This window comes from Foetidibacter luteolus, assembly GCF_009650435.1.
GTDB classification, from domain to species: domain Bacteria; phylum Bacteroidota; class Bacteroidia; order Chitinophagales; family Chitinophagaceae; genus Foetidibacter; species Foetidibacter luteolus.
Genome location: NZ_VVIP01000022.1, coordinates 57672 through 115342 on the forward strand (window position 1 = coordinate 57672; position 57671 = coordinate 115342).

The window sequence follows — 57671 nt, forward strand, 5'->3', positions numbered from 1 at the left end:
GCGATATGCGCAGCATATTTATGGCGTACATGGCCATCCAACTGGTGGCATCGGCCTGTTGCAGTTTTTTAATACCGGGCGGCATGTGGTTCCTGTCAAACACACCGATGTTATCCAGGCCTAGGAAGCCCCCTTCAAAAATATCGGTGCCGTTGGCGTCTTTCTGGTTTACCCACCAGGTAAAGTTCATCAGCAGTTTTTGAAAAGCCCTTTCCAAAAAGTCGAGATCGGCAACACCGGTTTTCTTTTTATCGGCTTCAAACACGTACCAAACACCCCAGGCATGTACGGGTGGGTTAACATCGCTGAAGTTCCACTCGTAAGCGGGTATCTGGCCGTTAGGGTGCATGTAATATTCCCGCAGTATCAATGATAGCTGCTGCTTGGCAAAGTGGGCGTCTACATGCACAAAAGTAGCGGCATGAAAAGCGAGATCCCAGGCGGCAAACCAGGGGTATTCCCACTTATCGGGCATGGAAATAATGTTGCGGGAGGTAAGGTGCTGCCAGTCGAAATTTCTTTTATAATGGCGGAAGGGCGGGGTATCCTGCGGCTCTCCAAAAAGCCACTTAAAAACATCCAGGTAGTAAAACTGCTTTGTCCACAACAGGCCGCTTAATGAGCTTCTTAACAAGGCACGTTGCTTTTCATTTAAACGGGCCGGGCTGATATCGCTGTAATACTCGTTGGTTTCAGCCAGCCTTTTGGTGAATATCGCATCAAAGTTATCCCACGGGTCGTCAAGATAAGTTTTGCTTAACCTTACGGTAAAAGTTTTGTGCCCCCCGGCTGGTATTTTTTCTTTTAACCATATAGCGGCTTTGGTGCCTTCTTTGGCCGGGTTAACTGTATTCTCTTTGTTTACTACGTAATTGTTAATGCCGTCTTTTACAAAAGCATAATCGTTGGCCCTGTTATACATGCGCCGGTTGTTGGTTTCGTTGTCGCAAAACAACTGCTCGCCGCCATGGTGATAGAAAAAGAAGTTGCCATTGCGGCTTGATGTTGCCTGCAGGCAATTGGTAGAAACAGATACTATCTGCGGTTTACTGAAACGGGAGTTATGCTTCCAGAAATTGCGGAACCAAAGGTGCGGCAAAACATGTATTACCGCATCTTCCGGGCCACGGTTATACACAGTTACCCGCATCAGTATGTCGTTAATATCGCCCTTGGCGTATTCAATATAACAATCAAAGTAGCGGTTATCTTTAAACAGGTCTGTATCCAGCAATTCGTACTCCGGGCTTAACCGGTCTTTTCTATTTTGCTGCAGCAGTTGCAGGTAAGGAAAAGCATTTTGCGGGTATTTGTACAGAAATTTGCAGTAAGAGTGTGTGGGGGAAGAATCAAGGTGAAAATACAGTTCTTTCACATCTTCGCCGTGGTTGCCCTCGTCGTTGGTAAGGCCAAAAAGCCTTTCTTTTAAAATAGGATCTTTCTCATTCCAGAAAACCGGCGCCAGGCACAGTACCTGGTCAATATCACAAAATCCGCCAATAGCTTCTTCTCCCCACCGGTAGGCGTAGCTTCGTGCAAGGTCGTGATTAACATAGCTCCATGCGTTACCCCCGGGGCTGTAATCTTCCCTCACCGTTCCCCATTGGCGTTCAGAAATATATGGCCCCCATTTCTTCCAGTTTTTGTTGTTGGCTGCCTGGTATAATCGCCCTTTTTCTGTCATATATCGCTCCTGCCTGCTCTTTGGTTATATAAAATATACGCTGCTTAAAGTTTGCCGATAAATTTATTGATATCCTGCCGTTATCTTAAATATATTATTTTCTGTCATGTAACTTTTCTTAATCATAAAACGGTGCATGATGTTGAGACACATAAAATTTTAATGGGCGTACTAATGAATCAGGCAGAACTGCGTTCGCAACCCGGTAATGCACCACCAAACTTGTGGCTATGGCAAACCAGTAGCATTTCAAAGGCTTCACGAACATTTGCCCGGTTGCCTTGTTCTTACCGCAAACAATAAGCATGCAGGTTAGCCTTGTATTTCCTCACCAGCTATTCAGGCAGCATCCCGCCCTCGATAAAAAATACCATGTTATTCTGCTGGAAGAATGGTTGTTTTTTAATCAATACCATTTTCATAAACAAAAGCTGGTATTGCACCGTTCCTCTATGCGGTTTTATGCGCAATGGCTGCAGCAAAAAGGGTATAATGTAGAATACATTAACGCTGCAGACCAACGCAGCCACATACAAAAATTCATCACGTCTCTTTCCAAAAAAGGTGTTACAGTTATACACATTGCGGAGGTATGCGACGATTGGCTGCACAGCCGCCTGCACAAGCAGTGCAAAAAACTGGGTATTACTGTTCATGTGTATCAAACACCTGGCTTTCTTAATGGCATGAATGAGCTGAACGATTATTTTGATAACCGCAAAAGCTACTTTCAAACAGATTTTTACACCTGGCAGCGCAAACAAAAAAACCTTCTGTTGAGCGCCGGCAAACAGCCGGAAGGCGGCAAATGGACTTATGACAGTGAAAACAGGTCGCGGTTTCCTAAACATGAAGTGCTGCCAACCTATTACAAACCCATGGAAAATGAGTTTGTTACAGAAGCCCGTGACTATGTAAATGCCAACTTCAGCAAAAACTACGGCAATGCCGGCCCTCCTTTCGCCAGGGGCAACGGCGGCTATCCCTGTACTTTTGAGCAGGCTGAAAAATGGCTGGATGACTTTCTTGAAAACAGGCTTGCCAAATTTGGCAAATACCAGGATGCCATTGTTGGCGGCCAACATTTACTGTACCACAGCCTGCTTTCTCCACTGCTTAATACGGGGCTGCTGGTACCGCAACAGGTGCTGGAAAAAACATTACAGGCTGCGCATCTGCATAAAGTTCCGCTTAACTCGCTGGAAGGTTTTATAAGGCAACTGGTTGGCTGGCGGGAATTTGTGCGGGCCGTTTACGAACGGGAAGGCCGCAAACAACGCACTAAAAACTACTGGCATTTCAACAGGGCAATACCGCATAGCCTGTGGACCGGCCAAACAGGCATTGCCCCAGTTGACCATGTTATTGCAAAAGCCCTGGAAACAGGCTACAGCCACCATATAGAGCGCCTGATGATTATGGGCAATTTTATGTTATTGTGCGAGTTTAACCCGGATGAAGTGTACCGCTGGTTTATGGAAATGTACATTGACTCTTACGACTGGGTGATGGTGCCCAATGTGTATGGCATGGCCTTGTTTGCCGATGGCGGGCTTATGGTAACCAAACCTTACATAAGCGGCAGCAATTACATTCTTAAAATGAGTGATTTTAAGAAAGGCCCCTGGTGCCAGGTATGGGATGCTTTGTTCTGGCGTTTTATGATGGTGCACAGAAGCTTTTTTGAAACCAACCCCCGCCTGGCCGTTTTACTTAAAACGCTTGACCGTATGACGGCAGCCAAACGCGAAACCTATATGGAAATTGCTGAAAATTTTCTTGAAACATTAAATCATCACTAACCGGGCCTTTGCCTTATGCGGCATACCGCTTCCCCTATCTTTGCGTTCTAAATTTTAAAGATGGAAGGCAAAAAAGCTTCGGAAAGTTTTACAGTAATGAACGAACTGGTGCTGCCCAACGACACCAATGTATTTGGTAACCTTATGGGCGGCAGGCTAATGTACTGGATGGACATAGCGGCTGCTATGGCATCGGGTAAACATTGCAACTCGCCCAGCATGACGGCCAGCGTTGACAACCTTAGTTTTAAGAACCCTATAAAGCTGGGCAACGTAGTGCATATTGAAGCTAAAGTTACCCGTGCCTTTAACACATCTATGGAAATTCACATCAAGGTATGGGGCGAAGATTCGCTGCACCAATACTCTTATGAAAGCAATGAAGCATATTTTACCTTCGTGGCGCTGGACAGTAACAACAAGCCTAAAATTGTACCACCTATTATAGCCGAAACAGAAGAAGAACAAAGAATGTACGAAGGCGCCCTGCGCAGGCGCCAGGTAAGGCTTATACTGGGTGGTAAAATGAAGCCCGATGATGCCAATGAATTAAAGGCTTTGTTTTTCCCCAACAATTGATGTAGTAACCTGCCAGCTTTAAACATTGAACAATTGAACATCGAACAATTGAACAGCATTATGATACCGGCTGTGGCATTTCATGGCATCGCCTGTTGCGTCGCAATCCTTTCATCGTTCGGTTCATTGGGCAACTTTTCAGACCCTTACAGACAATTTTTTATATCATTCATTTAATCAACATAACCTATGTCACAAATTATACGGTGGGGCATATTAGGCACAGGCCGCATAGCAAAAAAATTCGCGTCAGACTTACAGTATGTAACCAATGTAAAGCTGGTAGCGGCGGGTTCAAGAAGCATGGAAAGCGCAAAAGAATTTGCCAAAGAATTTCCGGTTGATTTTCTGCATGACAGCTATGAAGCGCTGGCACAAAACAGCGAAGTAGATGTTATATACATAGCCACACCGCATAACCTGCATTACGAAAACACTATGCTTTGCCTGCGGCATGGCAAAGCAGTTTTATGCGAAAAACCATTTGCCATGAATACCCGGCAAACAAGGGAAATGATAGCGTTGGCAAAAGAGAAAAACACTTTTTTGATGGAAGCTTTGTGGACAAAGTTTTTGCCGCACTACCAGAAGGTTCAACAAATGCTGAAAGAGGGAAAACTGGGGGAAATAAAGAGCGTATTGGTAAATTTTGGTTTTGTTCCCCCTGTGCCCACCCCGGCCCGTATGTTCGATCCTGCACTTGGTGGTGGAACTATTATGGACATTGGCATTTACAATATTTTTATTGCCATGAGCGTGCTGGGCAAACCAGACGCCATTGAAGCAACAATGACGCCTGCGCCAACGGGCGTGGATGAACAATGCGCTGTTCTTTTTAAATATAATAGCGGCGCCGTGGCACAGTTGTTCTCTTCTTTTGCGTCCAACCTGGCTACCGAAGCGGATATATGTGGCACTGCCGGCCGTATAAGGCTTGCCACCCGTTTCTATGAACCGGGCACTACTATAGAATATTATCCGGACAGGGTTGACAGCAGGCAAATAATTAATGTAGATAAAGAACCAGGCTTTGGCTATCAATACGAAGCAAGGCATGTAAACGACTGCCTGTTAAAAGGTTTAACTGAAAGCCCTGTGGTTTCTTTTAAAGATACGCTTGACCTGATGGAGCTGCTTGATGCCGTGCGTAAAAAGGCAGGAGTAATTTATCCGGCAGATGTGGGATAATTCGTGAATGGTGAGTGGTGAATCGTGAATTTTGTTCGGCATTCTTCATTCCTTGTTTCTTGCTTGATATTTTTTTCGTGAATGGTGAGTGGGGGGGATTTCGTTCGGCATTCTTCATTCCTTGTTCCTTGTTCGATATTCCCCGATCTTCCCCGGTGCGTGTCTTCACGCACCGACCTACCTGGGTCTGAAAAGCTGCCCACTGAACCGAACGATGAAAGGATTGCGACGCAACTAAAGCCGCCATAAAAAACTGTCGCTGGTATTAAAAAAGCCTTTGCTGACAATTAAGCACGGCAAATGAATAAAGTGGGTACTTTATAAAATCATGCCTTTTTTACGGGCAAAATGCTTACTTTCAAATCTCCTATTGCTTAACTGCCGTTTATACTAAGGCCAATAATGTAAATCCTGCCAGCTTTTTATCTGGCAAGGTTATTGAACAATTCATAAAAACATTATTGTATAACCTTTAAAATAAAATGCCATGAGTGCAAAACAGGTATTAATAGGAACCATATCAGGATTAGTAGCAGGCGCTGTTGTGGGTTTATTGCTTGCTCCGGCGTCTGGTGCGGAAACACGCCAGAAAATAGCCAGCTCAGCAGACCAGTTAAAGAAAAAAATACGCCGCCTGCGTGGCCAGGCTACTGAAGACCTGGACGAGCTAAAATCAGTTTTTGAAAATGAAGTAGATGGCCTTAAAGAAGATGTACGAGCCAAAGTGCTAAAACTGATTGAAGCCAGCAAAGCAAAATACAACAGCTTTAAAGAAGAAGCAGCCAATAATTAAACGTCATTAAAACTTTTTTTACAGCAAGAGCCTTAGTATAAGGCTCTTTTTTTATATTTACCATGTAACACTTTACACTAACATCTTTAAAACATCCTTATGATTCTCCACCACAAGAGAAAACTGCTTGTATTACTGGCCGTAGCAGCCATTATTGTAACCGGCGTGGCATTCAATTACCCCCACAAGCAAGGGCATGGTTATAAAAACCTGAAAGTTTTGCCAGCGGATATTACACACGACAGCCTTAAAATATTAATGGAAGAATATAGTGATGCATTGGGCGTTAAGTGTAATTTTTGCCATGCACCCCAGAAAGAAAATCCACAGAAACTGGATTTTGCCAGCGATGAAAAGCATGAAAAAGATATTACCCGCCACATGATAAAAATGACAATGGGGATTAATAAAGACTACTTTAATTTTAGCGGTTCCAACAAACCTGATACCATACGGGTTGTAGGCTGTATCACTTGCCACAGGGGCGATGCGCACCCTGAATTTAAAGAATTATACAAGCCCAGGAAGCAAGAAGAATAGGTTCATTTTTTGCTGAATAAAAAAGAAGCCATGCGTTGCATGGCTTCTTTTTTTTGTATTGTTAAAATTCCGGCTTTCTTTTTGATGTATTCTTTTATGGATACAGGCAGTTTATCACTCCCTCGCAACTGCTTTATTCTTCTTCAATCCTTTCGTTGAAAAATACCAATAGCCAGGAATGTAACAGTCTTGCTTAGGGTTACACTACCTGTAACAAGTACATGTTGTTGCAACATGCTGCCTGGTTAAACAATCCATCAAAATAACAATGCAAAACCAACACTGCAGGTAATTCTGCGCATAATCAGTCATTTTAAAAATACAAGGTTAAACAATGGGAAAAAATGGTGAAGCATTGATAAAAGCGGCAATTGTTCACATGGTTTGTTTTAGCATAAAAAACTAAAAATTTAATAGCTATTTCAGTGGAATTTAAGGACAACATTTGCCAGTAACACTTGCATATAGCATGAAAAAGCTTTATTTTGTAAGTACATTTTATACGCATCTATCCAACTTTCCTAGGTAAGCCGTCACCCGGCATATCAGTCCTTCAGATTCAGAACCCATGTTATTGAACAAACACTGCTGTGTAGTATTGTAGCTCTACCGCTTTAACAATGTTGCATTAAAATCCATTGTTCGTCCACAAATGCCTTTTCTGCTGCTGGTATAATCCGCGGCTTGTGATAACCTATTAACACTTGAACATGAAAATTTTTACTAAACCTGCGTTTTTCCTGTTGCTTATTGTATGCGCTCTCATTAAGCCTGCAAAGGCACAAACAGGGGTATTAGACCCAAACGACCCTATAGAAGTTTATAACCCGGCCAGCCCACCTTCTGTACCAGCTTTTGGCACGTTGAAAAAATGGGTAAAAACAAACCGGCTTAGCTGGAATACTTCTTCATTTAAGTGTTACTTCTACAAAGGCGTTGCTTTCAGGCTTAGGTTTCCAAAATCTTACCAGCACAATGTGAATGACGGCAAGAAATATCCTGTTTACATTTTCTTTCATGGCCGTGGAGAAAAAGGGACTATTTACGATAATGAGTACCAATTGTACCATGGAGGCCAAAACCACATGAATGCCGTAGATGCGGGAAAATTTGATGGGTTTCTGCTCTACCCTCAAAACCAAAATGATGGTTGGGGCTCTCAACTGACTTATATGAGCGAGTTTATCCTTAACTACCTTGTTCCACAGGTAAAGGCAGACAGGTGGAGGGTAATAGCAAACGGTCTTTCGGCGGGTGGCGCAGCTACGTGGAGTTTTCTCATCAACAATGTAAAGACGGTTGCCGCAGCACTTCCCATCAGCGATGCAGACCCTTCTTACACCACTAATTTACAGCAGTATAAGTTTACGCCTATATGGCAATTCCAGGGAGAAATAGATAAAGCGCCCACGCTTGCTACAACGCAAAATCTTCGCAATAACATACTTAATGCCGGCGGTAATCATAAACTTACCGTGTACCCGGATATGGGCCATAGCGTATGGTACCCTTCCTGGCGGGAACCGGACTTTTATCCCTTCCTTAACAGGGTTTATAAATCGAACCCCTGGGCTTTGGGGGGCAGAACTGAATTTTGCCCCGGCACCAGCATTAATGTAACCGTGGGCGTTACGCCTGGTTTTACCGCTTATGAGTGGAGAAAGGACGATGTACCTATTTCAGGCGCTACCGGCAACCAGATTACGGTTACCTCTATTGGCAAGTATTCCTGCCGCATTAAAGACGGTACGGAATGGTCTGACTGGTCGCCCATACCTGTTGATATTAAGATCAAAACAGAAACCGTACTACCCGTTATAACCGTACAAGGCATGGCAAGCCGGGTTATACCTTCGCTGGATGGCAGTACAGGCGTTACCATTGGCATACCCGCAGAGTATACATCTTACGCATGGCAAAGGGTGGGCAGTACTACCACTCTTGGCACAAACAATACATATAATGTAACAGCCCCGGGAGATTACCGGGTACGCATCACGGAACAATTTGGCTGCTCCAGCGTGTTTACCGCACCTTTTACAGTTGTAGATGCCAACGGGCCCAACAAGCCAGATGCGCCTTTTGATTTTACCGCCACCGTTCTGTCCAAAACCGCCATACGTTTAAACTGGAACAATACAGCTTCTCCGGTTAATGATGAAACAGGGTTTGAAATATTCAGTGCACCTGCTTTAAACGGCCCTTACAAGTTGGTTGCGGTTACCGATGCCAATGTGCTTACTTATACACATTCAGGCCTAACATCCAACACCGCGTACTTTTATAAAATAAGGGCGATAAATAATACGGCAGCTTCTGATGGTGTTGGCCCCATTAATGCTACCACCCAGGCCGATATACAGCCGCCAACAACACCAGCCAACCTTACTGTAAGCGGCAATACAAGATACTCCGTGGCATTAAGCTGGATGGACTCAGAAGATGATGTTGCTGTTACCGCGTATGACGTATTTGTCAATGGTAAAAAGCTTTACACCACCCCCGAACCCCAGATTACCATATATAACCTTGCACCGCAAAGCCTTTATAGCTTTAAAGTAAGAGCGAAAGACATGGCAGGAAATTATTCTCCTTTCAGTAACCAGGTGCGGGCTCAAACCGTACAAAAAGGGCTTATATACAGGTATTACCAGGATTCCTGGACAAGCCTCCCGGACTTTAGGGCGAAAACCCCTGTTGAAACGGGCATGACTTCCAATGTGGATATTACTCCACGGCTGAAAGACGACAATTTTGGCTTTGTGTGGGAGGGCTATATCACCATTACAACACCAGGGTCTTATACCTTCCGTACCAATTCAGATGCGGGCAGCAAACTTTACCTTGGTGCTTTAAACGGTACAGGCTCTCCTTATCTTCACACCGCAACGGCACTCGTAAACAACGATGGGGTACATGGGCCGCAAAGCCGTGACGGCACAATTAACCTGTCGGCAGGTACCTATCCCTTTGCTGTTTCTTATTTTGAAACCACAGGTGGCCAATCTATTGCTGTATCGTGGAAGCTGCCCGGCACAAGCACTTTTGTAACCATTCCGGATAGTGTTTTTGTAGAAAAAGATGCACTTTCCGGCGCGGCACCGGTGGCGCCATCCCAACTTACCGCTACTGCCTCGGCTTACGACAAGGTTAACCTTAGCTGGGCAGACAACAGCAACAACGAAACAGGGTTTGAAATATGGCGTGCTACCGGCGGTTCAACCAATTATGTGGCTATTACAACAACTGCTGCAAACGCTACTTCATTCATAGATAACACCGTTTCACCAGCCACTACATATTTCTATAAAATAAGGGCTCTGGGAGAATTCGGCGAATCTGAGTTTAGCCTGAAAACAACAGAATCCTTATGGAAATTCAACAACAACTACAGCGATTCCAGCTTAAACAACCGCACACTTGTACCCGGCACAGGTGTAACGTTTGATGATGTTAACAAAATGGAAGGCACCCACGCTGTTAAGTTCAGCGGTACAGGCAGCCAGTATGCTACTATCGGCACATCCGGCAACTCTTTAAATACCGGCTTTGCAGAAAGAACAGTGGCTTTCTGGATGAAGTCTTTCAATAACACAGGTAACCGCATAATTGCCGATCTCGGCGGGGCAGATAATGGCCTTGCCCTGGTTTTAGACAATAATAACCTGGTGGCAGGTATTGCAAGCGCCAATGCTGCGGCAAGTATTACCGCCGCTTACAGCAGCAGCGATTGGTCTTTCATTGCTTTGGTGTATAAAGCCAATACACTTAAGTTATATATCAACGGCACACTGGCGGCGGAAAACAACAGTCTTCCGTTTTCATCAGTAGGCAGCACAGCCAACACATCCAGGATAGCAGGGTCTGCCAGTTCCAATGCGCTGAATATTACCACAGCCCTGTATAGCGGCTGGCTGGATAATTTTGGAATATACAACTGGGCTTTATCGCCTGCTGAAATTAACGCGGCGGCATCCGGCAGCAATATTTCAACTGAAGTATTTGCCACCACACCCGGTGCACCTGCCGGCGCTAACATAGTGCCCGTTTACATCAGCTTTAACAATGGCACTATTAAAGCGGCCCAACCCTGGAACAACACCAACAAAAACCCGGTACAAAACGACATATTCGGCCCCTTCCTTAACGAAAACGGGGTAGCCACTACTATATCAATTGAAATAATTACACCCTGGCAAAACCTTGGCGGCAGCGGCGTAAACAACGGCGGTGTAAACACAGGTAATAATTCAGGTATATATCCTGATGCGGTTATCCGTTCTAATTACTTTGCCAACGCTACCAAACAAACCATGCGCATCTTTGGGCTTAACCCCGCAACCCGTTACAATTTCACCATGATGGGCAGCAGGGTAAACCCCATCAATCAGGCAGTAGCCGCTTACACAATGGCGGGCCAAACACTTACACTTAACACAAATAATAACTCGCAAAGCACAGTTTCTTTCAGCAATATCCAACCTCAGCCAGATGGTTCCCTTACGCTTGATGTAAAGGGCAATACCACCCAGGACCTTGGTTACATTGCCGCCCTGGTTATCACTGGTACAATGGATGCCGTTGCACCTCCGGCAAAACCACACAACCTTGCAGCAATACTGTTGAACGGAAAAGTAAACCTTAACTGGGTGGATTCCGCCGATAACGAATCAGGCTACGAAGTATACCGTGCCACCATCCGCAATGGGGCCTACACTTTGCTTAACCCGGGCAGCAACATGCCTAATCTTACACAGTATATAGATTCCGCCTTTACACCTGGCCCCGTGTACTATTACGCGGTAAGGGCGGTTAATGCCGGCGGTGGCGCTTATAGCGATACTGTTTCTATCATAACCGATAACGCGGCGCCTGTAATCTCAAATCCTGGCGCTGTCAGGTTACGGGCCAATGAAGTGATGGATGTACCCATTACAGCAACCGATGCCCCGGGTGATGTAATTACCCTTAGCATAACCGGGCTGCCTTCTTTTGCCAGCTTTGTTGACAATGGCAACGGCACAGGTACCCTTCATGTAGAACCAGGCAGTACTACCGGTATTTTCAATGGTATTACCATAACTGCGGCAGACAATAAGTCGGCTGTTTCTACCCTGCCTTTGTCGCTCAATGTAAAAGCTTACCACAGCATCTACGTTAATTTCAACCCATCGCCTGACTTTGCCAGCCCGGCGCCATGGAACAACACCAGCAGGGCGCCATCAGCGCCGTTTACGCTGGCCAGCTTACAGGATGAGTTTACCAACAGCACCAATGTAAATATCTCGCTGGCCGATGCATGGACTGGCTTTAATACCAACGGTGTGGTTACCGGCAATAACAGCGGTGTTTACCCGGATAATGTTATCAGGTCTTTCTACTACCAGTCTTCTCCAACGGCACGTACTATACGGGTCAGCGGCCTTTCATCTGCCTATAAATACAGCCTGGCATTTTTTGCCAGCAGGGCCAATTACAGCGATCCGCTCATCACCAGTTATACGGCTGGCGGGCAAACCGTACAGCTTAATGCTACCAACAACAGCAGCAACCTGGCTGTCATCAATAACCTGGTGCCAGATGCCGGCGGGCAAATTGAAATAAGTGTTGCGGCTGCCAATGGCTCGCCTTTCGCTTATCTCGGCGCGGTGGAAATACGCAGCTATGCCATAGCTACTTTGCCCGATGCACCTGCCAACTTAACCGCCACCGGTATTGCTAAGGACAAAATAAGGCTTAACTGGACAGGCACACCTTCCAACAACGGGTACCAGGTTTGGCGGTCAACATCACCCAATGGCACTTATTCACTGCTTGCTAATGTGGCGGCCAATACAAACACTTATACCAACACCGGCCTTACAGCCAACAGCACGTTCTATTATAAAGTAAGGGCCATTATCAGCGGTGGCTTCTCAGAGTACAGCAACATAGCAGAAGGCTCTACCATCGCCTTTATGGTAAATATTAACCTGAATGATGGCTCTGTAAACGGCCCGGCGCAATCAGGCGGCTGGAACAATACCAACGCACTGGTGGATGAAACCTTTGTATTGGAAAATCTCATCAACGACCAGAATGAAAACACAGGTACCAATTTTGAAATGGTGCGTAATTTCAGCGGCTTTAATGTGTTTGGAACTACAACCGGCAACAACTCCGGCATTGTGCCTGACAATGTACTCAAATCGTTCTTCTATACAAATTATGGCGATACGGCACAGTTTCGCATTACAGGGCTTAGCCCAGCTTACCTGTATAATTTTATGCTGCTTGGCAGCAGGGTTAATCCAGCCGTGGGTGTTGTAACCGCCTATAAAATAGGCAACCAGGTAATAACGCTCAATGCCGCCAATAACACAAGCAACGTGGCACAGTTTAACGATATAGCGGCGGATGAAAACGGCAGCGTTCTTATTACCATGTACAACATCAACGCCGGCGGCTTTGGATATTTAAACAGCCTGCAATTCCAGGGGCGTTTAATGCCGGATACCGGGCAAGGGGCAGCCAGGAAAATAAACACCACCAACCGCCCCAAAAACAAGCAGGCTGTTACGGCTAAAACGGCAAACACACAACCAGCGGATGCCGGCAATGCCAAAGCCACTGCTACCGCCTTCCCCAATCCGTTCACAGACGATGTGCTGCTGAAACTTAACCTGCAACAGCCAGTTGAAAAACTTGACGTAAACGTGTTTGACGCAACGGGCAGGATTATTTATCAACGCAGTTTTGGCAATTTGCCCAAGGGCTTGTGGCAGCAAAAACTCGGCTTAAGCGGAAGGCCGGTTAAGCAGGGCCTTTACTTTATAAAGGTGCTTGGTTTGCCGGGGCAGCCTGCGGTTATTAAGCTCATCAAACGATAACCGGTAATCTCCAATTATAAACATGGCGGGCAAAATTGCCCGCCATGTTTATTTACAAAACACAATAACCAGGGCGCCTGCCAAAGGCACCGGGCTTTCCGCTCATACTCCGCCACAAGGCCGGGCTGCCATGGCTTCAGCGGGGTATCCGCTTCAATCCCTGGCGCAAAGTGTAACACGCTGCTTTTTTTGCAGCCGGGTTAAAGACCAGCAACCTTTGTTCAATGTTAGCGGCTCTGCCGCTTCAGCAAATTTGCTATTCCGCAGCCGCAAAGCATTGAGATGGCTTGTAGTGGCATCGTTGAGTATTTCCCCCTTACACATTATGAATCCAAAACCTAATAGGCAAGTCACTCATCAACAGACCGGCCACCTTTAACCGGCTTTGCGGCAAGAGGCTATAAATATCCGCCCGCTACAGGTAATGTCTATTAAGTTAAGAAAATCAACAATTTTCGTCCTTACCCGAAGGGCATAAATTATAATAGCCCCGGGTTTCACCCGGGGTTAAAGAATCAATCATCCGGCAACCCTTACAGGGTTGAATGCGAAAGCTACCCCCGGTTTGCAACCGGGGCTATTGTTAGTAAAGCCTTTCAGGCTTTTATTGATGGCTATTTTGCTGGTATGTTTTCTTAATGCTTAACTTAATGACATTGCGCTACGGGGCTCCATTTCTGCTGGCTTTTACCTGCTCCTAATATATCGCACCTACGGAGCTTTAGGCAAAAAAAGCAACATAAGCTTCAACAGACCGGTAACCAGCTACCGGTAACCGGCAACTGTCTCTCGGGTGAGGGATTGAAGCGGATACCCCGCTGAAGCCTTCGCAGCCCGGCTTTGTGGCGGAGTAATAGCGGAAAGCCCGACCCCTGGCGATAGCTTGGGGGCACCCCCAAAAAATTTCGGCGCCCAACTCTTAATCTGCCCTGTTTACATTGTTGCGGTAACCTCAAAAATTTAATCCGTTTCCAAAAGCTTACACCACCTCTCTGGAATGATATTTGCTTCCTCAAACGAACTTAGCTGAAGTGAGAAAAAAATTTCCCATCCAACCTTCCTATCCAAAACTAACATCATATAAAGCGCTTTAGTTTCCACAACCCCCTGCTTCTTATCAAACAGGTAACAATTATATTTTAAACAAAATGCCATACCTGCGCATGCTGTAAAAGCGTGCCGCTGCTGTGTGCCGGCGAAACTATGGGCATACCGCGGCCTTGAAAACATGTAAGCTTTTTAAACCAATCAATTATGAACTCCCCCGTTAAAGTTGCAAAGCTCTTGCTATTGCTGGCTGTTGTATGCATTTATTTGCCGGCATCAGCACAAACCGGCGTACTTGATCCCGCCGATCCCGTAGTTGTATACAATGCTGCCAAACCGCCAACCATACCACCGTCTGGCACATTGGTAAAATGGGTTAAAACCAACCGGATGACCTGGAACACCTCCTCTTACAAATGTTATTTCTATAAGGGCGTCGCGTTTCGTTTAAAGTTTCCCAAAACATACCAGCACAATGTAAATGACGGAAAAAAATATCCTGTTTACCTTTTCTTTCACGGTAAAGGAGAAAAGGGAACCATTTACGACAACGAATACCAGCTTAAGCTTGGTGCACAGATACACATGAATGCTGTTGACAATGGCACTTTTGATGGTTTTCTGGTTTATCCCCAAAGTATTTATGAAGGCTGGGGCCAGCAGGTAACCATTATGAATGAGTTTATACTTAATTACCTGGTTCCGCAGGTAAAGGCAGATAGATGGCGTATTTATGTAGATGGCCTTTCGGCAGGAGGCGGCGCTACCTGGAATTTTATGTTATCCTTTCTTAAAACAGCGGCCTGCGTTTTACCCATCAGTAATACCAATGGCAACTATGTTGATGGTGTTAACCAGTTTAAATTTACCCCTGTATGGCAATTTCAGGGCGGGTTGGACAAGGCGCCGTCGCCCGGCTATACGCAACAATTAGCCACCGGCATTTTAAATGCCGGCGCCAACTATAAATTATCTGTTTACCCTACTGTAGGCCACAGTGCCTGGAACCAGGCCTGGGCAGAACCTGATTATTTTCCTTTTTTAAAGCGGGCTTACAAATCAAATCCCTGGGCATTATATGGTAAAACTGAATTTAATGCCGGAGAAACCATTAATGTCACCGTTGGCGTTTCTCCCGGCTTTACAGCTTATGAATGGCGGAAAAATGATGTTTTGATAGCTGGTGCTACAGGCAACCAGATAACGGCTACATCTTCAGGCAAATACAGTTGCCGTATTAAGGATGGTACGCTGTGGTCCGATTGGTCGCCAACGCCTGTTGAGATAAAAACAAAGGGTACCGTTACGCCGGTAATTTCTGTATCCGGTTTAATGAGCAAAGTAATACCTGCACTGGACGGTAAAACTTATGTTACCCTGGCTGCCCAGCCTGGCTATGCTTCTTACGCATGGCTCAAATCCGGCAGCAGCACGGTGTTAGGTACCGGCAATACGTTCAATGCGGGCAGCGCAGGCAACTATATTGTGCAGGTAAAACAAACAACGGCTTCCGCAGCGGTAAGTTCAGCGGCGTTCTCTGTTATTGACGCGAATGGTGCCAACAAACCTGACCCGGCCGGCAGCCTTACAGCAACAGCGCTTTCTTCCACATCGGTTAAGCTGTCGTGGGTTGATAAAGCCAGCCCAGCTTACAACGAAACCAATTACGAAATTTACCGGGCAACATCATCCGCGGGGCCATACACACTTATCGCCATAACCGCCGCTAATGCTGTTACCTATACCAATACAGGTCTTGCAGCCAAAACCAGTTATTCTTATAAATTAAGGGCCGTAAATACCACCGGCGCATCCGCGGCATCTAATATTGCCACCGTAGCTACGCCGTCTGATACAGATACACAGGCGCCTACAGCACCTGCCGGGCTGATTGCAAAAAGCATTACTCAAATATCGGCTATCATAACATGGAGCGCATCAACAGACAATGTTGGCGTTACCGGCTACCAGGTGTATAAAGATGGAGTGGCTTATTACAGTACAACCGCACTGCAATGCAACCTTACCAGCCTTTTAGCAGGACAAACCTATACGCTTACCGTTAAGGCCAGGGATGCTGCGGGAAATTATTCTGCCAGCAGCAGCCCTGTTACTGTTAAGACATTGCTGCCATCTACAACGGATACGGAGAAACCCACAGCCCCGGCGGGGTTAAAAGCCAGTGGCATAACCCAAACATCAGCTACGTTGGCCTGGGCGGCCTCAACGGATAATGTTGGCGTTACCGGCTACCAGGTGTACCAGGATGACATAAGCATAGGCGCCACCACTTCTCTGCAATACGCCGTTAGTGGTTTAAAGGCCGGTACTACCTACACGTTTACAGTAAAAGCCAAAGATGCAGCCAATAACTTTTCTGCCAGCACCAGCCAGGTAACGGTAAAAACACTTTCCCAGTCAACCCCGCAAACCGGCCTTACTTACAAATATTACCAGGGTTTGTGGACAGTCTTGCCGGATTTCAGCAAGCTTACACCCGTTAAAACAGGCAATGTGCCAAACGTAAGCCTGTCGCCCAGAACACAGGATGCCAGCATTGGTTTTCTTTGGGAGGGCTTTATCAAAATAACCACGGCCGGCAGCTACAGCTTCCGCACTAAGTCAGACGATGGCAGCAAGCTGTACCTGGGGGCATTAAACGGCACCGGCTCGCCCTATAACCACGCTGCTGCAGCATTGGTAAATAATGACGGGCTGCATGGCGGCATAACCAGCGATGGCACTGTTACACTTTCCGCAGGTATATACCCCATTGCCATTACTTACTTTAATGCAACGGGCGGCATGACGATGTTCGCCTACTGGAAGAAACCGGGAACTACCAGCTTTGTAGCTATACCGGATGATGCATTCACCAACAGCACATCCGCAAGGGAAATCAGCAACGGGGCGCCGGTTATAGCGGCAGCTAAAGTTGTAAATGAAAGAAAAGGCGCCGGCGAAAAATCCATTACGGCCAGCGTTTTCCCCAATCCCTTTGCTGATGATATAATAGTTACCCTGCAACTGGATAAACAGGTACCTAAATTAGATGTGGCTGTTTACGATGCATCCGGAAAACCGGTTTACCGCCGTGGTTTCGGTACAGTGGCAAAAGGCAGGTGGCAGCAAAAGCTTGGCCTTAACGGCTCATCGCTTAAAGGCGGGGTGTATTTTGTTGAAGTGTATGGGTTGCCGGGAAGGAATGAAAGGATTAAAGTGATAAAGCAAACCGGCCATTAACACAGCTTTAGCGGGCAATCATAAAAAAGGAGGCAGTCTGTACAGACAGGCCTCCTTTTTACTTTAACATGAGGTTGTATCTATTATACTGATAATCAGATATATACAAATAAAATCAGACAAGATCATTCATTTTCAAGTTTGGTATGCCCTGTACCAGAACATTCTACTGCTGAAATCACAGTAGTACAAAAGCTTAATCAGGGCGAAGGGAAGAAACGTGCTGTATATCGTTTCTTCCTTGACTTTTTTTGTTACTTTTTTTTGTCAAGCCTGTCCCGGACTTGTTACGGGGACAAAAAAGTAAAAATAGTGTTACTCAACACAGGCAGTTGCGACACCCAAGACTCACGTTACTTTATACCTGCGGCTGCCTACGCTTTTTTTACAGCCAACACGCCTCTCTTTCTAAAATTCCGGATAGCCATAACAGTACTGGCAAATGTTAGTACTGATGCCATTAAAAAAGGCGCTCCCGGAAAAAGCAGCGGCGCACCGGCTTTGGTAAAATGGGCAAACAAAAACGTCATCAACGGCGGACCTATAATAGCAGTTGCACTCATCAGGCTGGTTAAGGCGCCCTGTAACTCTCCCTGTTCGTTGGCAGGCACGTTGGAAGATATAATGCCCTGTATAGAAGGCCCGGCTATGCCGCCCAGTGCATAAGGCACCATAAAAGCAAACATCATCCAGCCCTGTGTGGCAAAAGCAAACAGTAAAAAGCCGATGCTGTACAACAGCAGGCCGGTATAAACGCTGCGCTCCTGCCCCAACCTCGGTATAATAACCCTTATAAGGCCGCCCTGTACCAATGCCACTACCAGCCCTATAAAGCCAAGTGAGTACCCTACTTTAGCTTCTGTCCAGTTAAATTTTTCCATGTTGTAGTACGTCCAGGTGCTTTGCACGGAGTGGCCGGCTATATACACCAGTGTTAACGAAGCCACCAACCCCGCCACTGCGGAATATTTGCGCAGCAGCACCAGCGAACCCAACGGGTTAGCCCTTTTCCATTCAAACTTGCGGCGGTGGGCTTTATCCAGCGATTCCGGCAAAACAAAGTAACCGTACAGGCAGTTAAGCAGTGCCAGGCCCGCTGCCGCCAAAAAAGGAACTTTGGCGCCAAACTGTACCAATTGGCCGCCCAGTACCGGCCCCAATATAAAGCCAAGGCCAAAGGCGGCGCCAACAAGGCCAAAGTTCTGCGCTCTTTTTTCAGGTGTGCTTATATCTGCAATGTAAGCGGTGGCGGTGGTAAAGCTGGCCCCGGTAATACCGGCAATTACCCGGCCCAGGAACAGCCACCCGATACTGGGGGCAAAAGCCAGGAAAATATAATCTATACCAAAGCCCAGCAGTGATAACAGCAATACCGGCCGCCGCCCGTACCTGTCGCTAAGGTTACCTAATACAGGTGCAAACAAAAACTGCATAATGGCATAAGCGAAAGTAAGCAGGCCGTTATATTCCGATGCCACGCTAAGGTTGCCATGCACAAGGTTGCTTATCAGCCGCGGCATTACCGGCACTATAATGCCCAGCCCGGTAATATCAATAAGCAGGGTAATAAAAATAAAACCCATTGCAGCCTGTTTCTTGTTTGCCATATCTGTAAAAATGATGCGCAAAGTAAAAGCAATTTAAAAGCATCATTGCGGCAAACGAGATGAAATATATCATCCGCCATGTAAACGGTATAACGCAGTACTTTTTTTGGGACGGACTGCATCGCTATTCTCAACCCCGGTTGTGTCACTCACTTGTACGGCAACAATTCTATTCACCGATTACTGTAGTAGCTGCCCTGAACTTAAACAAAGAACAGTTTTTTGCCACTACCCTACTTTCAGGCTGTGTTTGTACTTGTTGCAGTACGAAAACCTGTCGGACAGCTCTTTAATAAAGTTTTGTGTAATAATTACACATTGTTTACTTTAGCTTCATCTTTGCAGGCTTTTGTTAGCTATACACATGGTCATACGGAAGGAGGATTTGCGGAAAAAAGCTTCGGACGTACAAGTGAGTGACACAAGGAAGCCGCCCAAAGTGACGAACCTCCGTAACCAAAAAATGCTTATTTAACTGCAAAAAATTGCTGCTGTATGAATATTACTTTACCCCCTTTATGGGCACCCCGGTATTACGAAAATCAGTCATATCAAGACTTATACACCGAACGACCGTTTGTTTGCGGGATAATTAAATAAGGTTAGCAAGCAATCGTTTTCTAAATTTGCCCACTCAAAAAACTTACTATTTTGGCAACTGAAAAAAATACACCGGCTACGGAACAGGCTCCTGCAGTTACTGCGGAAACTACTGTAAACGGCCTGCCGGTACCGGCGCCTAAAAAAGCCGCTGCTAAGAAAGCAAAGAAAACCGGCGATGATGTTGTAGCAGAAACAGACAAGACTACCAAAGAAAAAACAGCTAAAAAAGTTGCGGCTAAAAAGGCGGCAAAGCCCGTAGCCAAACCAAAAAAGGCTGAAATAAAACAAGAAGAAGCCCCGGCGCCTTTACCAGATATTATTCTTCCGGTGCAGGTTACACCTGAAAAAGAAGAAACAACAGCTAAAGAAGAAGCACCTGTAAAAAAAGCTGCCCGCGCCAAAAAAGCCGCGGTAAAAGAACCAACGGCCAAGGCCCCCGCAAAAAAAACAGGCAAAAAAGCAACGCCTGAAGCAGAGGCCCCCGCAGAAATACCAGCCGCAAAACCGAAAAAAGCGGCTGCCAAGCCTAAAAAAGCAGCCACGGTTGCTACCCCTGTAGCTGAAGAAAACATACCGTTTACTGAAACAATAGCTGAAACTGCCGAACCGGCTACCGCACCACCCGTTGCGGAAACTGAGCCGGCGCCGCAGGCCCCTGCTACTGTAAAACTGGTAATGCACCTGCGTTTTCATACAGAACATGGCCAGCACCTGTTTATAACCGGCAACCATGAAATCTTTGGAAATGAAGACATTAGCAAGGCATTGCCAATGCATTATGTACATAACGACCTGTGGGCGGTAGATACTGAACTGGACATAAGCAGCATGCCTGAAAAGGGCATAACCTATAACCATGTGCTGCGCTACCCTGATGGCATTGTTAGCTACGATTGGGGCAGCGATAAAGTACTGAAGGCGGATTTGATTACCGGCAACAGCATACACATAAGCGACGCATGGAACCATGCCGGTTTTTATGAAAATGCCTTTTACACCGAGCCTTTTACCAATGTATTGCTAAAAGATAATTACACAGCGGTAGCGCCGACAGAAACGGTTGGTGCAACGCATTTGCTGAAAGTAAAAGCGCCGCTGCTTACAAAAGGCCAAACCATTTGTATTACCGGCGCAGCGGAAAGCCTGGGCAACTGGAAAAAAGATGCCCCTGTACTACTTAGCCGGAAGGAAAATGAAGACGAGTTTACCGTACGTGTTGATTTGTCTAAAGCGCATTTTCCTGTAAAGTACAAATACGCGGTGTATGATGTGGAAGAGAAAAAAATTGTGCGCTACGAAGATGGGGCCGACAGGTTCCTGCAGGCTTCACCGGTGCAAACCTCTTTCAGCATTATTAATGATGGGTTTGCCGTGCTTCCGAATAATACATGGAAAGGGGCTGGCGTTTCTGTTCCGGTATTTAGCCTTCGCAGCAAAAATGCTTTTGGTTGCGGCGAGTTTACTGACCTTAAACTGTTGGTTGACTGGGCTAAAAAAACCGGCCTTAAGCTGATACAGATATTACCCGTTAACGATACCACAGCCACGCATTCCTGGGTTGACTCGTACCCTTACGCAGCCATTTCTGCTTTTGCGCTGCACCCCATGTATCTAAACCTGGCCAAAGTTGCCGGTGAAAAGGGAAAACACCTGGTTACCGCCCTGGAAGATGAGCGGCTGCGCATTAACAAGGCCGGTGCTGTAGATTACGAAGCGGTAAATAGCCTTAAATGGAAGCTGGTACAACAGCTTTACCCGCTGCTGAAAGATGAAACTTTTGCCTCAGAAGATTACCAGGCGTATTTTGAAAAGAACAAACACTGGCTTACCCCTTATGCGGCGTTCTGCTACCTGCGGGATAAATACGCCACTGTTGATTTTAATAAATGGCCACAGTACAACAGCTACAATGCGCAGGAAATAGCCGGGCTGGCCAGCCAGAACGAGGATGCTACAGGACTGCATTATTTTATACAATACCATTTGCACCTGCAGCTAAAAGAAGCGGCTGACTACGCCCACGCCAACGGCATTATACTTAAAGGCGATATAGCCATTGGCGTGTACCGCTACGGCGCCGATGCCTGGCAGCAGCCCGGGCTTTACCACATGGACATGCAGGCTGGCGCCCCGCCGGACGATTTTGCACCCAAAGGGCAAAACTGGGGCTTTCCTACTTACAACTGGGAAAAAATGAAACATGATGGCTTTGCCTGGTGGAGACAGCGTTTTGAGCAGATGAGTTATTATTTTGACGCTTTCCGCATAGACCATATACTGGGCTTCTTCCGCATCTGGAGCATCCCCTACCATTCTGTAGAAGGTATTATGGGGCATTTTGAACCAGCCATACCGGTAAGCGTGCATGAGTTTCATGCAAGGGGCATTGCCTTTGACTTTAACCGCTACACCAGGCCCTACATTACCGATAAAATACTGAACGATACTTTTGGTGACCAGCAGGATTATATACGCCGCACTTACCTGTTAAAAGATGGCTCTGGCAATTACCTGCTAAAACCGGAATTCTCCACGCAACGACAGATAGAAAACTATTTTGGCGGCTTTGAAAAGAATGCACACAACGCATGGCTGAAGCAGTCGCTTTTCAATATTATTTCCAATGTAATCCTTTTTGAAGCAGAAGGAAGCGACGGGCAACTGTTCCATTTCCGGTTTTCCATGGAAAACACGTTATCATTCAGGCAACTGGATGGGCATACGCAAAACCAGTTGAAAGACCTGTATGTTAACTATTTCTTCCGCCGCCAGGACAACTTCTGGAAAGTGGAAGCCATGCAAAAACTGCCGGGCCTTAAACGTGTAACCAATATGCTGGTTTGCGGCGAAGACCTTGGCCTGGTGCCCGGCTGCGTACACGATGTGATGAAACAACTGGGTATACTGAGCCTTGAGATACAACGCATGCCCAAAGATTCTCACAAAGAGTTTTTCCATCCGGCAGATGCGCCATACCTGAGCGTGGTTACACCATCCACCCACGACATGAGTACCATCCGTAGCTGGTGGGAGGAAGACCGCAACAAATCCCAACGTTTTTACAATACGGTAATGGGCCAAAAAGGGTATGCGCCTTATCTCTGCGATGCATGGGTTAATAAAGCAATTGTAGAACAACACCTGTTTTCACCCGCCATGTGGAGCATCTTCCAGGTGCAGGATCTGCTGGGCATTAACCAGAAAATACGTAAGGAAGAGCCCCATGATGAGCGTATCAACGTGCCGGCTAACCCAAAAAATTACTGGCGCTACAGGGTGCATCTTAACCTGGAAGACCTGTTGAACGCGGAAGAGTTCAACACCGAATTGCAGGATGCAGTAACAAGAAGCGGCAGGGGCTAACCCGGTTTTCTTCTCATATTTAACACTCAATAATCAATGCGGGTTAAGCCTGGTTGTTTATTGAGTGTTTTTGTTTCCGGCATTAACAGAAAATTTATGGGCCAGGCAGAAGGAACAGGCATTAAGCTGCCGTTGCGTCGCACTCTTCTGCGGTTGGATTCGCTATGCGGCTTTTCCCACCAGGTAGGTTTGCCTGTTCCGTGTTCTTTTGTTTAAAGTTGAATGTTAGCGGCTATGCCTGTAAAGCCTGCTGTTTCGTAGCAATATTATGTGGCATGCAACAATACAACCTGCCTGCAAAGCGGCAACAGGCTACACCTTCGGGTGAGGGATTGAAACGGTTACCCCGCTGAAGCCTTCGCAGCCTGGCCTTGTGGCGGAGTAATAGTGGAAAGCCCGACCCCTTGCGATAGCTTGGGGGCACCCCTGAAATTTTACTGAAGAACTTACCAGGCAGTAAGACTAAACCGCAAATGATACTTAAATAAAGTGCATTACCAGGATAATCTGCCTAATCCGTTAAATGGTAGTGATAAATCTCCCTGCATCCCTTACATTTGCTTACTAACAAATGTTAGCGTATGAATTTCCAAATAAACGAGCTTACCCGCCAGGTAGCAGAAACAGCCAGGGATTTTGCACAGCAGCACATAAAGCCTTATGTAATGGAGTGGGATGAAACACAGGAATTTCCTGTACAGGTATTTAAAGAAATGGGCAAACTGGGCATGATGGGTGCGTTGGTACCTGAAGAGTATGGCGGCGCAGGGTTATCGTACTACGAATACAAAGTGATTATTGAAGAAGTAGCGAAAGTGTGCGGATCTATAGGGCTTAGCCTGGCAGCACATAACTCCCTTTGCACCAACCATATTTTAACCTTTGGCAACGAAGAACAAAAAAAACAATACCTGCCCAAACTGGCTACGGCGGAATATATAGGGGCATGGGGCCTTACAGAAGCCAACACCGGCAGCGATGCAGGCAACATGAAAACAACAGCAATAAAAGACGGGAATGACTGGGTTTTAAACGGCACCAAAAACTGGATAACCCATGGCAAAAGTGGCGACATTGCCGTGGTTATTGCCCGTACCGGCGAGCCCCGCACAAGCGGGAACAGTACCGCGTTTATTGTAGAAAAAGGCACTGCCGGTTTTACCGGCGGCAAAAAAGAAAACAAGCTGGGTATGCGGGCCAGCGAAACTGCGGAAATGATTTTTGACAATTGCCGCATACCCGATACTAACCGGCTTGGCAAAATAGGCGATGGCTTTCGCCAGGCGCTTACCATACTGGACGGCGGCAGGATATCCATTGCTTCGCTGGCACTGGGCATAGCCAAAGGCGCTTATGAAGCGGCATTGCAGTATTCCAAAGAACGTTACCAGTTTGACCAGCCGATTGCCAGCTTCCAGGGCATTAGCTTTAAGCTGGCCGATATGGCCACAGAAATAGCAGCGGCAGAAATGCTGGTGTTACAATCCTGCGATTTGAAAGTACGTGGCGAAAAGGTTACCAAACTTTCGGCCATGGCTAAGTATTACGCCAGTGAGGTATCTGTAAAAGTTGCAACAGAAGCAGTGCAGGTATTTGGCGGTTATGGCTACACCAAAGATTTTCCCGTGGAAAAATTTTACCGGGATTCCAAGCTTTGCACCATTGGCGAAGGCACTTCGGAGATTCAAAAAATTGTAATAGCACGGGAAGTGTTGGCATAAAATACCACGTACAACAAAGGCCGGGGGGTTATCCCGGCCTTATAATTTTCCGCTATACGCGGCCTTTGCCTTACCCCTGTTTTTTCTTAGGCGAGACCTTCTTTTCAGCGCTCTCTTCCCCTGGCTTTAATCTTCCGGCCTCTTTCAGCTTTTGGTCAAGCAGCCATTCAATCTGCCCGTTTACACTGCGGAATTCATCACCGGCCCATTTCTCCAGCGCCTTGTAAGCTGCCTCATCTATGCGTAAAACAAAACTCTTCTTCAAACTGCAAAGCGTTTAATGTATTAAACAATAAAAGCATGCCGGGTTTTACCGGGCATGCTTAAAAGGGTTAAGCATCAGTTGCTCGCAACTGGTTAGCAGGCTTAAAGCCTGCTGGCTGCCTATGTAGTATTTTCTGCCATCCTTCATATCAATGGCAACACCACGGTCTCCGCTAACGGTATGCGCTTTACCCCATTTTTTTGTTTTGGAATAGCCCCAGCTTGTGTTGGTCCACTTCTGCAACTTTATGTCCGCAATAGCCTGAATATCTATAAAACTATAGTTTCTAAAAAAAGGCATCCAGCGGTAATAAATACCTTTAACGGTAACAACGGTTTCAAAGCTGGTTATGTAAAACAATAACATGTTAACAGCACCCATAAACAAAACCAACCCTACCGCGAAAAGCCCATCTTTTACCTTTCCCTCATTAAACATAAGCACTGTGGGCAACAGCACCGAGGTTATTGTACTGAACACCAGCAAAAACCAAAGCCATCCCTGCCGGAACTGTTGCCGCTCCCTGAACAATATTTTTTCGTTATTGAACTCTTTCATGTTACTGGTATAAAGTGCCGGTATTTAAAACAGGCGTGGCTGCTTTTTCACCACACAATACAACCATCAGGTTGCTTACCATGGCGGCTTTACGCTCCTCATCCAGGCTGACAATTTCTTTTTTAGACAATTCTTCCAGTGCCAGTTCTACCATGCCTACAGCGCCTTCCACTATTTTGTAGCGGGCAGCAACTATGGCCGTGGCCTGCTGCCTTTGCAGCATGGCGCCGGCAATTTCTGAAGCATACGCCAGGTGGCTTATGCGGGCTTCTTTAACAATAATGCCGGCTTCAGCGCTGCGTTCATTTAGCTCTGCGGTAAGCATTTCAGTAACTTTTTCACCGCCCTCTCTTAATGTAAGAGAAGCATGCTCGTTCTCCATATTGTCATAAGGATAGCTTACAGCAAGATGCCTTATTGCGGCTTCGCTTTGTATTTTAATGTATTGCTCATAATTCGTTACCTCAAAAGAGGCCCTGTATGTGTCTTTTACCTGCCATACAATAACAGCGGCAATCTCAATAGGGTTACCCATTTTGTCATTCACCTTCAGCTTGGAGCTTTCCAGGTTGTTTAAGCGTAACGATAAACGTTTTCTTGAATACAGCGGATTTACATAACGCAATCCGTTTTCTTTAATAGTACCCACGTACCTGCCAAAAAACGTACACACTTTGGATTGGTTTGGACTGATGATAGTAAGGCCGCTCATAAAGAATATTGATACCAGTATAAGCAGGATACCCATTAAAATAATTGCCCGGCGGGAACCACCTGCGTGCCCGCTGTTAACCAGCAGGTACACTGCGCCGGTTAGCGCCAGCAAACCAACAAGCAGTATTAAAAAACCGGAGATGGGGCGTATAATCTTTTCCATATAAAATGATATTATTTTGATATCAAATTTATATAACCAAATTTTTCTGGTCAAGCTATATTTGATGAACGGTAAAAATGCCAGGCTCTGAAAAGGCAGTACCCGGGGTTGAGCTACTACAAGGTGGGAAAAGCTGCGTAGCGAACAAGGCGCATAAGAGTGCGACGCAAGAGAAGCCTCATGCTTATTCTTCTGCCGGGCCCATAAAAATAAAAATGGCGCAGCCATAATAGTGATTGAACCAGCTTGAAGCCATAATAAACTCTGTAGCATTATATTTACCGGGTAAAAACATTGTTATGAAAAAGCTGGCCGTTTTACTGTTTTTCTTCCTGCTAACTGAATATGCCAAAGCCGGCACAACAGATACTGTTGAAGTGTATAGCAATGCCATGCACAAGAATATCAAATGTGTTATTGTTAAGCCATCCGCATACGATGAAAAATCTTTTCGCTACCCGGTGGTTTACCTGCTGCACGGCTATAGCGGCAACTATGCGCAATGGATAAACACCTGCCCCGCCCTTGCAACAAAGGCCGATGAAATGAATGCCATTATTGTTTGTCCTGATGGCGGTTTTGGCAGTTGGTATTTTGACAGCCCGGTGGATAGCAGCATACGTTATGAAACTTTTGTAAGCGATGAACTGGTAAGTTATATAGACGCTAAATACGCCAGCATTGCAGACAGGCGGCACCGGGCCATTACAGGCCTGAGCATGGGCGGACATGGGGCCATGTATCTTGCTATTAGGCACAGGGATAAATACGGTGCGGCCGGCAGTACCAGCGGGGGTGTTGACTTTACGCCTTTTCCTAAAAACTGGGATATTGCCAAAGACCTGGGCGATTACAGCAGCCACCAGCAGCTATGGCAGCAGCATACGGTAATAAGCCAGGCAAATAACCTGAAGAACAGAGAGCTTTCTATTATTGTGGATTGCGGCATTGATGACTTTTTTTTGCAGGTAAACCGCAACCTGCACCAAGCATTGCTGGAAAAGAAAATTGACCATGACTACATTGAAAGGCCGGGCGGGCACGATGGGCCTTACTGGGCTAACTCCATACTGTACCAGCTACTTTTTTTTCAGCAATATTTTTCAGGAGAAAAGTAAACTTGACTGCGGCTTTTATAAAACAAGCTTCATCAGGTAATCGTTCTGCTTATCGGTACCCAGCACAAACTCATGTTCGCTAAAAACAGTAAAGCCGAGTTTCTTGTAAAAAGCTATGGCCTTTTGGTTATGCTCCCACACACCCAGCCAAAGTATTTCGTATTTTTTGCGGCGGGCATACTGTATGCATTCGTTCATCAGCAACAGCCCAATACGGTTGCCCTGGAAGCTTTGCAAAACATAGATACGTTCCAACTCAATATGCTTTAACCCGTACAGCTCATGCGGCTTTTGGGTACGGCGCAACTTGGCATAACCGGCCACTTCTTCATCTAACCTGGCCAGGAAAAACTGAACACCTTTCTCGCTAAACTCTTTTTGTATGGTGGCAGGCGTAAAATGTTGCTGTATATGCTGCAGCATATCTTCCGCTGTATTGTGAGAAGCAAATGTTTCATAGAAAGTTTTGGCACCCAGTGTTGACAGCACTTCAGCATCTTCAATAGTACCCTTGGTTATTACAGCAGGCATGTAACAAAAATTATAAGCTTAATCTACAAAGTAAAAACCAAATGGCAAGGTTTCTTTTGGTTATTTGGTAATTGCTTTACGCAGGTTGATATATAGAGATATGATGACCTGGTCAACCTCTATCAACACCTTTAGCTCGTGGCTTTGCGGGTAAATAAGGTTTAAACGCCTGCTGATGTTCTGAAGAATAATATTGCTGCCATTAGTGAGTGTAGAGGTGTCGGGCGGTTTATTCCATGTTAACCGCATGTTGAAGTTGCCATTATCAGCGGAGATGTTAATGTGCAGTTTTTTATGTTCCGTTGCAAGCAGAGATACATGTTTGAAAGCATTTTCAGTAACGGGCAGTATAATGAATGGCGCAATCCTGTTGGCCATCATGTCACCCTCTGTGTACAGCGTTATTTCAACCGGGTTGCTGGCAGTCGCTTTGCTAAGCTCTATGTATTCATTCAGCAGTTGTAATTCTTTGGCGATGGCAATAGTGCCCAGGTTGTTTTCATAAAGGGCATATACAAGCAGGCTTTTAATTTTCTTCATCAACACAGGCATCTGCGAAGGCTTTTGCTCAGATACCTGTTCCACACGCTCCAGTATATCTGCCAAAAAGAACGGTTGAGTATGCCCCTTTTCCACCTCAGCTTCGTTCTTGGCTTTTTCTTCTTTCAACAGTTCTACTTCCTGTTGTTTGATGTACCAGAGTTTGCCCAGTTTTATGGCGGCAGCCAGGCAGCCCTCCATGTTTATCTGGCTGAAGAGGCTAAAGAAGTTGCCCATGATGTTCTTCCTGGGCATTGGAACCGGCATGCCGTTTAACTCTCTTATAAAAGGTACACAGTAGTAAAAGTACAGCTCAAAGGCAATGATGATAACAAAGCTTGCCAGCACCCATAGCAAAACCATGGCAATATAACGCCCCCTGAACAGGAATTGCGGCAGCAGGTAATAGATGATGAAGTAACAAAACAACATATCCAACGGTGTGGAAACAGTTACTTCCATAAAGGATTCTACAAAGGCTTTCATAAAGCCATACTCAGACTTCCACAGCAATGCCGAAACGGTTGCATAATACAATATCCAGGCAAACCAGAAAATAAAATGACGGGAGCGGCGGTAATTGCGGCTGTTGGAAAATATCAGTGCATCCAGCGTCATAAGCAGGGATGAGAAATTTAGTACTGATGATAGAAAAACCGGCAGGTAGCTGTTATAACAGCATAGCCACACAATAAAGCCGGAAGATGAACGGAAGTAAAATTATCTCATGGCAAAAGAAGGTTTCTAAAAAAATGACAGGTGGTAGAAACCACCCAAGTCACATGAGAAAAATACTACTCTCTTAAAATATCTTTTATGCTTAACAAGAATAAGTTCATAGCTTTTTCGAAATTAAGCCGCACTTATTGGTAAGCGAGTGTAAAATTTACCGAAACCGGAATTTTAACCGCTCAAGCAAATAAATATATCCTTGAAACCTGACACTATGCATGGGGTATTATTAGCGAACAACCGATTGAACAAGGGCACAAATCTTTCAACTATACAACCGAAGCGAAAAATCATATAACCTAATATCAGCTCAAAACGCCGGAGGGCATTTTAACAACAATTAACTTTTTATTATAATGGCCTGCTTTCAACATTGCGTTATTATTTATACCAACTGCACTCAGGTACATGAATGTAACCGGTGATATTAAACCTTCGCTAACGCTTGACCGCAAGAGACAATTTCTGAACGATGGAATTGTAAAACTGATTGGCATACCGCTGTTTGGTATTCTTATACCCAATATTACAAGGCTTATCACCAACTCTGCCTACCAGCTACATGAACTATTATTGAGCTATGGATATTTTGTGATAGTGTCGTTTATTGTATGGCAAGGCAATGTGCTGCTGATGAAATACCTGTCTTACCGTGTGAAATGGAAGAAAGAAACGTACTATAACAAAATACTGGCACTGCTGGCGTCTAATGTAATGTATTCAGGGCTGGTATCAGCAGGTCTTATATATGTATGGCTGTCTTTTTCCCACGAACAACTTACCAACTGGAACCCGTTGATTAACTCAACCTTTGTTATCATTATAGCAGCCGCTTTTGTGACCAACATTTATGAGAACTTTTTTTTGATAAGGCAGCAGTTGCATACCCTGTCCCGTGTGGAACAGTTAAGCCTTGCAAAATCCCAGGCTGAGCTGCATGCCCTGAAAAACCAGATTGACCCGCATTTTATTTTCAATGCGCTCAATACCCTTTCTTACCTTATTGTGGCCGATGCAAAAAACGCCAAACTATATAATGATACACTGGCAAGGGTTTACCAGTACATACTAAGCAACAAACACAGAGATGTAGTGCTGCTACGTGAAGAACTGGAGTTTATCAGTAATTACTTTTACCTGCTAAAGATTCGTTTTGCCAATGCTATTAATATGACCATTGAGATAAACGATATGGGTGCGGGAGAAAACCTGATATTGCCGATATCGCTGCAAACGCTGATAGAAAATGCCATAAAGCACAATGATTTTTGCGATGAAGACCCACTGGAAATACAGGTTTCCGTTGAAACGAATTATGTAGTTGTTAAGAACCGGATGCATAAAAAAGCATACCCTGTGCCTTCATCAAGAATTGGCCTGGCCAACCTTGACAACAGGTACAGGCTTATTGCCCGCAGAAATATTTTGAAAGATGAGTTTAATAACTATTTCGTTGTTAAACTACCCATAATCAGCATTAAGCAATGAAAGTTTTAATAATTGAAGATGAAAGGCCGGCGCTGGAAAATATGATGGAGTGTTTGAGAAATGCGGATGAACAGGTTAAAATCATTGGAACGCTGAGCAGCGTGCAAAACAGTATTAACTGGTTAAATGCTAACCCTTTGCCAGACCTGATATTTATGGATATACAGCTCTCTGACGGGCTGTCCTTTAATATTCTTAAACAAAGTAATATTACCTGCCCGGTTATTTTTACCACCGCTTTTGATCATTATATTACCCAGGCGCTGGATTACAATAGTATTGATTACCTGCTTAAGCCCATTGATTGCAGCAGGATAAACAATACCATCAAAAAGTACAAGAACCTGCAGCAGCATTTTGTGAATAATTACAGTACGCTGCTGGATTACCTTAACCACCAGCAGAAGAAAAGGTCAAGGGTGGTGGTTAAAAAGGGTCTTGAATTTCAAACGATAAGACTGGAAGATATAGCCTACTTTTTTACAGAACACAAAGTGGTATTTGTGGTTGATAAAGACTGTAAAAAGTTTTTAGCCGAAATTGACACGCTTGCGGAACTGGAAGAAGAACTGGACGACAGCATTTTCTTCAGGGCCAACCGTAAGTACATTGTAAACGCTAATTATATTAATCGTTACAAATCGGTGGATAAGAGTAAGATAAGCCTTGAATTAAGCGTACCGGTAAATGAAGAGATCATCATCAGCCAGGAAAATGCATCCACCTTTAAAAAATGGATAAGCGAAATTTAACAGGCGCCAGGGGCATTAATTAAGCAAAACAGGATTGGTTACAATGTTTCCTGTTCCATCAAATTTTATCTCTACGTCAGGCTCCCTGTTGTCATTCCATTCAACAATAAAATTGTTGCGGCCATCACCTACCATTATGGCCATATATTTTAGCTGTACCAGCTCAAGCATAGACAGAAAGAGGAATATAGCATGTATCCGGTTTTCGCAGGTGTCGAATATTTTTTCAAAAGCCACCGTTTTTTCTTTCCTCACCATGTTCATCATGTTTTCACGGCTGCCTTCCATGGTATAATTATAACGCACCACGGTATGCACAGGTTTATTGTTTTTATCATGCAGCCGCTGCATCACCCTTTCAAACGTTTTCATCAGTTTAAAAAGGGTAATATTTTGTATCTCAGTGCCTTCAGACGCCGCTTCCCCAACCGTAGCCAATTCTTTGTGCAGGTTACCTCGTTTAACCATCAGCATTCGTATGGCTTCCATTTCAGCCATTTCAACAGCCGCCTCCTTAAATTTCTTGTACTCAAGAATTTTGTCCACCAGTTCCTGCCGCGGGTCAATTTCATTGCCCTGGGCGTCAATTTCTTTACGGGGCAGCAGCATCTTTGCTTTAATACGCATCAATGTGCTTACAAACAAAATAAACTCACTGCTCAGTTCAATATTAAGTTTCTCCTGCTCATGCACGTACGCCAAAAAATCCTTAATGATTTTAGTGATGGGTATATTGTAAATATCCAGTTCATCCCGTTCAATAAAAAAAAGCAGCAAATCGAACGGTCCTTCAAACTGCGGCAATTTTATCTGGTATGCGGTAGCGTTGGTAGCCATGATGTAATAATAACTGGTAAAACGGAATTTTTATTATGAGCCCGGCTGAATTACTGCTATTGAGCTTTGCTTGCGTCGCACTCTTCTACGCCTTGTCCGCTATTCTCCATTGTGCCGCAGGCTGAATAATCTTAACAGCAATAATGCAAAGTGCCGAAGCTGTTTACACTTCAGCACTTACAAATGTATCAATACCAGCTACAGCTACATAGTGCTGCCGGTACAATATGGAAAACTTGGCTTTGCCGGTTGATAAGTTTATTTGGCCTTTAACTCGTCTCGTATTTCCATCAGTAGTTTATCAGTAGAAGAAGGCCCCGGAGGTGGCGCTGCAGCCGCTTCTTCCTTATCTTTTAAACTGTTAATGCCTTTAACCAGCAGGAATATAACAAAGGCAAGTATGAGGAAGTTGATAACTATGGTAAGAAAGTTGCCATAGGCAAATACCGGCCCTGCTTCCCTTGCTTTTTCCAGGGGCAAACCTTCCGGTATTTTAGAAGACAACCTGATATAAAGATTGCTGAAATCTGCCTCAAAAATGGTACCTACAAGGGGCATTATCAGGTCTTTTACAACTGAGTCAACAATTTTGCCAAATGCGCCACCAATAATAACGCCCACCGCCAGGTCAATAACATTGCCTTTAACGGCAAATTTTTTAAACTCTCCTAAAAAGCCCATAGTAGTTTGATTTTTGGTTAAAGTATAATATACCAGTGCATGCCGCCGCATGAACTGTGTTATAGAACAATATGTATATAAGGGAAACGGAACCGGTTTAAAAACACATAGTGTGCCAGAACCATTTGGATAAAGGATTAAAGAGATTGATAACTAAAATATTAAAAAATACCGACAGCTCCGCATGCCGTTCTATTTTTTAAGCCCGGGATAGCGCATCTTCAACGATTTTAATGTTCTGTGCAAGGCTTCAGTAACAAGGTATTCTTTGTACCAGTTTTGATCGGCGGGCACAATGGTCCACGGCACATGGTTACAATGCGTAAAGCAATCCTCATACATTTTCATGTATTCATTCCAAAGTTTGGCTTCCTCAAAATCTTTCTCGTTGTATTTCCATTGCTTGCGTGGGTCGTCAAGGCGTTCCTGCAGCCTTGCATTTTGCTCCTCCGGCGATATGTGCAGGTAAAACTTCAGTATGTGCGTATTATTATGCTCTGTAAGCAGTTGTTCAAAATCATTAATGGCGGCCATTCTTTTACGGGCAGTTTTATCATCAATTATCTTATGCACCCGGGTTACCAGTATGTCTTCGTAGTGGCTGCGGTTAAATACCTGTATCATGCCTTTAGGCGGTACATGGCGGTGGATGCGCCACAAAAAATCGTGGCTTAGCTCTTCTGCTGTAGGCACTTTAAAGGATTGTACGGTAACGCCCTGTGGGTTTAAGTTGCCCAGCACATCCCGTATAGTGCCATCCTTTCCGCTGGCATCCATACCCTGCAGTATAATAAGTATGGAATGCTTGCTTTCCGCATACAACAGGTTTTGCAGTTCGTCAAGCTCTTTAAGAAGCGTAGCTGTTTTGGCTTTTGTTTGCTCTTTGTCTAAGCCATCCGGGGCTTTGGTACTGGTGGATTTAAGTTTTATGGCAGGCATATATCCCTTGTTTTCTTCAACAATTATAAGAACCCGAATATAAGGCTTTACCATTTACCTTATTCTTTTACCACCGCACTTTCCCATCCATCGTATTCGCCGTTGTATTTGCGTACCGACTGCCTTAGAGCCGCTGTTGTTTTACTTAAAGAAGTTACTTCCACATAGTCTGTGCGGGATATATGAAGGCTGTAGGGTAATGAGTCCTTCCTGTCTTTTACGTAGCTGCTGTCTTCCACTTTAAACTTTTCCAGTTGCACATAGGCCAGGAAATCCGCACGGCCTTTTTCGGTTTTAAAATACAGCCAGTGGTCAATTTTCCTGGGCTTTTCCAGCTTATCGCCGGCTTTGTGAAGCTGGGCTATCACCCTGCCATTTTCAATTACTTCCAGTGTTTGTTCATTAGGATAAAGAAAATCGTGAAAAGTGCTCCAGCCTGCATCCAGTTTGATAGTTGTTTTGGCAGTATAACCGGGAAACCTTGTCTTATACATTTCCTCAAGGTTTTGCCTTAATTCAAACGTGTCAGTCACATACAGGTAATGCAGTCTTTCGCACTGGTAGCTAAAGGTACCTGCGTAAATGTGTTTGGTAAAGCCTTGTATAGCGGCTTCAATACTATCACTTACAAGGTAAAGCTTATCAAACTCATCCTTGGCCGGAAAGCCGTCAACCGTGCAGTTACTAAACTTTACGCCGGTAACTACCAGGAAAGGATAGCGGGTGGTTTCCTTATAATCAACCAAACCCAGGTTGGTGGTAACGGAGCCCGGCCCTTTTTCAAAATTAGCGATATAAGCTTCCCAGCGCTGTTGCTGGCCGGCGCATAATACCGGAGCAGCTATTATAAATATAAAAATGAAAATTCTCATGTAGTTAAAAATATGAGTTACGAAGTACGAAGTAGTTTTAAAAAGAAAGATGTTAAAAAGTACCAAACCCGTTATCACTGCTACTTCCAAGAGGCCTTGTGTTGCACCAGCCTGCCGGCACAGCGAGACTGCAGCCGCCCGGTGGACCGAACGATGAAGTGATTGCGACGCAACGATGATGCCACTGGTTATATCGCTGGTATCAAAAAATGTAATATGCAATTTGAGGTATGCCCAACGCAACAGCGAACAGCTAACCCCAGGCTCTTAATAATTTCTTCACAATTGCATCACATTGTAATAATGCCTGCATAACAGCGAGGTAACATTAAGGTTGGTAATTTGTAAAACCTCATAATTCTATGGAAAGAAGACAGGTTGATGTAGTGGTAATGAGTGACCTTCATTTGGGTACTTACGGTTGCCGGGCTACTGAGATAGTCAACTACCTGAAAAGCATCTCTCCGCAAATCCTCATTCTTAATGGCGATGTTATTGATGGCTGGCAATTTAGCAAGCGCTATTTTCCGGTTAGCCACCTGCAGGTAATTAAAGAAATTATGTGTTTGCTCAGCAACGGCACCAGGGTTATTTACATAACCGGCAACCATGATGAAATGCTGCGCCGCTACAGTGATATACAGATTGGCAACTTTCAGCTTACTGATAAGATAGTAATGGAGATTAACGGCAAGATGACGTGGATTTTTCACGGCGATGTATTTGATGCCACCACAAGGGGCAGTGCCAGGTTGCTGGCTAAACTGGGCGGCCATGGTTACGACCTGCTGATAATGCTAAACAGCTTTATTAACTGGATACTTAAGCTGGCCGGCAAAGAGCGCATGAGCTTTAGCAAAAGGGTAAAGAACAGTGTTAAAAAAGCTGTTTCGTGGATTGCCGATTTTGAACAAACCGCTGCGGAGCTGGCTATAGAAAAAAATTACGACTACGTTATATGCGGCCATATACATCAGCCGCAGAAAAGGATTGTTGAAACAAAAAACGGCAAGGTTACTTACCTGAACAGCGGAGACTGGATAGAAAACCTTACCAGCCTTGAATACCGCAATAACGAGTGGACAATTTACCAGTACGATGAAAAGCAGTTTAGCGGCGCCAGCGTAATAAAAATGGAGAAAAAACTGCCTGAATTGAATGTGGTTACAGACGAGGTGGCGTTGTTTATCAATTCGCTCTCCCAAAACCTTAAAGGTTACCAGGATGGGTACGCGGCTAATTTTTAACCGCCTTGCAAGGCATGTATTTTACTTACTAAACCAACGACAATGAGTGAAGTTTCTTACACACCACATATATCTCACTTTAAAGGCTGGGGCCAGGGGCTAAAAATATTTTACGCGGTACAGGCAACCGGCAATGGGCACATAGCAAGGGCTATGGAGTTAATGCCGTACCTGCAGCAATACGGAGAAGTAGATGTTTTTTTAAGCGGCAGTAACAGCAGCCTGGCTGTAAACCTGCCTGTTAAATACCGCAGCAAAGGCATAAGCCTTTTCTACAATGCCAATGGAGGGCTTGCTTACTGTAAAACCATTAGCCAACTGCAACCGGCAAGGGTTTGGAAAGAGGCACACCAACTGCCATTGGAAAAATATGATATAATCATCAACGATTTTGAGAGTATTACATCGCTGGCATGTAAAATAAAAAAGCTATCTTGCATCAACTTTGGCCACCAGGCAAGTTTTCAGTCGCCTGAAACGCCGAGACCGTCCCGAAAAGATGCAGCCGGAGAATTCATTCTTAAAAATTATGCCGCCGCCGCCGCATATATTGGCCTGCATTTTGAAGCTTACGATAACTTTATCTATCCTCCAGTTATTAAAGGAGACATATTAAGCGCCGTCCCTGTTGATGACAATCATATTACAGTGTATTTATCGCACTACAACGACAGGGTCGTTGCTAACCAATTACAAAAATTAAAGAACCTACGTTTCCAGGTTTTCTCCAAACAGGTAAAACGTATAACACCGGAAGGCAATATTACTTTCATACCCGTAAGTAATGAGGCATTCAACAAAAGCATGATCAAAAGCTGTGGTATCATTACCGGCGCCGGTTTTGAAACCCCTGCTGAAGCTTTGTATATGGGCAAAAAACTGCTGTGCCTGCCTATAAAGGGCCAGTACGAGCAAAGCTGCAATGCAGCAGCGCTTGAAAAGTTTGGTGTGCCCATAATTAAGACAATTGATGATTTTTTTCCCGCACATGTGGAAAAATGGTTACAGGCGCCGCAACCCAGCCCCCTGCGGCTTACGCATTCCACTTATGACATAGTACAAATCGCAATAGAAAAAGCCCGTTCTTTAAGCCGTAAAGATCAATTTCAAGGCAACCCGCTTACTGAAAAAGAAATATTCGCTACCATCTAAGCATCAAGTTGTAAGAGAGGCAATCAGGGTGTAGTATTCATTACCCGAAAGAAATTTTTTTGGGGGTGTCCCTCGTACCTCGGGCAGGGCAGAACTACGTTCGCAACCTTCGTCAAAGCAACATTTAGTTGCTTTTTTCTCGGTTGTGCTATTACTCCGGCACAAGAGCCCCACTGCCATGGCCTCACCGGCGTAACCGCTTCAATCCCTCACCCGGTGGGCATCACACCTATCTGATCATATTACATTTGAAAAATTACCGGGCTATCAACAGGCGTAGCACAATCCTGTTCGCCCTCTTTTTTTGTTGATGAGTACCCGACTGCTGGTATTATTTCAATATAGCCACATAGCCCGTTTGCTTAATGGGCTTTTCATGAATATCTTTTGCCTGTATTACATAGTAGTAAGTACCTACAGGCAACGGCTTGCCATTAGATGTGCCATTCCACGGAATATTTAGATCCCGCATGGTATGCACCTGCTGCCCATACCTGTTAAAGATGATGATGGATTGTATGGTTACAAAGCCCACCTGCTTAATTACCCATGTATCGTTTATGCCATCCCCATTGGGAGAGAATACGTTGGGTGCCAGCAAGGCAGATTTATCAAACACGTTTACTTTAACACTCGCAAACTCACTGTAGCAACTGCCGCTTTGCAGCCTCACATAAAATACGGCATCCGTTTGCAATACAGGTGTTTGTAAAATACCGGCCGCCGAAGTATTTAACGGTGCGCTAGATGCCGGTGTGCTGTACAATCCATACACGCCGCCAACGGCATTGTTCACCCTTATTGTTGCCGTGCTGCCGCGTACAATGTTCACTTCCCGTACATCTGGCAACGGCAGCACCGCGTCTGTATTATTTACAGTAAAGGCACTGCCTTGAACAGTACAGTTAAACTGGTCTTTGGCTATAAGGTAATAATTGCCGGCCGGCACGTTGGTAAGAGAAGCGTAAGGCGATGCGGTTTGTTGCGTAGCAGCATTAACCCACTGGTAAGTGTATTGTGCGCCACCGCCCTGCACGGTAATGCCGGTAACACTCCCTTTGCTTAAACTGCAACTGTCATTTTTAACTACGGCCCCTGTTTCGTTAAGCGTTGGCTGCCCTGTTTGAATAATGCTGGCTGTAAAAATATTGCCGCGGCAACCATTGGTATCGGTAGCATAGTAGCTGTAAGAGCTGGAGTCTAAGCCCGATATCTGGTTGGTCCTGCCAACAATGGTATTGCTGCCGTTATCAATCCATTCAAAGCTGTATAGGGAGGCGTCTTTATCATATTGCAGTATATTGATGGACCCATTGGCCTCATTGCAATGCGCATCAGACTGGTCAACAGATAATACCGTGATTGTATCAAAAACAGCCTGCGGAACAGTTATGGCATAGCTGCGTGTTTCGCAGCCAAAGCTGTTGTTCAGTACAAGCTGGTAGCTGCCGGGGGCCACGTTTTGCAGGTTGCCGCTATTGCCTTCTGCCGCCTGGCTGCCTGTGTTTATCCATTGGTAAATGTCTGCCCCGGTGGCGGTAATATTTTCAATGCCGCCATCCGGCCCAAGGCACGATGCTGGTTTTACAACCATATTACTGCTGTCAATGGTAATTACACCTTCGTTAAGCAGGGTAAAATAAGCTGTGCGTACCGTGTCGCAACTACTTTCATCTTTACCTTTTAAAAAGTAGCGGCCAGCCGGAACATTTGACAGGTTAAGCCCCGTTCCAACAGTTTTACCCGTTGAGTCTGCCCATACATAAGCAACATTTCCAACAGCGTTGCTAACTGTAATATTGGTAATAGAGCCGTTACTGTTACTGCAACTTGCATTACCGATGGCTGCATTGCTAATATCAAAAGAAAGTGCTGGTATACGCGTAACACTGTACGGTCCAAAGCTGGTGGTACAGCTACTGTCGTAAGTAACACGCTGAATGTGCAGGCGGTAACCACCCATTGGAAGGCTGTCAATAGTGTAATTGTTGGTATCCCTGGGCGTATTGGATGAATTACTCCACCAGAAAAGGTAATCTGCAGGAAAAGTGCTGGTATAAGTTACAATACCATTGTTACGGCTACAGGTGGCAGGCGTGATGGATATGGCATTGTTGTCAACACGGGTTCTTTCATCAGGTATGGTAAACCAGTCTGTTTCAATAGCGCAGTCCTGGTCTTTGCCGGCACGTAATTTATAACGGCCCGAAGGCTGATTTTCCAGTGTGGTGCTCCCCACCAAAACGGTGTCGCCAACATCATTTATCCATTTAAGGCTGTCGGTTTCGTTTGAAAGTATGTACAGGATGGCGCCATCACTTCCACATACCTCGGGGAATATTTTTACACGGTTGGTGTTGATGTTGGGAATACCGGTAATCCGTATTTCAAAAGTGTCACTCTTGTAACTACAGTCAGGCGATTTTACCTCGTAAACATATTTTTCCGGCGCTACATTCAGTAAATCTGGCGTATTACCAACTTCAGCGCCCTGGGAGTTTATCCACGTTATGGTACTGTTGGCTGGTATAACAACGCCTCTTATACTGCCGGTAGGCCGTTTGCATGAAGCCTGCGTTACAACCGGTTTGCTGGGCGCCTGGATGCAGTTGGAAAAATTGCTGGAGTAAAAAGAAGTGCCGGCGTAAGAGCTAACAGCTACAACCTTACCCTGTATATACCCGCAGTAAGACCATGTGTTGCCAGTTCCTTTTTTTAAAAAGCTCGCAATTTTCGCGTAGCCCTGGCAAGCGCTGCCCGAGCAGTCCCTTACGGTGTACAAGTCAATTCTTAAATTATCAACAGGTGCGCAGGTGCCTTCAATGGTGTTTTCTGTAACATTGGTAATGGTTATTACATTGTCGTTAGTGGGCAGGCTTTTAATGCCTTCCGTGTTACAATAGAAGCTGTTATCATTTACATACAGGTAGCATTGTTCCTGAACAAGCCCTGCTTCTGTACAAAAGAAAATTTTGTTGCCTGTAAATCTTCCCGGCGGCAGTGTTGAAGAGCCCCATGGCCTGCCGGTAAAACCAACATAAATACCTCTTACAAAAGTGTAAGCGCTGCGGTTATTAGTTACGTCAACCCCCACGGAGTTGGTAATAAAACTAAAATCCGTGCTCGCCAGGCCATCGCCGATATAAAAACCATTTACCGCGTTACCCGTAACCGTGTTGCTCCTTATGTACAGAGTAAATACGGCAGCACTATCATACTGGCCATTTGTTCCGTTACCTGAAATATAAACCAGGTTGGTTGGCCTGGTTGCGGGATAAGACGGAAGTGTATAACCAAATATATCTGTGCCAACCCTGTTGCCTGTAAAATTTAAATAACTGGTTACCCCCTTTACGTTACTGTTAAACCTGAAGGCATTGGTAGTACCATACAAGACATTACTGGCAACGGTTATATTCAATACATTTTCAGCATTAATGGCTATTTGGGTGGTTTCATTGTCAGAATTAATGGTTGTCTTTTCATTAAGGCCTATAACATTGCCGGTAATATCTATGTTGCTGGATGTTGAGCCGGTAAAACCAATACCCGTGGCGAAACCCGAAATAACATTCCCGCCGGTAAGGCTGCCTATTTTAATGTTGGTAGCGTTATTCAACAATACGCCGTTCGTCAGCAAAGCGGTATGGGACGGGGAGTTACCTTTTAAGTAAATGCCATATACTTCAATGTTACTGTTGCCGGCCGTAAGGTTAAACATGGTTCCCGACGCAGGGTAATTGGCGCCCGGCTGTAGTTTAACTTTTGCGCCGCTAAGCTCAAAAGCAAGGCCTGTTTGTGTAGTACCGTCTATAACAAGGTTAGCGCTTACATCCGGCAACGGGCTTTGAAGTGTTATTGTTCTTCCCGGCAAACTATAATTCAAAATAGCAAAAACTATGGAATCAGTATTCCCGGTTCCGTTAGCCTGTGCGTTCTGTAACGCAGCACGTAAAGAGCCGGGCCCGCTATCAGCATTTGTATTTACAGTAAAGGTTTCCGCTAAAAGGGTTACAGGTAGCAGTAATAGAAGTATAGTTAAATATTTCAAGGTCATTCAACAGGAGTTATTATTGGTATTTGGCCGCAATTTAAGTTAAATAAGCGTGTAACACGGGGTGTAGCCAACCTACCTCCATTAATATGTTATTAAGATAATTGCAAAAAGACTGCCAATATGTTATCTTTCTTTAATGGCTCTTCAATGCTTACATCCATTCGTATTTATGCCCGGTGTTTTATACAGATACCTGATCACCACAATATGCTGCCCGCCTGCCATTAAGCCTAAACGCTATTTGGCCCCAGTTAGTATAAAATTTATTCATTTGGCTTAAACCTGCACAGCCCTTACATTTGCGCAATTTATAAAAATGAGCCAGGTACTTTCTTCCAACGAATCTATTCCATCGCAGAAAAAAAAGATCATTGTCCTGGGCAGCGGCCCCAACCGCATAGGCCAGGGCATTGAGTTTGATTATTGCTGCGTGCACGGATTATTAGCTATTAAAGAGTGTGGTTACGAAGCAATTATGGTTAACTGTAACCCCGAAACCGTGAGCACCGATTTTGATATGGCCGACAAGCTGTACTTCGAGCCCGTTTACTGGGAACATCTATGGGAAATTATTGAACTGGAAAAGCCTTATGGCGTCATCGTTCAGCTTGGTGGCCAAACAGCGCTTAAGCTGGCCAAAAAACTAAACGCTAAGGGCATTAAAATTATCGGCACTTCCTTCGACAATATGGACATTGCCGAAGACCGTGGCCGCTTTAGCGACCTGCTGAAAGAGCTTAACATCCCCTACCCACAATACGGCACGGCTTACACTGCGGAGGAAGCCATCGAAGTGGCTAACCAGGTTGGCTATCCCGTTTTGGTAAGGCCAAGCTACGTACTTGGTGGCCAGCGCATGCGTATTGTTATCAATGATGACGAGGTTGAAAAAGCGGTGGTAAGCCTGTTGAAGCACATTCCTAACAACAAAATATTGATTGACCATTTTCTCGACCGTTGCCAGGAAGCTGAAATAGACGGCATTTTTGATGGTGAAGATTTTCATGTAATGGGTGTTATGGAGCATATAGAGCCAGCAGGCATCCACAGTGGCGACAGCAATGCCGTTCTGCCTGCTTTTAACCTTACACCCATGGAAGTTACCACCATGGAGTATTATGCTGAAAAAATAGCCCGGGCGCTGGATATACGCGGCCTCATCAATATACAGTTTGCCATTAAAGACGGCAAAGTATATGTAATCGAAGCCAATCCCCGTGCCAGCCGCACTACACCTTTTATCGCCAAGGCATACCAGATTCCTTACCTTAACATTGCTACAAAGGTAATGTTGGAAGAAGCGAAGCTTAAAGACTTTACCATAGAGAAAAAACTGGAAGGTTTTGCCATAAAAGAACCGGTGTTCAGCTTCGACAAGTTTCCGGGCGTAAACAAAGAATTAGGCCCCGAAATGAAAAGTACAGGAGAAGCCATCCGTTTTATCAAAGACCTTCGCGACCCCTACTTCCGCACTTTGTACAAAGAGCGCAGCATGCACCTTAGCAAGTAGCATTTGCAATCACTATATTTAAAACCGGGAACCAGCAGGCCCGGTTTTTTTATGCCTGCCGTTACCGGCATAAGCATTTTTATGGGCCCGGCAGGAGTAATGCTATTAGGCGTCCCTTGCGTCGCACTCTTGTACTGCAAATCTTTACGGGGCATGTAAGCGAAGGCTTAACCTGCTTTATAGAGACTATGTATATTTACTCCCATCATTATTTACAATACTCATTTGCAACCACCAATATACTGTCAGCACTTACATGAAAGAATCAATACAACAAATGACATTAGAGGAGTCAGTGAAACGACAGCCCTTTATGCATATTGGTAACGACGGTGTTACAGGACTTATACGAGGGGTTTTAATTGACTGTATTGAGCTTTGCGAGGGTAACAATATGGTTCTTCAGTTTACCACAGCGGCTGATAATGAATTTTATCTTGAGCTTGATTGTAAGCCCGGCAGTGCTTCATTATTAGATAGTTTTGGCGAAAGCAATGGAAACTATTTTCTGGCTATCCTAAAAAAGAGGCTAAGCGGATAATAACGAAATTAGCTATAGATTTTTTCAGGAATCAGAGAGAACAGGCAGGCAAGTTTCTCTGGCGGTTTGATACTACACAGCTAACCAGTGGAATGTATTAAAGGCTTTTACCATAATTCTCATGTTAAATAACGAACTGGCAATTTTTTACGAACGCGACCTTCTTAAACTGGAAGAAGAAGTATGCCTGTTTAAGAAAGAAGAAAACCTCTGGATAACACAGGGTTCTGTAAATAATTCAGCCGGTAATCTTGCCTTACACATTATTGGCGGTTTAAACTATCTCATCGGCGCCACGTTGGCGCAAACCGGCTATATCCGCAACCGGCCTTCAGAATTTACACGCAAAGGCTTACCGCGAAAAGAACTTGTGGCGCAGTTGCAAGAACTTATCCCACTGGTTAGTACAACAATAAATAACCTTACCCCTGAACAAATGAACGCGGAGTTCCCGATATTCTTCGATAAACCCAATGCTTCCACCAGCTATGTTTTAGTGCAGCTACTGGCCCATTTAAATTACCATCTTGGCCAGGTAAATTATCTCAGGCGCAAACTGGAATAACATCCGCACAAAACCACGTTTGCTATAGCTGCGCAGCCGCCAACATTCAACTTTAAACAAAGAACTTTGAACAACCGAAGCCGGCTGCAGAATGCCCCGTAGCGAAAAGAAAGTACAAGAGTGCGACGCAAGTAAAGCCTCATAGCATTACTCCTGCCGGGCCCATAAAAACAACACTTTAGAAAAGGGGGCTACATTTTTCCTGCCGGTATTTGCTTAATTTGCCCATTCTAACTTTACCCCCAATGAAGAAAGTAATTCTTGTTTTTCTTTCAGCAACACTTTTGTTTGCATGCAAACTTAGCAGCGATAACCAGCAGGGCGAAGCCAATACGGAACTGGCTGCCATGCTCAGCAACTATTACGAAGAATCGCTCCAGTTGTTTCCGCTGAGCGCCACCTACCAGGGAGACAACAGGTATAACAGTTTGCTGCCGGTTGAGTTTACAGAGAGCTACAGGGCCAAACTAAAAGATTTCTACAGCCGCTACCTTAACCTGCTTTCAAAATTTGACCGCAGCAAGCTGAATGAACAGGATAAAATAAGCTATGATGTTTTTAAACATGATAACGAGCTTTCGCTGGAAAGCCTGGGCTTTCAGGATAACTATATACCTTTTCAACAGTTTTACGCATTACCGCTAAGCCTGGGCCAGTTGGGTAGCGGCGATGGCGCCCAGCCGTTTAAAACAGTTAAAGACTACGAAGATTGGCTAAAGCGTGCAACGGCTTTTAGTGCCTGGGCAGATAGCGCTATTGTGTATTTTAGAAAAGGCATTGCCGCCAATTATGTTCTGCCGAAATCGCTGGTGGTAAAAATGATACCGCAGATGCAGGCCATGGTGGTTGACAGCGCTGCAAAAAGCCTGTTTTATGGCCCGGTAACCAAAATGCCCGCATCTTTTACCCAGGCTGATAAACAGCGACTTACACAGGCTTATACGCAATTGATACTACAGCAATTAGTGCCTGCCTACAAAAAGCTGGCTGATTTTCTGCAAACCGAATACCTTCCCAAAAGCCGTCCAACATCTGGCCTGGGCAGCCTGCCAGGGGGTAAGAAATATTATGAGTTCCTGGTACGCCAGCAAACAACTACCAATAAAACCCCGGATGAAATACACACTACCGGCTTGAATGAAGTAAAACGCATACGCGGCCAGATGGACAGCGTAAAGAATGCCGTTGGTTTTAAAGGAGACCTGAACGCTTTTTTTGAGTTTATGCGCAACGATAAACAGTTTACCCCTTTTAAAACACCGGAAGAAGTACTGAATGCCTTCCGCTCCATACAGGCTAAAATACAGCCGCACCTGGCTACCATGTTTGGGCATGTGCCTAAAACAAAATTCGAGATAAGGCAAACAGAAGCTTTTCGTGCGGCCAGCGCCAGTGCGGAGTATAACCAGGGTACCGCCGATGGCAGCCGGCCCGGCATATTTTATGTGCCTATTCTGGACGCAACCAAATTCAATACCACCAGCGGCATGGAAAGCCTGTTTTTGCACGAGGCTATTCCCGGCCATCACTACCAGATCTCGTTGCAGCAGGAAGATACAACCCTGCCAAAATTTCGCAGATATGGCGGCCACAATGCTTATGTAGAGGGCTGGGCGCTTTATTGCGAAAGCCTTGGCCGCGAACTGGGTTTATACACTGACCCCTACCAGTACATGGGCGCCCTTGGCGATGAGATGCACCGTGCCATACGCCTGGTGGTTGATGTGGCCATACACAACAAAGGCATGACAAGGGAAGAAGCCATCCAATACATGATGGATAACGAAGCCATAAGCGAGCAAAGCGCCACCGCCGAAATTGAAAGGTACATGGCCATTCCCGGCCAGGCGCTGGGGTATAAAATAGGCGCTTTAAAAATTCGTGAGTTACGTAATAAATACCAGCAGCAGCTTGCTGATAAATTTAAACTCGCTGCCTTTCACGATGAGTTTTTAAAAGATGGCAGTATGCCGCTGGATGTGGTGGAACAAAAAATGGATAGGTGGGCCAACAGGGCAAAATAATAAGCATTGCCCTGCTATTGACAGTTTTTTTAATGCCGGCAATGGGGTTTTATCGAACCGAAACTTTGGGATGGTGTAGCAGCCACTTTACCGGTAGGTTTTGCATGGCGGCTTTTCATACCCTTGTAAAAAACTTTCATTTCATTGATGACCTTTGCAGCTTTTAGCCGATGTAGTTATAGCTAAAACTATACAGCATGAAAAGCGCTCTTACCCTTTTTCTTTTGCTTTTGTTATCAGTGTTTGCCAATGCACAAACAGAATCAGAACCTAATAACGATTTTTCCGGCGCCAATTCCCTGGCAGCCAGTGCGGTAATCAATGGCAATGTATCCGGCAACACCGCAGAAAACTACGATTATTTTAAAACCATTTTGCCCATTGATGGCACACTTAAAATATATGTGCGGGCAACCAATACCAGCGGTAATACCGGCTGGCTCTCACTATATGGTTTTGACAAAAGGCAGATAAATGGTAAAGTGTTTGACAGGTATATAAGTGGTACATCTACCATAAATTCCGGCGCTACGGTGTATGATACCATTTATCTGTATGGCCGTGCTGCAGATTCTTTTTATTTCCGTTTTAGTTCTTCCCAGGCTTTCAGCTATAACCTTAAGTATGAAATGGTTGACCAGAGTGAGAACGACCCTGAAGTGGAAGAAACATTTGCCAAAGCAATACCTGTAAATACCGGCCAGCAAAAAAAGGGGCATATCGGTTACCTTTTCAACGGAACCAGCGATGAATATGATTATTACCGTACCCTGCTGCCGCAGGATGGCACGCTTAAGATATACGTACAGGCTACCAATAACAGCGGAGGTACGGGCTGGTTATCGTTATATGGCTTTGACAAAAGGCAGATAAGCGGTAAAGTGTTTGACAGGTATATAAGCGGCACATCTACCATAAAATCTGGCGCTACAGTTTACGACACCATTTATTTGTATGGCCGTGCCGCGGATTCTTTTTATTTCCGTTACAGTTCATCAAGTGCATTCAGTTACGCTTTTAAATACGAAATGGTGCATACCAGCGAGAATGATGTGGAGCCCAATGACGAATTCTCAAAATCGCTGGCCATCGCACAGAAACAGGAAAAGAAGGGGCATATTGGTTACCTGTTCAATGGCACCAGCGATAACTACGATTATTATAAAACAAAATTGCCGAAGGATGGTACACTAAAAGTGTATGTTCAAGCCACCAACACAAGTAGCAACACCGGCTGGTTATCGTTGTATGGTTTTGATAAAAGAAGGGAAAACGGGAAAGTTTTTGACAGCTATATTGGCGGCACTTCAACTATAAATGCCGGCGCCACGGTGTATGATACCGTTACTATCAGGGGCTTATTATCAGATTCTTTTTATTTCCGTTTTAGTTCATCCCAGGGATTTACTTACGTGTTAAGCTACGAAATGACTGTGAGCGGGTCTGCAGATACGGAACCTAATAACAGTTTTGCTGAAGCAGTTGCTATGCGTGCCGGCATTGCAGTTAATGGCGAAGTTGGATTCCAGGCAGGTGGCCAGCGGGATGATTATGACCATTACAGAACAGTTTTGCCGGAAGATGGCACCATTAAAATATATGTGCAGGCTACCAACCGCAGCAGCAGCACGGGTTGGCTATCCCTGTACGGCTTTGACAGGCGGCAGAGCAACGGCAAAATTTTCGACCGCTACATTGGTGGTACCTCTACAATAAAGGCGGGCTCCACTGTTCAGGATACCTTTTACATAAATGGGCGGGCTTCAGATACTTTCTATTTCCGTTTCAGTTCATCCCAGGCATTTAGCTATGATCTAAAATACGAAATGGAAGATACCAGTGAAAACGACATAGAGCCCAACAATGCTTTTGAAGCAGTGCTTCAGATGACCGAAGGCGAAGAAAAGAAAGGGCATATTGGATACCTGTTCAACGGCATTAGCGATGATTACGATCATTACCAAACCAGTTTACCGGTGGATGGTACTTTGAAGATATACGTACAGGCTACCAACCGCAGTGGCAATACAGGCTGGTTATCTCTTTACGGCTTTGACAGGCGTAAAGCCAGTGGCAAAGTTTTCGACCGGTATATCAGCGGCACATCTACCATAGGTGCAGGCAAAACTGTTTATGATACCATTTACATTAACAGCCGGGCCGCAGATACTTTCTACTTCCGGTTTAGTTCATCGCAGGCTTTTAGTTACAATTTAAAGTACGAAATGGTAGATACCAGTGAAAACGACATGGAGCCCAACGGCCTTTTTGATGACGCTTTACCAATGGTACAAACGGAAGAAAAGAAAGGGCACATAGGATATTTATCCAACGGTGGTAGTGATGAATATGACCACTACCTTACTTCGCTGCCGGAGGATGGCACGCTAAAGATATATGTACAGGCTACCAACCGCAGCAGCAATACCGGCTGGTTATCTCTTTACGGCTTTGACAGGCGTAAAGGCAATGGGAAAGTTTTCGACCGGTATATCAGTGGCACATCTACCATAGGTGCAGGCAAAACTGTTTATGATACCATTTACATTAACAGCCGGGCCGCAGATACTTTCTACTTCCGGTTTAGTTCATCGCAGGCTTTTATCTACAATTTAAAGTATGAAATGGTAGATACCAGTGAAAACGACATGGAGCCCAACGGCCTTTTTGATGACGCTATACCAATGTTACAAGCGGAAGAAAAGAAAGGGCACATAGCATATTTATCCAATGGTGGTAGTGATGAATATGACCACTACCTTACTTCGCTGCCGGAAGATGGCACGCTAAAGATATATGTACAGGCTACCAACCGCAGCAGCAATACCGGCTGGTTATCACTTTACGGTTTTGACAGGCGTAAAGGCAATGGCAAAGTTTTCGACCGGTACATAAGCGGCACATCTAGCATCGGTGCAGGCAAAACTGTTTACGACACTATATTGGTTACCTGCCGTGCCGCAGATACTTTCTACTTCCGGTTTAGTTCATCGCAGGCTTTCAGCTATCACCTTAAGTACGAAATGATCAACACTTCTAACGCCGGTAACGAACCTAACAACAGCTTTGAAACCGCCGATACAGCACTGCTGGATAATACCTATAGCGGTCACATAGGTTATTTAAGCAATGGCGAAAGCGATGCCTACGATTATTTTATCACCACGCTGCCATCTAAAGGGTCTGTTGAAGTTATAGTGGATGCGTTGAACACCAGCGGGGGCAATGGATATATATATCTTTATGGATACAAGAACAGAACGCAAACTGTACTTGGCCGGTATATAGGCGGATCATCCAGCATACCAGCCGGTGCAATAGTGCGTGATACCATCATGATCAACTGTTTAACAACAGATACCCTGTTCCTTCGCTGGTCATCATCGGGTTGCTTCAGGTATTCATTCCGAATGAAGCACTATAACCACGAACCAATTGCTTCCATGCAGTATGAACGGCTGGGCAGCACCATTGGTTTCAGGCCGCAAAAAGCCAATGCGGATAGCTTTATCTGGGATTTTGATGATGACAGCACCAGCACCATTCAATATCCCATGCATACTTACCTGCCGGGCAATTACAATGCAAGGCTTATTGTTAACAACTCCGTGTGCAACTTTAAAGACACTGCCACACAGGTATTCGATATCAAAGGCGTTGAGTATTACACGCCTGAAAAAATCGGTTATGGTGGAGATGTAAACATGCAGATATTTGGCGGCGGCCTTGACAGCACCACTTCTGTAAAACTGGTAAAAGGTTCTACTGTTATTATGCCGCTGGAAAAATTTGCCAATAGCGTAAAAGACCACCTTACTGCAGTGTTCGACGTGCACCTGGTACAATCCGGTAAATACGACGTAGTGATACAAATACCCGGGGAAGATGCCATTACCTACAAGGAAGGCTTTTTAATAGAGGATTTTTCTTATCCCTATACCTGGGCCGAAGTACAGGGCCCCAGCAGATGGCGCACCAATTCAGATACCCGCTTTACCCTGGTGGTAGGCAATAATGGTAACGTTATGGCTTCCGGGGCTGTAGTTGGCTTTGCATGGCCGAGGAATGTGTCAGTTAAGTTTGATAACGGTTTTATACTTCCCCAAACAGGCGGCGTAGAAACTGTTATTGTTGACAATGAAACTATCTCTTTACCCCGTTCTGAAATAAAGTTCATTTACGATAGCCTGGTTACCGCAGTACCGATTGACTCTTTCAATAACCAGCCATTTAATGGTTATATGCAATACCTTTTGCTGCCCCATGTGCCGGCGGGTGCAACTGTTGAAATTCCATTTATTGCCAGAACATCGGATGTAGCGGCCCAAAACTTTAAAACCTTTACCTATGCACCCAACCAGCGTGGCTCCTGCGAAACACCCAACTGGACCAACTACAATGAGGACATTACCGCCGAACTGATTGACGGCGCCGATATGATTGTAGATAAAACTAAAATTCCTTTGCTTAAGGCATTTACCAAAACCGCCAAAATTGGGCAAAAGCATGGTGCATCCGCCTCTTCTTACCTGGGCAAAAAATTCTGGGCATGGTATGATGGTTATGAGTTTGACGCAGGAGCGGCCATGGCAGACTGGATGAAGGAAACCGAAGCCAATAATGCTTTTGCCCTGCAAACAGCAACGGATGAACTGGGCAGCTACATGTTGGATAAAGGCGTTGGCAAACTTACCAAAACCTATAACGATCAGGTGGATTTTATTAATAAACGGCTGGCCAACAATCCAAATATGTCGCCGGAACTGGTGGATAAATACCTGGACAAGCTAAACTCCTTGCCTAATACCGACAGGTTGCAGGGTTTGCACGAACTGTTTAAAGAAGTAAAAAATGCCGGCACGCTTTCCGACAAACTGGTGAAGCTGCAAAAACTGGCGGACGAATGCCCGGAACTGGCCCCCCAGATTGAAGACCTGCTGAAAGAACTGGACAATGAGCTTAACCCAAGAGACCCCAACGATAAGCCATCCAATTCTGTTACTTCAATGGATCCTAACGCCATAGAAGGCCCGGTGGGCAAAGGCACAAGGCGCTATGTAAATAATCTGAAGAGCCACAGCTTTACCGTTTATTTTGAAAACGTGGATACGGCCACTGCCGCAGCACAAATGGTAATAGTGCGGGATACGCTGGATAAAACCCGGTATAACCTTAGCAGCTTTGAGTTTGGGGGTATAAACCTGGGCACCAAATACATACGCATACCAAAAGGCAGAAAAGAGTTTGTAATTGAAAGAAACCTGGCTCCTGTGCAACCCATGAAAGTGCGTATCAACGGCAGGCTGGATACTGCTACCGGCGTGATAGAGTGGCAGTTTACGGCCATAGACCCTGCTACCGGAGACATACCTGTACTGGAAGGCTTCCAGCCGCCCAATGTAAACAAACCGGAAGGCGAAGGTGCTGTAAGCTATACTGTAAAACCTGTTGCCGGCCTGCCGGACGGTGCAGCATTTGCCAACAGGGCTTCTATCATATTTGACCAGAACGAACCAATAATCACCAACACCTGGACCAACCAACTGGATATCGTTCCGCCTGCAAGCACTGTTTCCGCCGTGGTTACCCGGGACACTGTTATTAACCTTACCTTCAACGGCAACGATGCGGTATCAGGTATTGGCTATTACAGCATCTTCGTAAAAGTAAATGATGGTCCATGGCTGCCTTACGGCTCAACCAGCGCCGGCACAACGCAAATGATTGGCCAGTTAGACAGTACCTACAGCTTTTATGTTATAAGCCGCGATAAAGTAGGAAACATTGAATCCAAAGCCCTATCCGCTGAAGCCGTAGTTACTTTAACCGGTACACTCGCCGTTACCATGGGTAATATTACCGCTGCCAATGAGGGTACACGCAACAGGATAAACTGGCACACTTTCCGGGAAGACCGTGGCGACCACTTTATAGTGGAAAAAAGCAGCGACAGCAAAAAATTCAATACGCTTACGGCTGTTAAGGCACACGGCGCAGCATCATCCTATAAGGTGTACGATGAGCAGCCCTTTGCCGGGTGGAACTACTACAGGCTTAAGTCCTACGATAAATCCGGCGACTTTAAAACCAGCAGGGTGGTAAGTGTGTTTGTGGACAGGAACAATGCCTTTGCACTGGAAGTATCCCCTAACCCGGCAAGCGATAAAGTTATTCTTACAGTGCACGGGACCATTGAAGGCAGGGCCGGCATATCGCTGGTTAATACAACCGGCAGCCCCATCCTGCAAACCATGCTTAACAGCAACCGGCAGGTTATTGAGTTGGGCAAACTTCCGGCTGGTGTTTACTTCCTGCGCTTTTCAGATAGTAAACGTTCAGAAATTATTAAAATAGTAAAGCATTAACCCTTCCTTTAGGCAAGGTTGCCATAGTTTGTGCGGCCTTGCTTTTATCTTTTTGCTGTATTTTAGTGTAAATGCAGCAGGATAACCTGATAGAACAAACCGGCAGCCGGGAGATGATAAATGCCATTAAAGCAAACGATGCAACTGCTTTGCAAATGCTGTATTGCAACAATTACCCTAAGGTGGAAAGCTATATCTTAAACAACCATGGCGCCCGGGAACAGGTAAAGGATATATACCAGGAAGCGTTCATCGCTATGTGGAGAAATATACAGCTTAACAAGTTTAACCCTGAAAGCGATTCGGCGTTGCAGGGCTACCTTTTCAGGATTGCTAAGAATAAATGGATTGATCACCTGCGTTCCGATGCACGCCTGAACATAGTGCCCCTGGAAGACAACGGTGAAGAAAGCGGGGATATAAATGGTGCATTAAACAATGATGAAAGCGAGTATGTGCTGATGGTAAGAAACAACTTTAAACACCTGGGCGAAAGGTGCCGTGACCTGATTACTAAGTTTTATTATAACCGGCAATCGCTCAGGCAAATAGCCGAGTTTTTCAACTGGACGGAAGCCACGGCAAAAAATAATAAATACCGCTGTTTGCAGCAGCTAAGGGAACTGATAAAAAATACCAAATCTTGAACAATCATCCTGAAATACCGGCCAATGATTTTTACGAAATTGAGCGTTACCTGCTTAAAGAAATGACAACGCAGGAACAGGAAGATTTCGAAAAAAAATTATCTGAAGATAAAACGCTTACAGACAGTGTTAACAGCACCCGTCTTTTAATATTAGGCGTGCAGGAAGCCTCACTGCTGGCGGACATACAGCATTTTCACAACACACTCACCCAGCCGCAACAGCAAACGCCTGCAAAAGTTTTTCCGTTAAAAAAATGGCTGGCCGCGGCGGCCGTAATAATAGCCGTTGCTGCCGGGGCTTTTCTACTGCTGGGCAAAAACAGCAACGAACGCCTCTTTGCAAAGTATTACAAGGCCGATCCCGGTTTAATAACAGCCATGAGCGCTTCAGATAATTATACTTTCGACAGGGCAATGATTGATTACAAAACAGGCGATTATAATGCCGCCTTACAGGCATGGAAAACCCTGTTGCCCGCAAAGCCTGCTAACGATACACTTAATTATTTTATAGGCACGGCATACCTGGCGCTTGATAAAACCGGCGAAGCCATTACTCACCTGCAAAAAGTTGCAGGTAGCTACCAGAGTTATTTTATGCAGGATGCTTGCTGGTACCTGGGCCTTGCATGGCTTAAAAGGGGACAAGTGCAGGAGGCCATCGGGTGGATAGAAAAATCGGGGCACCCACAAAAAGATGCATTGTTACAGCAATTGAAAAAGTAATACCCTATCGGTGGAACGGAATTTTTTATGGGCCGGGCTGAAGTACAGGCATTGGGCTTTACTTGCGTCGCACTCTTCAACGGTTGGATTCGCTACGCAGCTTTTCCCACCGGGTAGATTTTGTTGCTGCCCCAGGTTATTGCCACAGAAGCACGGAAAAGAAGCGATACGCCGCTCTGCGGAATTTGCAGTTCAACAGTCGCGAAATTTTGGGATTGCTTGCAGTGGTTTTTGCTGTAGTAGTGCCTGCTTCATTCCCTGGTGCGTGTCTTCACGTACTTCTCCCTGGTGCGTGTCTTCACGCACCAGCCTACCCGGGTCTGAAAAGCCGCCCAATGAACCAGGCGATGAAGTGATTGCGACGCAACGATGCCTCCCATGAAAAACCGCAGCCGGTATTAAAAAAAATTCGGCCCTCACAGAAACAAAAAATAAAGTAACAACTACCAAAGCAATTACAGCCGATAAACCATAAAAATGAATCGCAGCTATACCCCTTACCTGGCATGTTACAGGCAGCTTTTTTTTAAAGCCGTGTTTACGGTATTGCCTGTAATGGTTTGCTTTATAACTGCATGGCCGCAGCAAAAAGATATTGGGTTGTTAGAGAAGGCTGTTAATGAGGCCAGGTATAAAGATGCGGTTGCATTGTTGCAGGAGCATGTGGCTTTTTACCGGGCGCAACCAAATGTAGACTCGCTGGTAAAATACATTTATTACACCGGCAAAATAACACAGGAAACAGGAGGCGCAGAGCAGGCTGTTAAAGCCGTGAACAGTTATATTGATAAGCTTAAGAAACTTAAACCGCCACCTGCTGCCATGCGCCAGGCTTATGTGGAAGCAGGCGAATATTTTGGTTCTGTTGGCAAAAACAAACTTGCCTACGATGCCAACAGACAGGCATTGCAATACGCGTTGGCTGTGCCGGGTAAGACACCAGCATCGCTGGGCAGTATAGAAAGCAATATGTCAACCTATGCGCAGCGCATGGGCAATACCAGCCTGTTGCAATACCACATGCGCCGTGCCCTGGATTATTTTCTGGCAGAGCCCAGCCCCAACTACGAAAAAATTTACATTACCTATAACGGCATGGGCAGCGCCATGTGGTTTGCATCAAAAACAGACAGCGCCCGCTACTACTTTGCCCTGGCCTTGCAGGCACTTGCCAAAACAGAACATAACCCGGTTAACGATTACTACAGGCCCGCCATAGTACAAAATAACCTCGCAGCTTTATACGGCATTGATGGCAATACCACCGGCGCCATTAACGCGATGAAAGAAACCATCAACCGCTTAAAACTGTTCCTGGCATCGAAAAATATTGATGCGAAGAAAGTATCTGCCAGAACCTTTTTGTATGAAGCTACCGATAACCTGGCGGGCATTTACAAAGAGCTGGGCAACCTGAAACAAGCGCAACAATTGCTGGAATACTCCTACGCCGAGAAAAAGAAGTACCTGGAAGAAGGGGACCCCGGTATTTTTATTTCTGAGGTATTACTGGGGCAGCTCTATTATGCTACAAGAGATTTTGATAAAGCTTTATACTACCTGGGTAACGGGCTTGAAAAGATAGCCGGCGTGGAAGGTGATTATCTTTTTTGGCAGGGGGATGCCTGCAATACGCTTGCCTTGCTGTATGATGAAAGGCATGACACCGCCCGTGCCACGCTTTATTATGAAAAGGCTGACAGCTTGTATGAGGCATCCATGCAGGGTGAATACGATGATATTTACCTTGACTTTCTGCGAAATGAAGCGTTGTTTTACGCAGAAACCGGGCAGGAGCAAAAGGCTGTTGCTAAAGCACGCAAAGGCTATAACTACGTGGTAAAAACGCAGGGACACAAAACGCTCATGGCTTTTTATCAACTGCTTAATTTGTCGCAGGTATATTTTTTTTCAGGCAGGTACCAAGAGGCACTTACCTATAGCAAAACCGGTCTTGCTGTAGTAAATGAAAAGATACGCAGCAGCGGCAGCCTGCTGGATTCTGTAAAAACCGAACTGAAGAAGCCCAAAGCCATCCTGATGAAAACCCGGGCTGAATACTACTTGCTGAAAAAGAAAGATGCAGCGGCTTTAAATGCTTTGCTGCTTCAATTAAACGAAGCGCTGGACATACTGGAACGGCGAAAAGAAATAATTACCGATGCCGAAGATATCAGCCTGGTTATAGCAGACCACCATGAACTGATTGAGTTTATAAAGCAAATTAACCTTGACCTGTACAACCTCTCCGGCAAAACAAGCTACATAGACAGGATTATGAGCCTGCAGGAATCGGAGATGTATAACCGCATACGTTCCAGGCTTGACAAAAATGATTCGCTGAAGTTTGCCCATGTTTCAGCGGAACTGCAACTGTCAGAAAAAAGGCTCAAAAATATATTAACCAACTCGCTGCAGGGAGAGGGCAGTTCTGATGAAAAGATGCAGCGTTATTTTAACGCGTCTAAAGATTGGGATAACCACCTGGAAGCCATTAAAAAATCTTACCCGGCCTACTATAAACTCAGGTATGCTTCTATATTTAAATCGCTGCAAAATGTTGAGCAAAGCGTGCCAGCAGGCAGTACACTGATCAGGTATTTTTTTACCGCCGATAAATTGTTTGCGCTGGTGGCGGATAACAGGCAAAAGCAGTTATTTAGCCTTGACAAAAAGCTGGTGGAAGAGCAGATGAAACGGTTGCTGCGGGCAGCTTCCGGCGAAAAGGAAACATGTGCCGTATTGCACAGTTTGTACAACAGTTTGTGGAGCCCCCTTTCAAAAGCGGTGCGGCATAACAGGCTTGTTATTATACCGGATGGAATTTTGTACAACCTCAGCTTTGATATTCTTACAGCCCGCCAGGTAAATTCCTACAGTCAGCTTGCCGCCAACTGCCTGTTGGCCAGTTATGCCATTTCTTATCATTACAGCCTGTTTTTGTTGCAGCAGCAAAGTGTTGCCGGCAGTTATAAAAGCGATTATATTGCTTTTGCCCCGGGTTTTTCCGACGATATAAAGAACAGTTATAAGTCCTCTTTAAGGGATACAATGGCGGCAGATAATTATTACCTGTCCCTGTTGCCACAGCCATTTACATTACAGCTTGCCACACGCATAAAGGATGATATTGGCGGAGAAACTTTTTTGCAGGGCCGCTCCACAGAAAGTTCATTTAAGGCCAATGCCGGCAACCACAGCATTATTTATATCGGAACCCATGCGGAATCCAACAACGAGCATCCGGAATATTCCAGGCTTATTTTTGCCAAAGACAGCTCCCGGCAGGAAGATAACTTTTTACTGGCAGACGAAATTTACAACTGCAACCTGGCATCGGACCTGGCTGTTATCACCGCCTGCGAATCCGGCAAGCCCGGTTACCAGGATGGAGAGGGTATGATTTCGCTGGCCCATGCATTCAACTATGCAGGCAGCAAAAGCATATTGATGGGCTTATGGAAAATTGACGAGAAGAGCAGCGCTATACTGATTGAGTACTTCTACAAAAACCTGCTGAAAGGGATGCCCAAAGATGAGGCCTTGCGCCAGGCCAAACTGGCTTACCTGCAGCAGGCACAAGGGCGCACCCTTTCTCCACAGTAT

Annotated in this window: 34 protein-coding genes (2 of these 34 cut by a window edge); 22 read left to right on the forward strand and 12 right to left on the reverse strand. The window is 45.2% G+C overall.

Features of this window, described 5'->3' with window-relative positions; all coding sequences use genetic code 11:
• Positions 1-1684, reverse strand: the 5' portion of a protein-coding gene (locus F0364_RS06465; RefSeq protein ID WP_153796953.1) for an MGH1-like glycoside hydrolase domain-containing protein. It extends 923 nt beyond the left edge of the window; the window shows 1684 of its 2607 coding nt (coding positions 1-1684); the start codon lies at positions 1682-1684; the stop codon falls past the left edge of the window.
• 305 nt (positions 1685-1989) lie between these two features.
• Here F0364_RS06465 and F0364_RS06470 point away from each other — a divergent pair, with 305 nt between their 5' ends.
• From F0364_RS06470 to F0364_RS06500, 7 genes are all read left to right on the forward strand, one after another.
• The gene (locus tag F0364_RS06470; RefSeq protein ID WP_153796954.1) at positions 1990-3486 is read left to right on the forward strand and encodes a cryptochrome/photolyase family protein; all 1497 of its coding nucleotides are present in this window, start codon (positions 1990-1992) and stop codon (positions 3484-3486) included.
• Positions 3487-3546: 60 nt separating this feature from the next.
• Positions 3547-4065: an acyl-CoA thioesterase gene (locus F0364_RS06475; RefSeq protein ID WP_153796955.1), complete on the forward strand. Its 519-nt coding sequence runs from the start codon at positions 3547-3549 to the stop codon at positions 4063-4065.
• A gap of 189 nt (positions 4066-4254) precedes the next feature.
• On the forward strand, positions 4255-5253 hold the full coding sequence (locus F0364_RS06480) for a Gfo/Idh/MocA family protein (RefSeq protein ID WP_153796956.1): 999 nt from the start codon (positions 4255-4257) through the stop codon (positions 5251-5253).
• A gap of 487 nt (positions 5254-5740) precedes the next feature.
• Positions 5741-6046 (forward strand): YtxH domain-containing protein, encoded by a 306-nt coding sequence (locus F0364_RS06485; protein ID WP_153796957.1) that lies wholly within the window; start codon positions 5741-5743, stop codon positions 6044-6046.
• A gap of 99 nt (positions 6047-6145) precedes the next feature.
• Entirely contained in the window at positions 6146-6586 is a 441-nt protein-coding gene (locus F0364_RS06490) for a c-type cytochrome (protein ID WP_153796958.1), read from the forward strand.
• A gap of 710 nt (positions 6587-7296) precedes the next feature.
• Positions 7297-13455 (forward strand): fibronectin type III domain-containing protein, encoded by a 6159-nt coding sequence (locus F0364_RS06495; RefSeq protein ID WP_153796959.1) that lies wholly within the window; start codon positions 7297-7299, stop codon positions 13453-13455.
• A 1254-nt stretch (positions 13456-14709) separates the two neighbouring features.
• The gene (locus F0364_RS06500) at positions 14710-17745 is read left to right on the forward strand and encodes a fibronectin type III domain-containing protein (protein WP_153796960.1); all 3036 of its coding nucleotides are present in this window, start codon (positions 14710-14712) and stop codon (positions 17743-17745) included.
• A gap of 374 nt (positions 17746-18119) precedes the next feature.
• Here F0364_RS06500 and F0364_RS06505 read toward each other — a convergent pair whose 3' ends face one another.
• Positions 18120-19352 (reverse strand): TCR/Tet family MFS transporter, encoded by a 1233-nt coding sequence (locus tag F0364_RS06505; RefSeq protein ID WP_153796961.1) that lies wholly within the window; start codon positions 19350-19352, stop codon positions 18120-18122.
• A 651-nt stretch (positions 19353-20003) separates the two neighbouring features.
• On the opposite strand from F0364_RS06505, the gene F0364_RS06510 reads away from it, so the two are divergent.
• Together F0364_RS06510 and F0364_RS06515 are read left to right on the forward strand one after the other, a co-directional pair.
• Positions 20004-23318, forward strand: a complete 3315-nt coding sequence (locus tag F0364_RS06510; protein WP_235921020.1) for a 4-alpha-glucanotransferase — start codon at positions 20004-20006, stop codon at positions 23316-23318.
• A gap of 581 nt (positions 23319-23899) precedes the next feature.
• Positions 23900-25039, forward strand: coding sequence for an acyl-CoA dehydrogenase family protein (locus tag F0364_RS06515; protein WP_153796962.1), 1140 nt, complete (start codon positions 23900-23902; stop codon positions 25037-25039).
• Between the two features lie 70 nt (positions 25040-25109).
• On the opposite strand, the gene F0364_RS06520 is transcribed toward F0364_RS06515, so the two are convergent.
• From F0364_RS06520 to F0364_RS06530, 3 genes are read right to left on the reverse strand one after another with little or no spacing between them, the layout of a single operon-like run.
• Entirely contained in the window at positions 25110-25304 is a 195-nt protein-coding gene (locus tag F0364_RS06520) for a type II toxin-antitoxin system antitoxin (protein ID WP_153796963.1), read from the reverse strand.
• A 45-nt stretch (positions 25305-25349) separates the two neighbouring features.
• Positions 25350-25862 (reverse strand): hypothetical protein, encoded by a 513-nt coding sequence (locus tag F0364_RS06525; RefSeq protein ID WP_153796964.1) that lies wholly within the window; start codon positions 25860-25862, stop codon positions 25350-25352.
• A gap of 1 nt (position 25863) precedes the next feature.
• Positions 25864-26739, reverse strand: a complete 876-nt coding sequence (locus F0364_RS06530; RefSeq protein ID WP_153796965.1) for an SPFH domain-containing protein — start codon at positions 26737-26739, stop codon at positions 25864-25866.
• Between the two features lie 299 nt (positions 26740-27038).
• Between F0364_RS06530 and F0364_RS06535 the strand changes: the two genes are divergently transcribed.
• Entirely contained in the window at positions 27039-27857 is an 819-nt protein-coding gene (locus F0364_RS06535; RefSeq protein WP_153796966.1) for an alpha/beta hydrolase, read from the forward strand.
• A 15-nt stretch (positions 27858-27872) separates the two neighbouring features.
• On the opposite strand, the gene F0364_RS06540 is transcribed toward F0364_RS06535, so the two are convergent.
• Positions 27873-28388 (reverse strand): GNAT family N-acetyltransferase, encoded by a 516-nt coding sequence (locus F0364_RS06540; RefSeq protein ID WP_153796967.1) that lies wholly within the window; start codon positions 28386-28388, stop codon positions 27873-27875.
• A 60-nt stretch (positions 28389-28448) separates the two neighbouring features.
• Positions 28449-29546: a histidine kinase gene (locus F0364_RS06545; RefSeq protein WP_153796968.1), complete on the reverse strand. Its 1098-nt coding sequence runs from the start codon at positions 29544-29546 to the stop codon at positions 28449-28451.
• A 522-nt stretch (positions 29547-30068) separates the two neighbouring features.
• On the opposite strand from F0364_RS06545, the gene F0364_RS06550 reads away from it, so the two are divergent.
• On the forward strand, positions 30069-31148 hold the full coding sequence (locus F0364_RS06550; protein ID WP_153796969.1) for a sensor histidine kinase: 1080 nt from the start codon (positions 30069-30071) through the stop codon (positions 31146-31148).
• Complete coding sequence (locus tag F0364_RS06555) at positions 31145-31900, forward strand: LytR/AlgR family response regulator transcription factor (RefSeq protein ID WP_153796970.1); 756 nt, start codon at positions 31145-31147, stop codon at positions 31898-31900. The genes F0364_RS06550 and F0364_RS06555 overlap by 4 nt, the downstream gene beginning before the upstream one ends.
• 15 nt (positions 31901-31915) lie before the next feature.
• On the opposite strand, the gene F0364_RS06560 is transcribed toward F0364_RS06555, so the two are convergent.
• The 4 genes from F0364_RS06560 to F0364_RS06575 form a co-directional block, all read right to left on the reverse strand.
• Positions 31916-32737 (reverse strand): segregation and condensation protein A, encoded by an 822-nt coding sequence (locus F0364_RS06560; RefSeq protein ID WP_153796971.1) that lies wholly within the window; start codon positions 32735-32737, stop codon positions 31916-31918.
• Positions 32738-32995: 258 nt separating this feature from the next.
• The gene (gene mscL / locus F0364_RS06565; RefSeq protein WP_153797045.1) at positions 32996-33418 is read right to left on the reverse strand and encodes a large conductance mechanosensitive channel protein MscL; all 423 of its coding nucleotides are present in this window, start codon (positions 33416-33418) and stop codon (positions 32996-32998) included.
• Between the two features lie 192 nt (positions 33419-33610).
• A complete protein-coding gene (locus F0364_RS06570; protein ID WP_153796972.1) occupies positions 33611-34357 on the reverse strand; it encodes a PPK2 family polyphosphate kinase in 747 nt (248 codons plus the stop codon).
• A gap of 59 nt (positions 34358-34416) precedes the next feature.
• A complete protein-coding gene (locus tag F0364_RS06575; protein WP_153796973.1) occupies positions 34417-35229 on the reverse strand; it encodes a DUF695 domain-containing protein in 813 nt (270 codons plus the stop codon).
• Between the two features lie 362 nt (positions 35230-35591).
• On the opposite strand from F0364_RS06575, the gene F0364_RS06580 reads away from it, so the two are divergent.
• Positions 35592-36476: a UDP-2,3-diacylglucosamine diphosphatase gene (locus F0364_RS06580; protein WP_153796974.1), complete on the forward strand. Its 885-nt coding sequence runs from the start codon at positions 35592-35594 to the stop codon at positions 36474-36476.
• Positions 36477-36518: 42 nt separating this feature from the next.
• On the forward strand, positions 36519-37628 hold the full coding sequence (locus F0364_RS06585) for a glycosyltransferase family protein (protein WP_153796975.1): 1110 nt from the start codon (positions 36519-36521) through the stop codon (positions 37626-37628).
• 331 nt (positions 37629-37959) lie between these two features.
• Here the strand turns inward: F0364_RS06585 and F0364_RS06590 are convergent, their stop codons facing one another.
• The gene (locus tag F0364_RS06590; protein WP_153796976.1) at positions 37960-41685 is read right to left on the reverse strand and encodes a T9SS type B sorting domain-containing protein; all 3726 of its coding nucleotides are present in this window, start codon (positions 41683-41685) and stop codon (positions 37960-37962) included.
• 316 nt (positions 41686-42001) lie between these two features.
• On the opposite strand from F0364_RS06590, the gene F0364_RS06595 reads away from it, so the two are divergent.
• The 8 genes from F0364_RS06595 to F0364_RS06630 all read left to right on the forward strand — a co-directional run.
• Positions 42002-43195 carry a carbamoyl phosphate synthase preATP-grasp domain-containing protein gene (locus F0364_RS06595; RefSeq protein WP_153796977.1) on the forward strand — a complete coding sequence of 398 codons (1194 nt, stop codon included), beginning with the start codon at positions 42002-42004 and terminating at the stop codon, positions 43193-43195.
• Positions 43196-43451: 256 nt separating this feature from the next.
• Positions 43452-43736, forward strand: coding sequence for a hypothetical protein (locus tag F0364_RS06600; RefSeq protein WP_153796978.1), 285 nt, complete (start codon positions 43452-43454; stop codon positions 43734-43736).
• Positions 43737-43857: 121 nt separating this feature from the next.
• The gene (locus F0364_RS06605; RefSeq protein WP_153796979.1) at positions 43858-44301 is read left to right on the forward strand and encodes a DinB family protein; all 444 of its coding nucleotides are present in this window, start codon (positions 43858-43860) and stop codon (positions 44299-44301) included.
• A gap of 245 nt (positions 44302-44546) precedes the next feature.
• Positions 44547-46325 carry a DUF885 domain-containing protein gene (locus F0364_RS06610; RefSeq protein ID WP_153796980.1) on the forward strand — a complete coding sequence of 593 codons (1779 nt, stop codon included), beginning with the start codon at positions 44547-44549 and terminating at the stop codon, positions 46323-46325.
• 197 nt (positions 46326-46522) lie between these two features.
• Positions 46523-52690 (forward strand): DUF7619 domain-containing protein, encoded by a 6168-nt coding sequence (locus F0364_RS06615; RefSeq protein ID WP_153796981.1) that lies wholly within the window; start codon positions 46523-46525, stop codon positions 52688-52690.
• A 71-nt stretch (positions 52691-52761) separates the two neighbouring features.
• A complete protein-coding gene (locus tag F0364_RS06620) occupies positions 52762-53337 on the forward strand; it encodes an RNA polymerase sigma factor (protein ID WP_153796982.1) in 576 nt (191 codons plus the stop codon).
• On the forward strand, positions 53334-54065 hold the full coding sequence (locus tag F0364_RS06625) for a tetratricopeptide repeat protein (RefSeq protein ID WP_153796983.1): 732 nt from the start codon (positions 53334-53336) through the stop codon (positions 54063-54065). Before F0364_RS06620 ends, F0364_RS06625 begins: the two co-directional genes overlap by 4 nt.
• A gap of 477 nt (positions 54066-54542) precedes the next feature.
• Positions 54543-57671: the 5' portion of a CHAT domain-containing protein gene (locus F0364_RS06630; protein ID WP_153796984.1), read on the forward strand. The gene runs 150 nt beyond the window's last position; the window shows 3129 of its 3279 coding nt (coding positions 1-3129); its start codon is at positions 54543-54545; its stop codon lies beyond the right edge, outside the window.

Bases quoted from the DNA above. Each gene is read 5' to 3' on its own strand.
- F0364_RS06470 (WP_153796954.1), top strand. From the start codon at position 1,990: ATGCAGGTTAGCCTTGTATTTCCTCACCAGCTATTCAGGCAGCATCCC.
- F0364_RS06475 (WP_153796955.1), top strand. From the start codon at position 3,547: ATGGAAGGCAAAAAAGCTTCGGAAAGTTTTACAGTAATGAACGAACTG.
- F0364_RS06480 (WP_153796956.1), top strand. From the start codon at position 4,255: ATGTCACAAATTATACGGTGGGGCATATTAGGCACAGGCCGCATAGCA.
- F0364_RS06485 (WP_153796957.1), top strand. From the start codon at position 5,741: ATGAGTGCAAAACAGGTATTAATAGGAACCATATCAGGATTAGTAGCA.
- F0364_RS06490 (WP_153796958.1), top strand. From the start codon at position 6,146: ATGATTCTCCACCACAAGAGAAAACTGCTTGTATTACTGGCCGTAGCA.
- F0364_RS06495 (WP_153796959.1), top strand. From the start codon at position 7,297: ATGAAAATTTTTACTAAACCTGCGTTTTTCCTGTTGCTTATTGTATGC.
- F0364_RS06500 (WP_153796960.1), top strand. From the start codon at position 14,710: ATGAACTCCCCCGTTAAAGTTGCAAAGCTCTTGCTATTGCTGGCTGTT.
- F0364_RS06505 (WP_153796961.1), bottom strand. From the start codon at position 19,352: ATGGCAAACAAGAAACAGGCTGCAATGGGTTTTATTTTTATTACCCTG.
- F0364_RS06515 (WP_153796962.1), top strand. From the start codon at position 23,900: ATGAATTTCCAAATAAACGAGCTTACCCGCCAGGTAGCAGAAACAGCC.
- F0364_RS06525 (WP_153796964.1), bottom strand. From the start codon at position 25,862: ATGAAAGAGTTCAATAACGAAAAAATATTGTTCAGGGAGCGGCAACAG.
- F0364_RS06530 (WP_153796965.1), bottom strand. From the start codon at position 26,739: ATGGAAAAGATTATACGCCCCATCTCCGGTTTTTTAATACTGCTTGTT.
- F0364_RS06535 (WP_153796966.1), top strand. From the start codon at position 27,039: ATGAAAAAGCTGGCCGTTTTACTGTTTTTCTTCCTGCTAACTGAATAT.
- F0364_RS06540 (WP_153796967.1), bottom strand. From the start codon at position 28,388: ATGCCTGCTGTAATAACCAAGGGTACTATTGAAGATGCTGAAGTGCTG.
- F0364_RS06545 (WP_153796968.1), bottom strand. From the start codon at position 29,546: ATGACGCTGGATGCACTGATATTTTCCAACAGCCGCAATTACCGCCGC.
- F0364_RS06550 (WP_153796969.1), top strand. From the start codon at position 30,069: ATGAATGTAACCGGTGATATTAAACCTTCGCTAACGCTTGACCGCAAG.
- F0364_RS06555 (WP_153796970.1), top strand. From the start codon at position 31,145: ATGAAAGTTTTAATAATTGAAGATGAAAGGCCGGCGCTGGAAAATATG.
- F0364_RS06560 (WP_153796971.1), bottom strand. From the start codon at position 32,737: ATGGCTACCAACGCTACCGCATACCAGATAAAATTGCCGCAGTTTGAA.
- mscL (WP_153797045.1), bottom strand. From the start codon at position 33,418: ATGGGCTTTTTAGGAGAGTTTAAAAAATTTGCCGTTAAAGGCAATGTT.
- F0364_RS06570 (WP_153796972.1), bottom strand. From the start codon at position 34,357: ATGCCTGCCATAAAACTTAAATCCACCAGTACCAAAGCCCCGGATGGC.
- F0364_RS06575 (WP_153796973.1), bottom strand. From the start codon at position 35,229: ATGAGAATTTTCATTTTTATATTTATAATAGCTGCTCCGGTATTATGC.
- F0364_RS06580 (WP_153796974.1), top strand. From the start codon at position 35,592: ATGGAAAGAAGACAGGTTGATGTAGTGGTAATGAGTGACCTTCATTTG.
- F0364_RS06585 (WP_153796975.1), top strand. From the start codon at position 36,519: ATGAGTGAAGTTTCTTACACACCACATATATCTCACTTTAAAGGCTGG.
- F0364_RS06590 (WP_153796976.1), bottom strand. From the start codon at position 41,685: ATGACCTTGAAATATTTAACTATACTTCTATTACTGCTACCTGTAACC.
- F0364_RS06595 (WP_153796977.1), top strand. From the start codon at position 42,002: ATGAGCCAGGTACTTTCTTCCAACGAATCTATTCCATCGCAGAAAAAA.
- F0364_RS06600 (WP_153796978.1), top strand. From the start codon at position 43,452: ATGAAAGAATCAATACAACAAATGACATTAGAGGAGTCAGTGAAACGA.
- F0364_RS06605 (WP_153796979.1), top strand. From the start codon at position 43,858: ATGTTAAATAACGAACTGGCAATTTTTTACGAACGCGACCTTCTTAAA.
- F0364_RS06610 (WP_153796980.1), top strand. From the start codon at position 44,547: ATGAAGAAAGTAATTCTTGTTTTTCTTTCAGCAACACTTTTGTTTGCA.
- F0364_RS06615 (WP_153796981.1), top strand. From the start codon at position 46,523: ATGAAAAGCGCTCTTACCCTTTTTCTTTTGCTTTTGTTATCAGTGTTT.
- F0364_RS06620 (WP_153796982.1), top strand. From the start codon at position 52,762: ATGCAGCAGGATAACCTGATAGAACAAACCGGCAGCCGGGAGATGATA.